The organism is Deinococcus betulae (assembly GCF_020166395.1).
Taxonomy (GTDB): Bacteria; Deinococcota; Deinococci; order Deinococcales; family Deinococcaceae; genus Deinococcus; species Deinococcus betulae.
Map to the genome: position 1 here is coordinate 1 of NZ_JAIQXU010000003.1, position 55037 is coordinate 55037.

Here is a 55037-nt window from a genome sequence, read left to right on the forward strand (position 1 = left end):
GCTGCGGGCTGCAGGGTATCGTGGGGGTGTCGGTTCCGGGTTGTCATCGCAGAAATACCCTACTGGAGCCGACTTTTCTCTTGCCTCAGGAGTTTTGACTGGTAGTCAGCACTGAGAGACCGCACAGGCCGTATGGGGCGCGGCTTCGTGACTCCACCGTTTCAGGGTGCGCTCCAGAGGTCGCCCAGACAGAGGCATGCTTGTCAGAACGTCGTTTTGGTCGCATACGACCTCGCCCCAGGGACACAAAAATACGTGGACCACCACCAAGCAGAGCGAGCCCAGAGGCCCGCCCCACCCACCTTCCGCCCTTACCTTGCCAGCCCTACCGTCAGATTCGCCGTGTACCCCGCCGCCACACTGCCGGTCACGGTGGGCAACTGGGTGGCGGAGCCGTCGCTGAACACGTTGTCGCGGCTCAGGCTCGTCTGGGCCAGGTTGCGGGTGCTGCCCACGTAGGCGGCCTGGGTATACACCTGGGCGCACATGTCCTGCGGCAGGGCCAGCTGCGAGGTCTGAATCTTGGTGCTGGCGTTCGTGGCACTGGTCAGGGTCGGGTAAACCTCAAAGTGAATGTGTGGCCAGCGCCCGGCGTAGCAGCCCGGCACGATGGTCTGGAAGGTCACGGTGCCGTCAGCGTCTGCCACCTGCACCCCCCGTAGGAAGTCCTCACCCACCGCCGAGCCGCTGTACATCGAATACTGGCCGTCGGCGGTGCAGTGCCAGGCGTAGACCGCGTAGCCTGCCAGGGGCGCGCAGCTGGCGTTCACGTTTACCAGTTTCAGGGTCAGGGTCAGCGGCACGCCCGCCGCCGTGTTGCCCGTGCCCAGGCTGGTGCGCAGGTCGCGGCGCACGATCCCGCTGCGGGTCAGCACATTCAGTGACTGACCCGAGGCCACCGAGCCGTCGGCGGGGTACGGCCCAGCAGTCTCTGAAGGAATGGCGCTGGGGCAGGCGTCCGTGCCTGGCGTGGTCGGTGTCGTTGGCGTCGTGGGGGTGGTCGGCGTGCCGGTGGTGGGGGTGGTGGCCGCCACGCCGCAGCCCACCAGCAGGCCAATACCCAGCAGGCCCAGGCCAATCACCTTTCGCCGGTCAACCACCGGACGCAGAATCATGTTGGTGTCGGCCTGCAGGCCCAGGTTGTTCAGGTCGTCATGGTGGTCGTGGTCGTCGGCGGGGTAGGGACGGATGGGGTTCATGGAGGCCTCCTGTGTGGGGGTGCTCGGCTCTTGCCACGCCCCCTTTGCTCTTGCTCCGCACAGTACGGAGGGCCGGTTAAAGGACTGAGAAAGCCGGAGAGGCCGGGCGGCGGCGGGTCTCATGGGAGGCCGGTAGCCTGCCCCGGATGCGCCGCCTTCTCATGCCCGCCCTGTTGACTGTGCTGATGACTGCCCCCGCCGCTGCCGTGTCCACCCTGACGGTGCCTGTCACCGTGTCCCTGGCCAGCGTGCAGGAGGCCGCCAACGCCCGCGTACCGCTGGAATTTGCGCGGGTGGATGAAACGCGCAGCTTTGCCGGGGGGCTCCTGAGCGTCAAGCTCGGCGGCACAGTCACGCGGGCCGGGCACGTCCGGGTGGGGCCCACGGCCGACGGGTCGGGCCTGGTGGTCCGCGTGCCCATTCGCGCGGCGCTGCGGGCCACGCCGGGCGGCGCCGGGGCCGTGCTGGCCCGCGACTTCGGTGGCGAGGCCACCGTCAGCCTGACCGTGACGCCCTATGTCACGCCCCAGTGGGAAGCGGGCGTGCGGGTCAGGGGCGACTACACCTGGACCGACCCCCTGAGCGTGGAACTGGCGCCGGGTGTGCGCGTCAGCGTGCAGGCGCTGGTGGACACGCAGGTGCGGGCGCAGCTGGACCGGGTCACGGCCCAGGTGGAAACGGCAGTCCGTGAGGGCGCCCGGCTGCGCGAGCGGGCGCAGACCCTGTGGACGCGGGCCGCCCAGCCCTGGACCCTGCCCACCCCCGAACCGGCCTACGCCCGCGCCCAGCCCCGCAGCCTCAGCGTGACGCCCATCCGGTTTACCCCGGATGCCCTGAAGCTGACGCTGGGGGCGGCGCTGGACCTGAATGCGGGGCTGGGCCGCCCCCCAGCGGCCTCCTCTGCCGGCCCCCTGCCGGCCCTGAACACGGTGCCCAGCCTCAGAGAGGGGCTGGACCTTCAGGTGCCGGTGCGCCTACCCTACGCCGACCTGTCACGGGCGGCCACGCAGGCGGCGGCGACCCGCACCCTGCCGCTGCCCGTGCCTACCAACCCGGTGCTGCGGGTGCTGGGGGTGACCCTCTCGCCGGCCGGGCCACGCCTGAATGCCGCCGTTCAGGTGCAGGTGACCGGGCCGCTGGGCCTGCGGGTGGGCGCCACGGTGGACGTGCAGGGCACCCCCGCCCTGGACCCAGCCGGCCAGACGCTAACCCTGAAAGACGTGCGCGTGGTCACCCGGCGCGAGGGCGTGACCGGCCGCGTTATCGGCTGGCTGGCCGACGCCCGCGCGCAGGCTTACGTGCAATCGGCGGCACGCTTTGATCTGCGGCCCCAGCTGGAAAGGGCGCGGGCGCAGCTCCAGGCCCGCCTTCCCCTGACCCCCGCGCCGGGGCTGGTGCTGGCCGGCACAGTCCGCACCCTGAGCGTGGCCGGCGTGCAGGTCACACCTGAGGCCCTGGTGGTGAGCGGCCAGGCCACGGGCGACCTGCGGGCCACCGTGGAGATGCCGCGCTAAAGGCTTACCCTTCCCGGTCTTGCCCGGCCTGCCAGGCCTCAAAGGAAACGCGGTCCAGCGAGAAGGTGTCGCGGGTGGTGGCGTAACCCCCGCCGCCGCCCAGCCGGCCCACCAGGTCCAGCCGGGCAGTGTCAATGTGCCAGCGCGCCGCGTCCTGGACGGCGTCACTGCGCAGGGTCAGGCCCAGCACCTCGCCCAGAATGATGCGGGTGCGCCCGATGGTCAGGGTCTGCACCTCGCGGCATTCCAGCGCGGCCGGGGCCGCCTGCACACGCGGCGTGGGCACCTGCCGCCCCGGCTCCAGGGCAATGCCCAGGGCGCCGGGTTCGGCGTGCCCATACGGAAAATCGGTGGCGGTGGCGTTCATCAGGGGCGCTAAGTCGGCGCTGACCAGATTGACGGTAAAGGCGCCGCCAGCGCCGATGTTGCGGGCCGTGTCCTTGGGGGTGCCGTCTGAGCGGTCTCCTGGCGCAAAGGCCACCACGGGCGGGTCCGACCCCATCAGGCCAAAAAAGGAGTAGGGGGCCAGGTTGACGTGACCGTCTTCCCCCAGCGTGCAGACCCAGGCAATCGGCCGGGGCACCACCGTGGCGGTCAGGAGCTTGTAGCGGGCCGCCGCTGGCAGCGCGCCGAGATCGAAATGCGTCATGGGAGAGGGAGAGAACGCCATGCGTCAGCCTAGAGCAGGGCTCCAAGGGCCATGGCCAGCACAGAGGGTCGCCACGCCACACCCTGCTCTGTGCCGCAGCGGGGCCAATTCAAGAGGTCGCGTCCCACAGTGGGCAAAGCGCCAAAAGCGCTTCAGGTCCGCCACGACCTCCTTTGTTCTCTCCTCACTTCGCTCGCTTCCGCTGGCAATGAGCGGCGAGCGCCTTAACCGCGCCCTTCTCTCCTTTCCTGTTCTGGCTCTGGCGTTAGCATGCGCCTATGACCCTGCCCGAAGCGGCCACCTACCGCGAGGCCTACGCCCGGCTGACCCGCATTGCCGCCGAACTGGAGGGCGGCGAGGCCGACCTGGACCGGGTGCTGCCCCTGCTGGAAGAGGCGCGCGCCGCCTATGCTCAGTGCCGGACGCGCATCGAAGCGGTGCGCGCCGTGCTGGCCGGTGACTGGGGCGCTGAAGAAGAGAACGACGAGCCCGAACCGGACGACGACGCCTGAGAGCGGAACCTAGAGGGGCCAAGGGGGATGACCCTCCACCACGTCTCAGGCGAACGAAGCGAGTGTCCACATGAAACAGCGGTGTGAGCTGCGTTGAGAGGCGCCTCTAATGCTGGGCCGCCGCCGTGAGGCCGTCTCAGCGAGACTTTCCTTGAGGTCAGGAGCGACCGAAATACCCCACCAACAGACCTTATTCACCGTCACTTCCCCGCAGCCTTTCTCGCCCGCGCCACTCGCCTCCTGTCTTTTCCCGGCTAGGTCAGGCCGCACCCCAGGCACGCGGCGCGTATCTTTTGGCCTATGAGTGACGCCGCCCCTATCCAGTCGGCCTCCCCCGCGCCCACCGCCGAGCCGCCCGCCCCACCGGTCAATCCGCGCGTGTACCGCTTCGTGGTGGACGTGACCTACCTGCCAGTCCTCCTGAGCGGCATGCACATAGAAGTTCATGGGCGCGAGCATGTGCCGCCGCCCGGCACCCCCCTGGTGGTGGCGGCCAACCACGTCAGCGGTATTGACCCCTTTCTGGTGGCGCGGGCGCTGCCGCCGGGGCGCTACCTACAGTTCATGGCCAAGAAAGAATTGTTTTTGCCGGTGATCGGCCACATTATCCGGGCGGGGGGGTCTTTTGCGGTAGACCGCAGCGGCAACGACCTGGGCGCCGTGCGCACCTCTCTGCGGGTGCTGAAAGCCGGCGGCACTGTGGGTATCTTCCCGCAGGGCACGCGCGGCGGCGCCGAGATGCAGGGCGGCGTGGCCCTGATTGCCGCCAAGGGCCGCGCGCCGATTCTGCCGGCGGGCATCAGCCGGGCGGGCAAGCGCTGGATTATCCGCTTTGGGCCGCCCATCTCGCCACGCGGCGGCATCAAGGCGATCACCGCCGAACTGGGCGCCGTGCTGGCCGAACTGTCTGTGCCGCCCGGCCAGCCGCTGCCGCCTGCGGGCTATACTGCGCCCTGACGGCTGCGGGGGAAAATCCGGTGCAATTCCGGTTCTGTCGCGCAACGGTAAACTCTCTCCTTTAGGGGCGGGAGACAAGACCGAACACCTCCGCCGTTGCGTGCCCCCGAAGCGGGAGCGCGTGGCCTGACCTCTCGCGGAAAGGGGGCGCGCCGTGACCCCTGCGCCCCTGCCGGGCGCGCCACGGCCTGACTTCCTGCTCCGCCCCCTAAACCGGGGCGGCGTTTTTGTTCCAGCGGGAGGCACCAAGGAGAGTGCCCCATGACCCGTGCCCTGACCCTGACCGCCGCCCTGCTGGCTGCCCTTTCGACCGCTGCCAGCGCCGTGACCTACCCCCTGACCCTGACCGACGACCTGGGCCGCAAGGTCACCATCAAGGCCGAACCCAAGCGCATTGTCAGCGCCCTGCCCAGCACTAGCGAAACCCTGTGCGCCATCGGCGCCTGCGACAAGCTGGTCGGCGTGGACGACTACACCGATTACCCGGCGCAGGCGGCCAGGTTGCCCAAAGTCGGCGGGCTCTACAACCCCAACTTTGAAGCCATGATCGCCCTGAAGCCCGACCTCGTAATTATCAGCAAGTACGGCAAGCTGGAGCCCACGCTGACCCAGGCCGGCATTCCAGTGCTGGCGATTAACCCCGAAACCTACGACGAGGTCTTCAGCAAGACCCTGACGTTGGGCAAAGTGGTGAACCGTGAGGCCCAGGCCAAGGCGCTCGTGACCACCATGAAGCGCGACATTGCCAAGGTCGAGATTCTGACCAAGAACGCGGTCCGGAAACCCACCGCCTACTACGAGATTGACCCCACGCCGTACTCGATTGGCCCCAACTCGTTTATGGGGGTGCTGCTGACCAAGGCGGGCGCGCGCAACATCATCCCGGCCAGCATGGGCGACTTTCCCAAGGTGGACCCCGAGTTTATCGTCAAGGCTAACCCGCAGCTGATTCTGGGTGTAGACGCCAAGACGGCGGGCGCGCGGCCCGGCTGGACCAGCATTGCGGCGCTGAAGACCGGCAAGACGCAGGAGATTCCTGCCGAGCTGGGCAACATCCTGTCGCGCCCTGGCCCCCGCCTGCCGCAGGCGCTGCGCGGCCTGGCCAAGATCATTCACCCCGAACTGTTCAAGTAAGCCGTGACGACGACCCCTGAAGTGGCCGCCCCGCGTGCACCCGGCCTGCCGCTGGCCCTTCAGGCGGCGGGGCTGACCTTCCTGCTGCTGCTGGCGGTGGTGCTGGGCACGGGGCTGGGCAGCGTTTATGTGCCGCCGGGCGAGGTGCTGGGCGCCCTGTGGCGCGGCCTCAGCGGACAGGACCTGGCTGGCAACGACGTGATTGTCTGGCAGATTCGCCTGCCGCGCGTGGTCATGGGCGTGCTGGTGGGCGCCAGCCTGGGCGTGTGCGGCGGCGCCTTTCAGGGTGTGTTCCGTAACCCCCTGGCTGACCCCTATCTGCTGGGCGTGGCCAGCGGCGGCGCGCTGGGCGCCACCCTCTCAATCGTGGCCGAGTGGCCGCGCCCCGTAATTCCCCTGACCGCCTTACTGGGCGCGCTGGGAGCCGTAGCGGTGACTGTGGCGCTGGCCCGTGAAGGCCGCCGCTTTCCGCCCACCCGCCTGATTCTGGCGGGGGTGGTGGTGGGCAGCACCCTGGGCGCGGCCTCCACGGCCCTGATCTTGCGCGGCGAGGACCGGGCGCGGCAGGTGCTGGCCTACACCCTGGGCGACCTGGGCTTCAGCGGCTGGCGCGACGTGGCCACCGTGCTGCCCTACGCGGCGCTGGGCTGCGGGGCGCTGCTGCTGCTGGCCCGCGCGCTGGACACCCTGCAACTGGGCGAATTGACCGCCCGCAGCCTGGGGGTGCCGGTGGAACGCCTGCGCCTCCTGGTCATTGTGGCGGCCAGCGTCGCCACGGCGGGCGCGGTAGCGTACGTGGGCATCATTGGCTTTGTGGGCCTGATTGTGCCGCATGTGGTCCGGCTGGCCTTTGGCCAGGGCCACCGCACGCTGCTGGTGCTTTCGGCGCTGCTGGGCGGCACGCTGCTGGTGCTGGCCGACCTGCTGGCGCGCACCACGCCGCTGTCGCAGGTGGGCATTGTGACCACCCTGCTGGGCGGGCCCTTTTTCCTGTGGCTGCTGAGGCAATCCCGTGAGTAGCGCGGGCGCGCCCAGACCCGCTGCTGCAGGCCTCTCGGCCACAGACCTGCACGTGCAGGCGGGGACCTTTCCGGCGGTGCGCGGCGTCAGTGCTGCTTTCGCGGCGGGCCAGCTCTCGGCGGTGATTGGTCCCAACGGCGCGGGCAAAAGCACCCTGCTACGCGCGTTGCTGGGGCTGTCGCGCCCAGAGCGGGGCGAGGTGCAGCTGCTGGGCCGACCTCTGGGCGCCTGGAGCCGCGCCGAACGCTCGCGGCAGCTGGCCTACCTGGCCCAGGGCGAGGCGCTGCCCGGCGACATGACGGTGCGTCACGTCGTGGCCCTGGGCCGGGGCGCCGGACAGTGGCGCTTTGGCCTGCTGCCCCGCGACCCCTGGAACGAGGCGGACGAGGCGGCGGTGCAGGGCGCCCTGGACCGCACCGACACCGCGCGCTTTGCCGGGCGCCGCCTGGTGGAACTCTCGGGCGGCGAGGCGCAGCGGGTGGCCCTGGCCCGCGCGCTGGCCGCTCAGCCGCGCTTTTTGCTGCTGGACGAGCCCACCAACCACCTGGACCTGGCTTACGCCCTGGAGGTCATGCGGTACCTGCGCTGCGAGGTGGCGGGCGGCCTGGGCGTGGTGGCCGTGCTGCACGACCTGAATCTGGCCGCGCGCGCCGACCATCTGGTGCTGCTGGCAGGCGGGCGGGTGCTAGTGAGCGGCCCACCAGAGACCGTGCTGACCCCGGAGCACCTGCATACGGCCTACGGCGTCCGCACAAGGGTGGTGCGCGACGCAGACCGCCTGCTCGTGATCCCCGAGGATGGGCTGTGATGACCCGCCAGCTGTGTCGCCCCCACCCCTCTGCCCGGCCCAGTTGGGCCGCCTCTGGGCAAGCCCGCCTCTTGCTCTCTCGTCTGGAAGCCTGCTGATGGCACCCAAGTTCTTTGCCACCCGCGCCCACCTGCTGGTGTGCCAGGGCCAGAGCTGCCAGGGCCGAGGGTCGGTGCTGCTGTACAAGGCCCTGTGGAACCACCTGGAACGGCAGTCACTGGCCTATTACAAGAAGGGCGGCAGCCTGCGCCTGACCGAAAGCGGGTGCCTGGGCGCGTGTTCCTACGGCCCCACCCTGTGCGTCTACCGCCCGAAGCCAGCAGGCAGCGGCCTTGAAGAAGCATGGTACGCCGCTGTGGACTTTCCCCTGGCTGCCCGCATTGCTGGGGCCGCACACGAAGAGGAGCCGCTGCCAGAAGAACACCGCTACGGACCAGAGTGAAGCACAGCAGAGCAGCGGCGCTGGGAAAGTTCCTCCCAGCGCCGCCTCTAGTTCCCGGTTCCGTATCACGGTGCCGATGCAGCACTGTGGCTTCCAGATTCAGGGCCGCGCCATGACGGCCCCTCACCTGTCCAGCGCGTCAGCCCCTGACCACTTCCAGAATCTTCTCGCCGTACTTGCGTAACCGCTCTGGCCCCATGCCGCGCACCGCCCGGAGGTCGGCCTCGGTGTAGGGGACGCGGCGGGCAATTTCGGCCAGGGTGGCGTTACTGGCAATGATAAAGCGGCTGATCTCCTGGCGCTTGGCCTCGGCGTTGCGCCACTCGCGCAGGCGGGCGTAGACAGCGGCCTGCTCATCCGTGAGGTTGGCGGCCGGGTCTTCCTTGCCGCCGGGCAGGTCAGGGGGCAGGATGACCGGGGCCGGTTCCGGGGCGGGCGTGGGCTCGGCCACTTCCGGCTCGGCGGCGGCTTCAGGGGCCTCGGCGTCGGCGGCCAGCTGATCCTCCTCAGCGCTGCTGTCCACTGCGGTGGGCGGCGCTTCGGCATCCAGGCTGGCCTCTGCCCCCAGATGGGTCACATCGGGCAGGCCCGCCGGCTGCTCTGGGGCGTCGGGACCCGCACTGACCGGCGTGGGCAGCGGCGCGGGGGCGTGGGCCGGCGAGTCGCTGAACACGATTTCAGGCTCCCAGACTTCCTCGGCGGGCGCGGCGGGCGGGGTCCAGGGCTCCAGCGTCAGGTTGGGGGTCGGCGGCTGCTCCTCGGCCGCGCCAGGGGCTTCAAAGGTAAAGCGCTGGGGAGCGCTGCGGTCACCCTCGTCCTCGCGGCGCTGGGGAGGCTCGGGGCGCTCAGGGCGGCTGGGCCGCTCGCCGCGCCGGCCATCACGCGGCCGGTCAAAGCGCTCGCGGCGCCCCCCCCGGAACTCGCGCCGGTCGGGCCGGTCCTGCGGGTCGCGCTCAGGGGCGGGGCGTTCGGCTGGGGCCGGCGCCACGCTGCGCTCGGGTTCGCGGCTGGCAACTTCACGGGTCTGGTCGCGGCCAGTGTCGCGCCCCAGCAGGGCCAGCGCCGTGCCCAGGTCTTCCAGGCCAGGCGTCAGCAGCACGCCGCCCGTCACGCTGCGCGCGGCTGCGCGCACGCCGCCCAGCGGGGCGCTGGTGTCAGAGACCGCGTCGGGCGCCAGCAGCAGGGCCGTGGGCCCGGCCGGCTGCGCGGCGCCCCCCAGGCGCTCGCCCAGGGCCGCTGCCGTGCGCGCCGCTCGGGCCAGGCGCAGCGGCAAAGTCGCCACGTCACGCAGCACGTAGGCCACGCTCAGGTCACTGGGGGCGGCGCCGGCCGCTTCGGGGGCCCGCCCGGCCCCGAACAGCGCGGCCAGCGGCGCGTCGGCGTGGCCACTCAGGGTGGCGCTGTCGCTGTAGGTCACGGCGGCGGCCCCGCGCGCCAGCCAGTCGCTGCCGGGGGCCAGGGTGGCGTCCACAATCACCGGCACCCCTGCCCGGCGGGCGCGCTCCAGCTCATCGCGGCCCGGTTCAAGCAGCCACACGGCCTGCGCGCCGCGCCAGTCGGCGTCCAGAGGCGCGGCGGCCAGGCCAGCCCCCGCCAGGGCGTCGCGGTTAACACGAAGGCGGGGGTCCACGCGCAGGGTGCCGCGCCCCAGCAGCGCGGTCAGTTGAAGGGCGAGGGCGCGCGGGCCCTCCAGCAAGAGCCCCCACTCGGCGCCTTCCAGATCAGCCAGGGCGCCGGCCAGGCGGGCATGGGGGTCGCCCCGTTCGGCGTGCAGGCGCACAAGTCGGGCGTCGGGACGCTCGGAGGACAGGCGGTCTTGGGTCATGGCGCCTATTGTGCCGCACCGCTGGGCCAGGGTGCCGCCTGGACACCCCTTTGGATGCAACCTTCCCTGGCCAGAGCTGCCGCTTCGTGGGCGCCTGTTAAGCCTGATGTCATCTGGGGCACGAACCTGATGACGCCACCAGCATGCTCCCCTGCCTACCGCAGCCCTTGCCTACCTCGCCCCGTTTCTGAGGACGGCCCCTCTCGTCTTTAGGTCCAGGGGCCCAGCTGAGAACTTTCTCTTTGGGGCTTTCGCCACAGTCTGGACACAATGCCCGGCGTTGGCCTCCCGCTGACCTCCGGGCCTTTCCTGGGCCTGGCCCGCAGCCTGCCGCTGCGGAAAGGAGAGCATCATGCGTCACGTCTTCCTGAGCGCCACCAGCATCGTCCTCGTTGCGTCTGTCTCGCCCGTCTCCGCCGCCACCCTGACCTGGCAGAACCTGCGCCAGGGCGACAGCGGGCGCGACGTCACCACCCTGCAATACCTGCTGCGCGAGGCTGGGCAAACCGTGGATATAGACGGCCTCTTTAGGGCGGGCACAAATACCGCCGTGCGGAACTTTCAGGGCGCCAGTGGCCTGACCGTGGACGGCATCGTGGGCGGCAACACCTGGGAAGCCCTGATTAAAACCGTCCGTCAGGGGGACAACAACAACGCCGTGCGGGCCCTGCAAGACCAGCTCCGCAGCGGCTACGGCTACAGCAGCGTGACAGTGGACGGGGCCTTTGGCCCAGGGACCAACACCGCTGTGCGCGATTTTCAGAGCAAGCGCGGCCTGACCGTAGACGGCATCGTGGGCCTGAACACCTGGCAGGAACTGGTGACCGGCGCCAGCACGGCGCCCAGCACCACCACCTCAGGCCTGGCCAGCCAGATTCTGGGCAGCAGCCGCATCACGCTGGGCACCTCCAGCAGCACCACAAACGGGAACCCCCGGCAAAATATGACCGACGCCGCAGCGGGCCGACTGGTCACTCGTGGGTGCAACAGCAACGTGAACTGCGGCCTGACGGTGGCGCTCAAACGCTCCATGCTCGAAGGTGTGCTGAGCATTGCAGGTGCGGGCAACACCTTTTTCATCACGTCGGTGGCGGGGGGCAAGCACTCGACGAATTCGGACCACTACGCGGGGCTGGCCATGGACATCGGCATCTGGAACGGCACCAGCCTGGGCACCCCCAACAGCGCCCATACGGCGGCGCGCAACGCCTGTATCGCAGCCGGCAGTGACCCCAGTCAGACCTTCAACGCCTACAACGATTCCAGCGGCGGCCATAACAACCACGTTCACTGCGCCTGGAATTAACGCCTGACCGCTCTGTGCGCCCTCTCCCGCCGTGGAGGGGGCTTTTCAGTGCTGAGCAGGGCCCCTGCACCGAGTTTCAGCAGGTCTGGCCCTCCAGGTACGACCGGCTCTCTCGCAGCCCGCCAGCCCCAAACGCCCAGCCTCTTACAAACGCGCCCGCCCAGAGGCGCCATGCTGAAAGGCGAACGGAGGCATCTATGGCGCGCATCACCCGGTACAGCAAGTTCGAGGGCGAACTCGACCAGCTCGACAGCAGCGAGCTGATGCAAATGATTCAAGAGGCGCTGCTGGGCCAGGGCATGAACGATCCCTATGACCCCGACCCCAACGCGCGCCCCAGCATGGACGACCTGTTTGACGCCATCCTGGAGGCACTGGCCGAGCGGAACATGGTGCCGGAAGAGCAGCTGCTGGAAGCCATGCAGGCCGACGACATCCGCGAAACCACTTTAGGCCAGCAGATTCAGCGGCTGATGGACCGCCTGCAGCAAGACGGCTTCATTCGCAAGGAATTTGACGAGGACGCCCAGGGCGGCGCAGGCGACCCCGGCGACGCCAAGTTTCAGCTGACCGACAAGAGCATCGATTTCCTGGGCTATAAGAGCCTGCGGGACCTTATGGGCGGCCTGGGCCGCTCCAGCGCGGGCGCCCACGACACCCGCGAGTATGCCAGCGGCGTGGAAATGACCGGCGAGCTGAAAAGCTACGAGTTCGGCGACACCATGAATCTGGACACCACCGCCACGCTGGGCAACGTGATTTCCAAGGGCTTTGACAACCTGGAGGAATCCGACCTGGTCATCCGGCAGGCCGAATACAACAGCAGCGCGGCCACGATTGTGCTGCTGGACTGCTCTCACTCCATGATCCTGTACGGCGAGGACCGTTTTACCCCCGCCAAGCAGGTAGCCCTGGCGCTGGCCCACCTGATCCGCACCCAGTACCCCGGCGACACCGTGAAGTTCGTGCTGTTTCACGACAGCGCCGAGGAAGTGCCGGTGGCCAAGCTGGCCCAGGCGCAGATTGGCCCGTATCACACGAACACAGCGGGTGGCCTGCGGCTGGCCCAGCAACTCCTCAAGCGCGAGAACAAGGACATGAAGCAGATCGTGATGATTACCGACGGCAAGCCCTCGGCCCTCACGCTGCCCGATGGCCGGATTTACAAGAACGCCTATGGCCTGGACCCCTACGTGCTGGGCGCCACCCTGCGCGAGGTCGCCAACTGCCGCCGCAGCGGCATTCAGGTGAACACCTTCATGCTGGCCCGCGACCCCGAACTGGTGGGGTTCGTGCGCCGGGTGTCGGAAATGACGCGCGGCAAGGCGTATTTCACGACGCCGCAGAACATCGGCCAGTACGTCCTGATGGACTTCGTGACCAACAAGACGAAACTGGTGAATTAAGACAGGAGGCGAAGAGCAGATGGCTCAAGGCGAAAATCCTTGAGCCATCGGTCTATCAGTTGGGCCGTTCAGGTCCTTACACTCGGCGGCATGGATTTCCAGTTGGAAGAGGCGCTGAGGATGTTGGCGCGCACGCCGGAGGTGCTGGGAGCGCTCCTGCGGGACCTGCCAGCAGCCTGGACCGAACAGACCGAAGGTGAGGGCACTTGGAGCCCAGCGCAGGTTGTGGCGCACCTGCTGCACGCCGACCAGACAAACTGGCTGCCGCGCGCCCGGGTGCTGCTGGCACAGGGCGAGGTCCAGGTGTTCCCGCTGTTTGACCGGTGTGCCCACCTGCACACCGGCCAGGCCCAGCCACTGGAACTGCTACTGGACGATTTCGCGGCCACCCGCGCCGAAAGTGTGCAGGCACTGGTCAACCTGAATCTGACCCCTGCCGCCCTGACGCGCACCGGCCAGCACCCCGAGTTTGGGCGCGTGACCCTGGCGCAGTTGCTGGCGACCTGGGTGGTGCACGATTTAGACCATCTCGCGCAAATCACCCGCACGCTGGCGGGCGGCTACCGGGACGCGGTAGGGCCCTGGCAGGCGTATCTGCGGGTGCTGCGCGCCTAGCCCTTAACAGTTAGAGACGCGCACAGAGTTGTCATGCAGCAGCCGGAGCAGATCGGCACGACGGGACTGAGCAGCTTTGGGCGGCGTAGGCATACCCCACAGCAGAACAGGCCGGAGAGACCTCAACAGCACAAGCAGCAGCGCGGCGTCCGCGCCCTTAGCCCATCCGCACGAACATCGGCGGCTTGACGCCCACCATGCGCGCCATGACCCAGACCTGGCCCTTGTGATGGGCTTCGTGGGCAATAATGGCGTCCAGCAGGGCAGCAACGGGCATTTCACGGCCACCAAAGGCTGGAATGCGGCGCGACAGGTCCTCATCAGTCATGGCGGTCATGGCCTGACTGGCGGCCTCCATGCTATGCCCCAGGCGCTCGCGGGCTTCGATCAGGGTCTGGCTGGGCTCGGGCAGGTTGCCGGGGGCCTGGCCCTGAATCATGTTCAGGAAGCGCGCGGCGCTGCCTGAGAGGTGGTCGGCCTGCCCAATGAAGCTGAGGCCGCCGTCCCAGGCCGCAAAGTTCCCCTGGTCTTCGGGCAGCTGGCCATACAGGTCCAGCAGGGCGGCGCGGTGGCTTTCAAAGTTGCGGGCGTAGACAGCGCTGCGGTTCATGGGGCGCAGCATAGAGCGGCGCGGGCCCTGGCGCTCTTGGAGGCCGCGCCGCAGAGGCATCTTATAGCGGGCGGTTCTTCAGGGCATCCCGAATTTCGGCCAGCAGCTTTTCCTCATTGCTGGGTTCGGCCAAGGCGGGCTTGTCCTGCCGCTTGAAGCGCTCGGCCAGGCGGTTCAGCGGCGTCACCACCAGAAAGTAGAGCACCGCCGCCACGATCAGCAGGTTCAGCAGCGCCGTGATGAAGGCGCCGTAGTCGAACACGGCCTCGTTGAGCTCGAAGGTCCCCCCGACCCGGGGCCCACCGCCCGTAATCGCCTTGATCAGCGGGTTAATAAAGCTGCCCGAAAAGGCAGTGACCACGCCCGTGAAGGCGGCGCCAATCACCACACCCACAGCCAGGTCCACCACATTGCCCCGAAGGATGAACTTCTGAAAGCCACTCAGCATGGCCGCAGTGTGCCATGCGCTGGGCGCAAGAGAGCGGGGCGCTGAGAGGACTCGCCGCCTCAGCGCCCCGCACACCCCTTCTTGCTTAAGCCTGTGCGGTGTCCTTGACGGCGTGGGCACTCATGCCCCACTGGTGGCCGCTGCTCTGGGCACCCTGCAGAATGACGCGGGCAAGTTCGCCCAGAGTGGCGCCGCCTGCCTTGACGTCCATCTTCAGCTCGGCGCGCAGCTCACCCAGGCTCACATCATCCAGCATCAGTTCGGTGCCGTAGCGCAGGGTGGTGGGCGGGACAATCAGCAGGTCGGCCTCGCCTGGCTTAACCGCGTGGCGAAAGCAGCGCCCCGTCAGCAGGCCCGCCACGGTGGTCACCTTGCCGAAGGTCTTGTTTTCCACGGCGCGCACTTCGATGCTCAGGCCCTCAATGGCGCGCAGCGGCTCCACGGCGCTGTCCAGCGACTCGGCGAACAGGGTGCCGGTGCCCAGAATGACCCGGACCGGCTGGGGCAGCGCGGCGGGCAGATCCGGCAGGCCCTCGGTGAGAAAGTCCCGAATCATGCCCACGCCGTTTTCCAGCATGGGGAATCCCTCGTACTCTTCCTCGGTGGGCAGGGCTTCGCCGGCCAGCAGATACAGCTCGTCACTGGGAAAGACGAAGCGGGTGCCGCGTTCGGCCAGAAACTGCTTGCGCCAGATGTTCAGGCGCCGCAGGGTGTCCTGGGCTTCCTCGCGGGTAAAGGTCCGCACGTCCGGCAGGTTGGTGCGGTGGCTGGTCAGGCCAATCGGCACCACCGCCGCGCTGATGACGTTGGGGCGGCTGGACAGGTACTCCACCGTTTCGTCCAGATGCTCGCGGTCGTTGCGCTCGGGCATCAACACGATCTGGGTATACAGGTCAATCTGTTCCAGGCGCTCGATCATGGAGCGGATCTGCACGGCCTGGGGGTCTTTTACCTTCAGGCGCCACCACTTCATCATGTCCTGGCGCAGGTCCTGGTTGGCGGTGTGCACCGAGACGTACAGCGGCGAGAGGTTCTCGTTCTCGATGCGCTGAATGTCGTGTTCGGACAGGTTGGTCAGCGTGACAAACGAGCCGTACAGAAACGACAGGCGGTAATCGTCGTCCATGATGTACAGGCTCTTGCGAAAGCCGCGCGGCATCTGGTGCACGTAGCAGAAGTCGCACTTGTTGGCGCACTTCTTGATGCCGTCAAACAGCACCTCTTCAAAGTCCAGGCCGGGGTCTTCCCATTCCACCGTGAAGGTAAAGGTGTCGTCCAGGCTGGGCGGGGCGGGCAGCATCAGGCGGTGGTGGTCCTGGGCGGTGCCGGGCACGCCCGTCATGACACGCGGGGCCTCTTTGGGGCGGGCAATTTCCAGAGTCGCGGCGCCCTGCGACAGCAGATGGCGGTACGCCAGCACGTCGGTGACCGCCTGGCCGTTCACCCGCAGCAGCACGTCTCCGGGCTGAACCCCGGCCCGCTCGGCGGCGCTGCCCGCCTCCACACTTTTAATCGGTGCAGGAAAAAGCTGCTCCTGCATCTGCTGTGCTGCCGTCAAAACACATCACCCCACCTTCGCCTGTTGTGGCAAGTTCGCGGTGCGACTGTCCTTCGCGGTCCCGCACCAAGCACAGCAGCTTAACAGGGGCTGAGCAGGGCCGATGTGAGTCAGAACGGGATTGCGGGACAGAGGGAGCGTGAAGAAGAGTTGTCCACGGCGTGAGCCCACCGGAGGACCACTGATCTGCCAACTCCACACCCCTTAGTGCACTTGTCTCCTGTTGGGGCTGCTGCGATTGAATCGCGCTCATCAGATACCTCACCGGAGACTGTAAGGGCAGCACTTCAGCAGAGGCGCAAAGCTCAGCAAACAGGGAGTCTCTGGTGTAGCCAGCTCTTGCAGGGCAGTTCAGCCACATAGCTATGAGCGAAGAGGCCGGGAACGCCCCAACAGGCTGTCCCGACCTCCAGACGCTGACGTGCAGACGTCATCTATTTCGTTGACCACTCGGCACAGCACCGAGTTGCACCCTCCACGCCCGTCAGCCCGCTGCCGACTCGACTCGCTCTGCTGAGAAGCTCTGCGAGGCTGCTTAGCTTTGCAAGTCTGCTCGGACTACCCTATCTGGCGCAGCAGATTGACGGTTTCAATCATGGCCAGCACGGCCTCGGCACCCTTATTCCCGGCCTTGATCCCGGCGCGGTTCAGAGCCTGCTCAACGGTATCGGTGGTCAGCACACCGAAGGCCACCGGCACGCCTGTGTCCAGGCTGGTGTTGAGGATGCCGCTGGCCGCGCCGCCCGCCACGAAGTCGTAGTGGTCGGTGTCGCCTTTAATAACCGCGCCCAAGCACACCACCGCGTCGTATTTGCCAGATTGAGCCAGCTTGCGGGTAATCAGTGGCACTTCATAACTTCCCGGCGCGAGGTAATGGTCCAGGTGCTCGGTCTGGCCGCCGTGCTGCACGAAGGCCAGTTCGGCGCCTTCGACCAGGCGGTCCACGATCAGGTGGTTCCAGCGGGTGCTGACGACGGCAAACTTCAGGTCAGTGGCCAGCAGGGTGGCTTCAATTCGGTTCATGGGAGGCTCCTTTGGAGCGGGAGTGGAGAGGAGGTTGTGGGAAGTGGGTCAGGCATAGACAGGGCAGAAGCTCTGTGTCACCGGCTGTCAGCTGTCCGCCATCGGCCATTCGCTCTCGGTGGCCAGGTGGCCCAGCTTGGCCCGCTTGGTGCCCAGGTACGCCGCGTTGTGGACGCTCTGGCCCACATGTAGGGGCACCCGTTCCACCACCTCCAGGCCAAAGCCGCCCAGGGCGTGCAGCTTGCGGGGGTTGTTGGTCAGCACGCGCAGGCGGCGGGCGCCCAGCAGATGCAGCATCTGGGCCCCGATGCCAAAGTCGCGGGCGTCGGCGGGAAAGCCCAGGCGCAGGTTGGCCTCGACCGTATCGGCGCCGCCGTCTTGCAGCGCGTAGGCCCGAATCTTGTTCAGCAGGCCAATGCCCCGGCCTTCCTGACGCAGATACACCAGCACGCCCCGGCCTTCGGCGGCAATGGCGCGCAGCGCGGCGTCGCGCTGGGGGCCACAGTCACAGCGCAGGGAATGAAAGCTGTCACCCGTCAGGCACTCGCTGTGGACCCGCACCAGCAGCGGGGCCTCGGTCACTTCACCCACCACCAGCGCCACATGCTCGGCGCCGCTCAGGCTGTCTTCAAAGCCCACCAGCCGGAACTCGCCGTGCTCGGTGGGCAGCCGCGCCTCGGCCACCAGCCGCATGGAGGGATCGTGGGCCAGGCGGTAGGCGATCAGGGCCTCGATGCTGCCCACCTTCAGGCCGTGCTTCTCGCCGTATGCCAGCAGGTCGGGCAGACGGCTCATCTCGCCGTCGTCGCCCATGATTTCGCAGATGACGCCCAGCGGAGCAAAACCGGCCAGCCGCGCCAGGTCACACGCCGCCTCGGTGTGCCCGGCGCGGCGCAGCACCCCACCAGGGCGGGCAACCAGGGGAAAGATATGGCCGGGGCGCCGGAAATCGGCCGGCTGGGCCGCCCCGTCCAGCAGGGCGGCAATCGTGGCCGCACGGTCGTAGGCACTGATGCCGGTGGAATTGCTGACATGGTCCACGCTGACCGTAAAAGCCGTGCCGTTGGGATCAGAGCTCTGCCCTGCCCCCACCATCGGGGTCAGGTCCAGCGCCTGCGCGCGCTCCGGGGGCAGGGTCACGCAGATCAGGCCCCGGCCCTCGCGCGCCATAAAGTTGATCCAGTGCGGGGTGGCGGTGGCGGCGGGCATCAGTAGGTCGCCCTCGTTCTCACGGCCCTCGTCGTCCACCAGAATCACGGGGCGCCCGGCGCGCAGGTCGGCCAGCAGATCGGGAACGGAGGCAAGGGTCATGCCGTGGCCCCCGGCGCCCAGCCGCGCATCAGCAGTAGCCGCTCCACATACTTGGCCAACTGGTCGGCTTCCAGATTGACCAGCGTGCCGGGCGCCCAGGTGTGCAGGGTTGTCACCGCCAGCGTGTGCGGCACCAGCCAGAGGGTGAATTCATCGGGCGCCAGGTCCGCGCGGCTGCCGGCCGGACCACCCACATCCACCACCGTCAGGCTTGCGCCGTCGGCGGTCACACTGCCCTTGGGGACCAGATAGCGGGCCAGCTCCGCCGGAGCGCGCAGGGTCATGGTATAGGCGCCGGGCTGGGCGTCCACGCGCAACACCTCGGCCACGCCGTCCACATGCCCACTGACGATGTGGCCGCCGAAACGGGCCTGCGCGGTCATGGCGCGCTCCAGATTGACGGCTGCGCCGCTGTGCCAGTGCGGTGCCGTCTTGGCCAGCGTCTCGTGGCTGAGGTCCACGCTAAATCCTGCTGCGTCCCAGCCCGTCACGGTCAGGCAAGTGCCGCTGACCGCGATGCTCTCGCCCATCTGCAGGTCTGGCCACAACTGGGCAGGCTGAATGCTCACGGTGAGGTGGCCATTCTTCTCTTCGGTGTGGGCCACGCGACCCACCTGTTCAATGATGCCGGTAAACATGGTTGACCTCCGGTGCCGGCCAGAGCGACCTTTCCCGCCCTGACCGGCGAAGAATCAGAGACGGGGAATGTCGTTCAGGAAGCCAGTGACCAGCACATCCGGGCCGAGTTGTTCGGTGGTCACGTCGCGCAGGGACTGAGCCAAGTGCATAGGCCGGGCCGGGTCACGCAGAGGGGACAGGCCCGCGCCCAGCAGCTTCGGCGCGATGAAAACCCGGACCTCATCCACTAGCCCAGCCGAGAGGAAAGCGGTCAGGAGGGTAGGTCCGCCCTCGAGCAGCAGGCTGGAGAGGCCGAGAGTTCCCAGAGCGGTTAGGGCTTCTACCAGATGCTCGGCCCGCACAACCGTGACGCCCGCCGCCTCATGGGCGGTTGAATCAGCCCCTGGGCCAGTCACCAGCACCGCGCCTGCTCGCCAGAGTCGCGCGTCCAGAGATGACCTGGCGCGGCGGTCAAACACGACGGGGCGGGGGTCACGGCCTCCAGGCACGCCGCGCGTGGTTAGGGCTGGATCGTCGGCCCCGACCGTGCCGCGGCCCACCGCAATCGCGTCCAGCTCGTTGCGCCAGGTCATCGTGCGCTCACGGGCCGCCGTGCTGCTGACCGGGCCGCCGCCTTCGTTCAGCGCGGCGACTTTGCCGTCCAGGGTCATGGCGTACTTGGCGACCACCCAGGGCCGGCCGCGCGTCACCAACGACCGAAAACCCGCTTGCTGCCGCAGGGCTTCAGCGGCCAGAATCCCAACCGTCACGTCTAGACCAGCACCCCGGAGTCTGTGGACCCCCTGCCCAGCCACCTGCGGGTTGGGGTCCAGGGCCGCCACCACCACGCGCCCCACGCCCGCTGCAATCAGGGCGTCCGCACAGGGTGGGGTGCGGCCAAAATGGGCACACGGTTCCAGAGTGACGTAGGCGGTGGCCCCGCGTGCCCGAGTGCCGGCCTCCCGCAGGGCAAAGACCTCGGCGTGAGGCTCACCGGCCGCCGGATGGAAGCCGGCGCTGACCACCACGCCGCCCTGTACCAAGACGCAGCCCACCGGCGGATTGGGGGCAGTGCGGCCTAAGCCTCTGGCCGCCTGGGCGAGTGCCAGGGCCATTAACCGCTCGTCAGGCGGCAACGACGTCTCCGGCCCAGGGGGCGGAGCAGTTCTCTCAACCATACGGTGTCGCTGCCCGCCGGGGTCGGCGTGATCAGCGGTCCTCCTTCTCTCATCCGGACTGGACGGCGGGAGAGACAACGTTCAGTGGCTTCAGGCTTGAGGGCGGCCCCTCACCTGTCTTGCCGCGTTCAGCGCGTCTCTGCTTGCCATGACACCGTCGGCCCCAGACTCTCACCGGGTCGGGCCTGGGCGTGGTGCAGTTTGCCCAGGCTTCGCGGGCTGAGGCGCACATGCGCGCGCCATCACCGCCGGTAGGGATTCACACCCTGCCCCGAAGGAAGCAGCCCACCCGTAGCGAGTGGGCCACGAGGAGGCTAGCACCGGCCGGGCAGGCGCCGTCTGTGGGGGCCAGACAGGACGAAGAAAGCTAGGGACTTCTTTCCCTGCGCCGGGGCTGATCAGGATTCAGGTCGATAAGTTCTCGGACCTCACCCTGACGGACCCGGAATAGCCGCCCCGCTCCCGCCAAGAGCAGCTCGCCACGCCGGTCAAAGTCTGCCCAGGTGGCGTCCTGCACTTCCGGGATGTCGGGCTCGCCCAGCCAGCGGTAAGCCGCAGAATACGGGTACAGAGGCGAGCTGAAGCGCAGTTCCAGTTGACGCTTTTGGGCTTCACCGCTTCTTCCCCAGCCCTCCGGTTCGCGCGTCAGGCGCCAGCCTGTTCGTTTCAGGGACGTCAGTAAGGTCTTCGCCGGCTGTGGCGGAGCCAGCAGCACCTCAAACCCTGGAGGACGCAGGCGTTGCTGCTCTGGCCGGGCGTGATTGACTGTCACCTTTCGGTTGCCGTCAAAGACGCCGCCTCCACTCCAGCCATCTGAGGCATTCCACAACCCCAGCGCCCGGACGGACGGCGGCTGACTCAGGGCCGTCCACGACCGCACCTCAGTGCCGAAAGTGCGGTAGGCGGCACTCATCTGCTCGGGCGACTCGTTCCGCGCCATGTAGAGCAGGTGTTCCCCGTCGGGCGACAGGTCACTCATCCAGGGATACAGCTGCCCCCTGAACCACGACCCCGGCGTAAAGTGATCGGTCTGGGTGTTCCACAGATACAGGCGTGTCCAGCGGCTGGGGCCACGCCGGAAGACCACCGCCCGGTCCGCTTCGCTGGCCAGCAGCACCCAGAGGCGCGCGGGCGAAAGCTGGACCATTCCCTTGACCCGCCCCGAGGGTCCGGCCACTGTCACAGCAGCGCCGCCAGCCCCCTGGACGCCACATCCCGCAGACTGAAGCTCATATGAGGGGTCAGTTCGGTGGCGTCGGGGTTGATTTCAATGACGGTGCCGCCGCCTTCCAGCGTCTCGAACGCCAGCCCGGCGGCCGGATACACCACGCCGCTGGTCCCGATGATCAGGGCCACCTCGGCAGCGGCAAAGGCGGCCTGGGCCGCGTTCAGGGCTTCCTCGGGCAAGTACTCGCCAAACCAGACCACGTTGGGGCGCATGCGGTGGCCGCGCGGCGAGGTGGGCGGCGTGACCAGGGTGTCCGGGTCAGGCAAGGGAACAACCTCTCCGGTGTGCTCATCCCGCGCGCTGACCAGATTGCCGTGCAGTTCGACCAGCTGCCCGCCCCCCTGACCGCTGCCCGCACGCCCATGCAGGCCATCCACGTTCTGGGTGGCCAGGAAGAACCCAGCCCCTTTCTGGCGTTCCAGCTCGGCCAGCAGCCGGTGTGCGCCGTTGGGTTGGGCCGCCAGCACGTCGCGGTAGCGTCCGGCGTACCAGTCCCAGACCAACTCGGGGTCGCGCTCGTAAGCCGCTGGGCTGGCCAGATCTTCGGGCCGGAAGCGCGCCCAGTGGCCACTCTGGGCGTCGCGGAAGGTGGGAATGCCGCTCTCGGCGCTGACTCCGGCGCCGGTCAGCACCGCCACGCGGGAAGCGGCCGCCAGCGCGGCGCGGGCAGAGGCAAGGTCCATAGTCACAGGCTAGCGCTCCGGCCAGACCAGAAATTCCGGCGGCGCCGCGTCGGTCAACCACACGCCGTTCTCGCTGCGGTAGAACACATGCCCGGCTTCGTGCATGGCCCCGGCACGGACGGTCAGGACGGTGGGCCGGCCCCGCCGCGCCCCAACCTGAACGGCGGTCTCGCGGTCCACCGACAGGTGAACGTGGTGACGATTCATGGGCCGCAGGCCGTTCTGGCGAATAGCGGCCAGCGCGCCAGGGTGCGTGCCGTGGTACAGGAAGGGCGGCGGCACCACAGGGTCCAGGTTCAGGTCCACGGGCACGCTGTGGCCCTGGTTGGCGCGAATCTGGTCGCCGCGCAGACTGAAGCGCGCCTTGTCGTTGTCGGCCACCACCCCCTCCACCGCCGCGCGGGTCACCCCCAGATGGGTCAGCAGCGGCGCCAGAGGCACCCAGCCGCCGGGGGCCAGGGTCAGTCCGGCTTCGTGCGGCGCGTGGCGCAGCAGGTAAGCCAGGCGTTTGGACAGTTGCCGGTCGTTCATAGGAGCAGTGTGGCTCCAGCTGGGACTCGGGCACATCGGCCAGATGGACGTGGCCGCTGAGCATTCTGGTCGTGGCGGGTAGAGAGGCGTCTGCCGGCGACTGATCCGGAAGGCCAAGCCTAGCGCGGAACCTGCCCCGCGCCTGCTCGCGCCGCTCGGATCAAATCGTTTGTGTACCCAGGTGAACCGGAGTGCGTCTCACCCGCTAGGCGGCCTCAAGACACAGGCGAGCTAACGGGGAGGCTGGGCAGCCCTTCGCCGCAGCGGCGGCAGTAGCGCGCGTCCGGTTCGTGGGGCGACAGGCCGCAGCGGGCGCAGGTCACGGCGGGGGCAGTGTCCAGCCAGGCGCCGCGCTGCGCCTGCGTCAGCCCCACAGTCACAATGCCCGTGGGCACCGCGATGATGCCGTAGCCCAGAATCATGACCAGCGAGGCCAGCCCTTTACCCAGGGGCGTTTCCGGCGCAATGTCACCGTAGCCTACCGTCGTCATGGTCACGATGGCCCAGTAAATGCTGGTGGGAATGCTGGTAAAGCCGTGCTGGGGGCCTTCAACGACATACATCAGCGTGCCGACAATCACCACTAGGGTCAGCACCACCGCCAGAAAGACCGTGATTTTGGCCAGGCTGGCCTGCAGGGCCCGCGTCAGCACGCTGGCTTCGCTGAGGTACCGCACCAGCTTGAGGACTCTAAAGATGCGCAGCAGGCGCAGCACCCGCACGATCAGCAGGTACTGCGCGCCGGGAAGCAGGAGGGCCAGGTACGCCGGCAGCAGGGACAGCAGATCCACCACCCCGAAAAAACTCCGCGCGTAATGCGAGGCCCGGCGCGCGGTCAGCAGCCGCAGCAGGTACTCGGCGGTAAACAGCGCCGTCAGGGTCCATTCGGCGGCGCGCAGTTGTGGGGCATACCGCGCCCGCAGTGGCGCCACGCTGTCCAGCATGACCGCCAGCACGCTGGCCAGAATCGCGGCGATGAGAAACAGGTCAAAGACCCGCCCCGCCCGCGTGTCCGAGTTGTAAATGACGTCGCCCAGACGAACGCGCCAGGCGGCTCTGTGGTGTGCCTGACTGCTCACGGCGGCAGTCTAGCGCCCGGCCCGCGCTACCCTGAGCGGCATGACACAACCCGAACCGTGGGCGGCGCTGCGGCGCCACTGGCAGGAACTGGCGGACCTGGGGGGCATCGGCGCGCTGCTGGGCTGGGACCAGAGCACCTACCTGCCGCGCGCGGGGGCCGCCAGCCGGGCGCGGCAGCAGGCGCTGCTCTCAGGGATTCGCCACGCGCGGGCCACCGACGCCGCCTACGGCCGCCTGCTGGACGGGGCGCAGGCCCAGGGCGACCTCACCCCGGTCCAGGCGCGCACCCTGGCCGTAGCGCGGCGCACCTTTGACCAGGCCACCCGCCTGCCCGCCGAATTCGTGCAGACCTTCTCGCAGCACGCGGGCGAAACCTATTCCGCCTGGGTGCAGGCGCGGCCTGAGAACGATTTTGCGCGTCTGGTGCCGCTGCTGGACAAGACCCTGGACCTCAGCCAGCAGGCCGCCGCGTACTTTCCCGAATTCGCCACGCCCATGGATTACTTTATTGACGCCGCCGACGAAGGTATGACCGCCGAGCAGGTAGACCGTGTCTTCACTGCGCTGCGCGAGGCCCTGGTGCCGATGGTGGACCAGGCAGCGGCGGCGCCCGTCCGCACCGATTTCCTGTCGCGCCACTACCCCATTCCCGCCCAGTTGGCCCTGGGCGAGGCGATTGCCCGCGACTACGGCTACGACACCCAGGCGGGCCGCCAGGACCTGACCGCCCACCCCTTCATGACCCGGCTGGGCGCCCACGACGTGCGTATTACCACCCGCGTGCGCGAGGACGACCCCACCGACGCCCTGTATTCCACCCTGCACGAAGCCGGCCACGCCATGTACGAGCAGGGCGTGGCCGGGGACCTGCTGGATACCCCGCTGGGCGGCGGGGTCAGCGCGGGGGTTCACGAAAGCCAGTCGCGGCTGTGGGAAAACCTGGTGGGCCGCTCGCGCGCTTTCTGGGCCGGGCAATTTGGCCGCTTCCGCGACGCCTTCCCCGAGCAACTGGCGGACGTGACAGAGGACGAGATGTTCCGCGCGGTCAACGTGGTGCGCCGCAGCCTGATCCGTACCGATGCCGACGAACTGACCTACAACCTGCATGTCATCACCCGCTACGAACTGGAGCGCGACCTGCTGAGTGGCCGACTAGCGGTGCGCGACTTGGCGGACGCCTGGCACGCCGCTTACGAGACCAACCTCGGGCTGCGCGCGCCCAGCGATGTGGACGGCGTTTTGCAAGACGTTCACTGGTACGGCGGGCGCATTGGCGGGGCCTTTCAGGGCTACACGATAGGCAACGTCCTGAGCGCGCAGTTCTATGCGGCGGCGCAGGCCGCCACCCCTGGCCTGGAGGGCGACCTGACGCGCGGCGACTTCACCCGCCTGCACGGCTGGCTGCGCGAGCAGGTCTACGCGCCCGGCCGCCTCTACACACCCGGCGACCTGGTGGAGCGCGTGACAGGCCAGCCCATGACCGTGGAGCCCTACCTAGCCTACCTGCGTGGCAAGTACGAAGGGCTGCAAGGCTGAGCGTGACGCCGCTGGCTGGTGAGGTGCCGGGTGTGCCTGTGGGCACCTGCTTTGAAGGGCGCCGCGCCCTGAGAGAGGCCGGGGTGCACCGGCCCCTTCAGGCCGGCATTGCAGGAACGGCCCTGGGCGGCGCGGTGTCGGTGGTGCTGTCCGGCGGCTACGAAGACGATCAGGACAGCGGCGAGCGCATTCTCTACACCGGCGAGGGTGGCCGCGACCCACGAACCGGGGCGCAGACCGCCCACCAGCTGCTCACGCGGGGCAACCTCACCCTGGCCCGCAGTCACCTGCTGGGCCAGCCGGTGCGGGTGATCCGCCGCGTGTCGGGGTCTACCTACCGCTACGACGGGCTGTTCCTCGTAACTGCTGTCTGGCACGAGGTGGGGCGCTCGGGTTACCTCATCTGGCGATTTTTGCTGGAGGCGCAAATTTACCGGCCCGCCGGGCGACAGGTCACCACGCGCCTGAGTCGCAACAGCATTCACGCCGCCCAGGTCAAGGCGTGGCATGACCACACCTGTCAGCTGTGCGGCCTGCGCCTGACCACGCCCGCTGGCCCTTACGCCGAAGCCGCGCACATTCGCCCCCTGGGCCAGCCGCACCACGGCCCCGACACGCCGGAGAATTTGCTGTGCCTGTGCCCCAACTGCCACGTTCAGTTTGATCTGGGCGGCGTGGGGGTCGCAGACGACCTGAGCCTCCTGGGACGCCCCGGCCTGCTGCGCCGGGTGCGCGCCCACTGCCCAGACGCCACCAACCTGGCCTACCACCGCGCGCACATTTACAGCGCAGAGATTGGCGACCCAGGCTGAACCCCACACGCAAGGGCCGCGCTCGGAGGGGAAACACCTCGGCGCGGCCCTTTGGGCTGGGGGTGAAGAGGAGTGGGCACTTCGGCCCACGAAAGTTGAAGGTCCTTATTGTGTGCGCCGCCGCCTGACAGAACTCTGAAGCCAGGCGCCGCGCTCAGGGTAGAAAGAAGTCGTGAGGAACCGGGCGCGCCGTGCGCCTGATCCAGATTCCGTTTGGTTCGCGGACCCTTCGGCTCGCTCCCGATGGGTCCTCTCCACGCCCGGTGTCCGCCTTACTTGCGGCCCACGCCCGCCACCACGTTCAGGGGCGTGTCCAGTTTCAGCCACAGGAACTCGTTGGCATCTTTCACGTCGGCGCCGCGCCCACCCGTGCCGGGGTAGTTGTTGTCGTTGGCGACCAGAATGGTGTTGGCGTCCAGCACCAGCACGTTTTCAATGGTCACGTAGGGGAACTTGAACACGCCGCCCTGGGTGCTGGGGGCCAGGCCCTGGGGGTCTTTCACGTTCATCAAGTCGGCCACCAGCGTCTTTTTCAGGGTGCCGTCGGCGTTCTTTTCATTCAGGCTGACCAGATACACGCGCTTGGTTTTGGCTGCCGCGCCGCTCAAGTTGTCGCGTTCCAGCACCAAGTACTGCGTGGCATTCACCGGCGTCAGGTCGCCAATAGCGTTGGCAGCGTCGTCCAGGCCATAGCGGCCCGCCAGTGTCCACTGTTTGCCCGCCGGGTCGTAAGCGTGGAGGCGCAGCTGACCGGGCAGGTCGCCCGTCACCGTTTTTTCCAGCAGGGCGTACAGCGTCTTGCCGTCCGGGCTGAGGGTCACGCCTTCAAAGCCGCCGCTGCCGCCCAGATTGGCCGCCGCGCTGCTGGTGCCCAGGGCGTAGGCCGGGTTCTGGGGGCTGCGAACCTCGGGGGCCGTGTAGCCGCCCACCACGCGGGCTCCCGTGGCGGGAAAGTCGGTAAAGAAACCGTCCACACCGGCGCGCAGGGCCTGACGCATCTCGGCTTCGGGGTCATTGGCATAGCCCGGCAGGAGGTAGGTGGCCTCGTTGCGGAAGGTCCAGGGGTGAACCAGCAGCCCGGCGGCGTGGGCACGGGTCACGAAGTCGGTGGTCACGCCCTTGTCGTCAATAATCCAGCGCTTGTAGGCGCCCACGCCGCTGGCGTAGGTGGCCAGCTCCTTCAGGCCGGCGTCGGTCGTCAGGACCCCGTATTTGCGGGTGTCGCTCTTGGCGGCCCAGTCGTAGGGCGCTTCGTCGGCGCTGCTGACCAGCTGCACCAGCGGCAGGGTCACGCCCGCCTTGGGCATGATGTTCGTCTTCAGGTCCTTGAGGTTGGCGGTTTCGAAGGACTGAATAAAGACCCGCGCCGGGTCGGTAAAGCCCTCTTTCTTCAGGGCGTCAATCAGCAGCTGCGAGGTGTTGACGCCCTGGGCCGCAAAGTAGGTGGGGTGCTTGGTTTCGGGATAAATGCCGACCTTGCGCCCGGTCTTCGCTTCCACCTCTTTCACCAGCGCAATGACTTCAGTCAGCGTGGGAATCTGAAACTGGCCGTCGTAAGTCTTGCCGCGCAGGGCGGGCAGGCGCTCGACCGCCCGCAGGGTCTTCAGTTCGGCCAGGGTAAAGTCCTCGGCAAAGTAGCCGCGCACGTCCACGCCGTCCACCTTCTTGGTGGTCAGGCGGCCAGCGAACTCGGGGCGGGTGGCCACATCGGCGGTGGCTTCCAGCACCTTGCCGGCCGCGTCAACGGCGGCAATCACGGGCTCATGGCGGGCAATCAGCACGCCGTCTTTGGTCACCACGAGGTCGGGCTCGATAAAGTCCGCGCCCCCCTCAATGGCGACCCGGTAGGCCTCCAGAGTGTGCTCGGGACGGGTGCCGCTGCTGCCCCGGTGCCCAATCACGATGGGCGCCTGGCCGCGCAGGGTGAGCAGGCCCGGCAGGTTGGGCGTGGCGACCGGCGCGTCCAGCAGCCGCCCGTCGGCGCTGAAGTGCAGCAGGTAGGGCCCGAACTCGTCACCCACCCACAGGCTGCCGTCGGGGGCCACAGCGAAGCCCTCCACGTCAAAGTCGGCGCCGGTCAGCAGCCGCTCTGGGCTGGCTTCGTTGACGATCAGCCACGGCACCTTGCGGTCGGGGTCCCGCAACTGGATGAAGTCGCCCACACCCACCTTGCCCTGACCGGCCGGCGCCGTTTTGGCCGTCAGGTTCAGCCGGTACAGGCGCAGCAGGTAGTCGGCGCTGTTGGCCTTGCTGCCGTAGCCGTTGTCACTCAGAAACAGATAACTGCCGTCCTTGCCAAACTGCACGCCGGAAAAGCCCTGCACCGGCTGCGAAGAAAAGCGCGCCGGGCCGCGCAGCCCCGCCCCCGCATAGGCGCCACTGGCGGGCCCAGCGGCGAAGGTGTCGGCGGGCAACTCGGCGTAGCCGACCAGGGTGGCGGCAGAAGCGGGGGCGGCCAGGCTCAGCAGGGCCGTCAGACCAATCAGGGCGTGTCTCACGCCGGTACGGTGCCGCGCGTTCGTCAGGCCGGGGTGCGCTGCCCGTCAGGGGCGGGTCAACCGCGCGCCCAGCAAGACTGCCGGCTCGTCGCCAATCAGGCCGTCCACGCCCAGGGCACTCAGGCGGGCCACCTCGGCGGGGTCGTTAACGGTCCAGGCATTGAGCCGCCAGCCGTGGGCGCGGGCCAGGTCTAGCAGCGCCTCATCCACCACTTCGAAGGTGGGGTGCAGAGCGGCGCTGCCGGTCCAACGCATTGCGGCGCGCAACAGCGGCGCCGGGTAAGCGCGGTGGGTCAGCAGGCCCCGCTCCACCTGCGGCGCCAGGTTCCGCGCGGCCCGCAAAAGCGTGGGCATGAACGAACTCAGGATGACCCGCCGCGTCAGGCCGTAAGCCGTGACCGCCTGCAAGGTGCCGGCCACGCGGTCATCGGGCCGCAGCCCTTCAAACTTCAGTTCGATGTTGACCCACGCGCCCGTATCAGCTGCCCAGGCCAGGGCCGCGTTCAGAGTCGGGACCAGTGGGGGCAGGTCGGCCACACACAGGCTGGGCAGCGCCCGCCCATCAGCCAGCACGGCGTCGTGGTGCACGACCAGGGTGCCGTCCATCAGGCGCCGCACGTCCAGCTCGACGCCGTCCAGCCCGGCGTCCAGGGCCGCCTGAAAGCCCGCCAGTGTGTTTTCAGGGTGCTGGCGCGGCGTGCCCCGGTGGCCCAGCAAGAGAGGGGTCATAGAGGCAGGGTACTGCGCGAGGTCGAAGGAATGGCCGTTCAGGACGCCGGCAGCATCACGGCTACCGAGTCTATCGGAGCGAACTGACCCCCCGCAGAGCAGGAAGGGAGCTGGCCAACGCCAGGCCCCGCACCCTTCAGCGTGTGGTCACGCCAGCAGCCGTTCGTCATGACAAATCAAGGGAGACAGAACCTGGGCTGCGGAGCCTGCTCGGCGCCAGGTGGCCCCGCAATCCCCTGACCTTACCCCTTGACCTTGCCCCTGGGGCAGGGCGCACGCTAAGGGCACCTCCGGAGGACGCCCCATGACCACCCCCGCCCCCCCACTGATGACCATCGGCGCGTTTGCGCGCGCCAGTCGCCTGAGTCTCAAGGCGCTGCGGCTGTACGGCGACCTGGGCCTCCTGGCCCCCGCGCGGGTGGACGCCCAGAGTGGCTACCGGCTGTACGCCCCGGACCAGCTGGCCGACGCCCGCCTGATCGCCCTGCTGCGCCAGACCGAGATGCCCCTGACCACCATTCGCGCTCTGCTGGACACACCCGGCCAGGACCGCCCAGCCGCGCTGCGCCTGCACCTGGCAGCCCTGGAAGCCGCCCACCGCCAGCGGCGCGACCTGGCCCGCCACCTCATTCAGCAGCTTGAAGGAGTGACCCCCATGACCCTCCCCCCCATTCAGACCCGTGCCGTTCCCGCCCAGCCCGTCGTCACCCTGACCCATCACGTCTTTGTCGCTGACCTGCCCGCCACCATTGCCCGCAGCATGACGACTCTGATGGAGACGGTGAGGGCGCAGCAAGTGGACTTTGCCGATCCCCCGTTCGTCATCTTCCACGGCGAGGTCAACGCGGACAGCGACGGACCGGTTGAGATCTGCATGCCCTATAGCGGCGCCCTGCAGCCCAGCGGGGAGGTGAAACTGCGCATCGAGCCGGCCCACGCCGAAACCTTTGTGGTCCTGAACAAGACCCAGTTCGAGTTCCCCGCCATTCTGGCCGCCTACGACGCCACCGCGGCTGCCGCGCAGGCCCAGGGCGAGTGCGGGCAGCTCAGCCCGCGTGAGGTCTATCCGTATGACTGGGACGCCGCCGGACCGAATGATCCGGCCGGCGAGGTGGCCTGGCCGTACACACCGCGCACCTGACCCCCCGCCTCTCGCCTACCCTGAAGGCATGAGCTACGCCGCCCACCTGGGCCTGACCGTGCAGGAAGCCAGCCCAGAACTGACCCGCGTGACCGTGACCGTCGGCCACGCGGGCCTGAACATGCACGGCAGCGCCCACGGCGGCCTGCTGTTCAGCCTGGCCGACGAGGCACTGGCGGTGATCAGCAACCTGGATGCCCAGGCGGTCGCCATTGAGACCCACCTCAGCTTCTTCCGGGCCGCGCGACCCGGCGACGCCCTGATGGCCCTGGCGACCCCCGAGCGGGTGGGCCGCACCCTGGCCACCTACCGCGTCGAGATTCGGCGCGAAACCGACTGGGAGCTGATGGCGCTGTTTCAGGGGACCGTCAGTCGTCGGGAGAAGAAGTAGGCCGGTAGAACTGTGCGGGGCGGCCCTGATCGTCCAGCCAGACGGCCCAGCCATTTTTTGCGCCCCCAGAGACGATTCCGGCTGCCCTACTCGGGTTGGTGTACTCAACGTCTGCAGCGAAGATGAGCTGGTCTGCTTGGTCAACAAGGACCCCCGCCGCCAGCAACTGAGCACGTTCGCGCTGAATGCCGCCGGCATAAGGCTTGACATCCTTAACGGCGGTGCTCCCTGCCCTCACCACCCACGTTCCCTGTGCTGCGGAGTAATCAGCGCGCGCAGCAGCAGTTTTAATCCGAAAGCTGAATGAAATGCTCTTTGGAACAGTTCCTGAACTTTGCGCAAACGTCTCTATCAGGCCCTGCGCCGTAGGAAGTGGGCGGCCCAGCAACACATCCCGCTCCACTTCGGTTAGCCGGTTCATTTCAACTGCCGCCTGGGCCGCCAACTCGAAGGAGAGAATCTGATACTGCACCTGGACAGCCTCGACAATCGCGGTCTTCTCTCGCCGGATTCGCGCTTCGTCAAGGCGGCGTTGCTGCTGAGCGCCGACTTGCTGCACGGCGGCAGAGAACCTGTCTGACCGGCAAACCGCCGGGTCGAACAGCGCGGCAAAGTCGTCGGCGAAAGTGTTCCCCTCTTGCCCCAGTTCCAGCTTCAGGACTTCATGGTCCTGAAACGTGCCGCCCGGCTGGTGTGTGCGGTCCAAGATGACCCACACGCGGCCGTTGGTCAGCACCGCCCACGGCGTGCCTTCGCTGGCAGCATAGGTCACGACCTGCTGGTAATCTCTGGCGCTCAGCGCCACCGTCATGCCCTTGAGTTCCAGGGCAAACTTGCCTGCCCCGACGCGGATAAGAAAGTCTGACCGGGTGCCACTGCTGTTGGTTTCCTCAGGCACCACTTCAGCCGGATTCCAGATGTCGAAGCCCGCCGCGTGCAGGAACCGCAGCACGATGGCCTGCCGCACCACGGCTTCACCCGGCGGCGAGCCGTGGGCCAGCCACTTCTGCACTGCATGGACAGCTTCACGAACACGCATCTGCACCGCTGACATGTGCCGGGCAGTGTATCAGCGTGGCGCGGGCCACAAAACGGAAGAAGGAGGCGCTGAGCCTCCTTCCCCTGCTCTGGTCAACTTTAGTAGTTCACGTTGTAGCTCGCCGTGTCGCTCGTCCAGTCCTTCTGAGGAATGGGCTTCTCGACGGGGTTCACCACGATGCTCAGGGCCTGCGCAAAGCCGGGGGTGGTCGTCGGCTTCACCGTGGCAAAGTCCTGCCCCGCCGTGTACGAGCTGAGTTCGCTCAGATTCAGCGGACGGCGGCTGGCCACGACCAGCACGCGGTTCAGTCCCCTGGGGCCCGCCACGTCAAAGGTAAAGCGGTCACCTGTGGCGGGGAAGGCGCGCGTCTGCCCGGCCCGCACATAGTTATTGCCGGACCCTGACAGGCGGTTGGGTAGAATCTGGTCGGTGCTGCCGTCAGGATTGACGTTGAAGAGGTACACGTAGGCGTTCTCGTTCACCGAGGTGTACAGCGTGATGCGGTCACCCACGCGGTAGTTGGGCACGGCGTTGCCGCTGCGGTCGCGGTCAACCCACACCCGCGCTTCGAGGGTGGTGGGCGTGGGGTTCACGATGATGCTCTGGGTGCTCAGCTGCGGCGCAGCGGCGGCGGGCGCGGCGAACACGCCCAGCAGGGCGGCGGACAGGGTCAGGAGCAGGGCAGGCTTGTTCATGATGGACTCCAGTGGGCGCAGTTCGCCTCTCTGCGCGGCTTAGGGGCCGTGCAGGTGAGGGAAGAGGAAGCGTCTGCGCTCTGACCCTCACAGTAGGCCGCCCTGCCTGACGGGCGGTGAAGGCCAGCTGACGGAACATGAGCTGCGTTACGTTCAGCCTCATATTCGGGTACCTATGCAGAAGCGGCCCCCCGGAAAACCGGAGAGCCGCTGAATTCTGGCAGGGATACTAGGATTCGAACCTAGACAAACAGATCCAAAATCTGTTGTGCTGCCATTACACCATATCCCTAAGGCAGTCGCCATTTCTGGCGGGCATGAGTATAGCGGTGCCCCTGGCGCGGGGTCAAGCAGGGTGACTACGCCGGCGCCGCTGGCCGTTCAGTGACCGTCAGGCCGGCAAATTTCAGCAGCAGGCGCTTCTGGCCCACGCCTGGGAAGTACACCAGCACCTCGCGGCGCTCGCCCTGGTGAAAGCCCTGCATAAAGACGCCCACGCCAAACTTGGGATGCTGGAGCCTCAGCGGCTCGGTGGTGCTGACCGCGCGCTGTAATTCCCGGCTGGGGATGCCCAAACGGGCGCTGACTTCGGGCAGAGAGAGGCCGTACAAGTCCAGCAGTTCACGCGCCTGCAGCGGCCAGCTGGGCGGCAGGACCGGCTCATCGGGCAGAGGGATGGCGCCCGACAAGGAGACCACCTCAGGCTGGGCCAGTGGCGCCATCCCCGGCAGGCTTTCTAGAAACAGGCGCGTGGCGTGCTTGTCGGTGGGGCGGCGCTCGCCACTGGGCAGGGTGGGTGAAAAGCAGCGGCTGACCGCAATGCACTCGTAGCAACCATAAGTGTTGTTGCAGCAGGTCTTGGACACCAGCCCCAGGGCGCGCTCTAACAGGGCGTCCATCTGCTCATACGCCCGCCGCGCCACGCCCAGGCCGCCCAGCCAGTCGTCGTACAGGAAGAAATAGGTGTCTCGGCCTTCCCGAAAGGCGCTGGCCAGGTCGTTCTCATCGCAGGCAATCCGTTCGGGCGTGACTTTGTGCAGCAGGTGCTTGAGGGTATGGGCCACGGCGGTCGGCCGCTCGGTGGCGCGGGGGTCCAGGCCAATTTCAACCGCGCTCGTGCGGAAAGCCGGCAGTTCGGTGGGCTGCTCGTACAGGTGTTCCGAGAGCCGGTGGTCCTGCATGCGGTCCTGAATGCGGCCTCCGCAGCGGGCGCAGCTGCGTTCGGTGGGGCCGGGTTCGCGGTCACAGCCCACGCACACCCGCTCGAAGACCTGCCGCAGCATCTGGTAGCCCGCGTAGCGCCGCCGAATACTCACCTCACCGCAGCGGTAGGCCAGCGGCCCGCGCCGCACCCACTCACCCATCTGCACCGGCGTCACCAGCGTGGCCGACAGCCCGCGCGTGAAGAGGTTAGCGGCCTCGTAGCGCTCGACCACAATCGCCGTGCCCGCCGGGTGCTCGTCCCAGCGCAGCACCTTGTAGCCCTGGCCATCCAGGGTAAAGACGGCGCCCTCGTGCTTTTCCGTCAGGGCGTAGTGCTGGCTGGGGCTTTCCAGCGGCGTGTCCAGCGCCTTTGATCCCAGGCGCTCCCAGTCGGCGCCCTCCACAACGGCGTATTTCAGGCTGCCCTCGCCACGCAGGTTCCAGTAGCGGGGGGCCGGGCGCGGCTCGTGGGGCGCGGGCAGGCCGGCCAGGCGAAATTCTTCGTTGGCGCGCGCCTGATGCCGGGGCGAGAGGTAGGGATTCTGGGCCTCCACCACGGCCTTTTCAATGGGGCCGGTCAGCAGGTCTAGAAAATTGCCCGCGTTGCTGTAAAAAGCGTCGGCCGGCAGCGGCACCCCCTGTTCGTTCAGGGCCGGCAGGTACAGCACCAGCCCCGGCGCAATGCGCCCCGCGCGGCCCGCCATCTGGCGAAAGGCCATGCGGCTGCCGGGGTAGCCGTCAATAATCACCACTTCCAGGTCGCCGATGTCCACGCCGGCTTCCAGCGCGTTGGTGGCAAACATGACCCCGCTGCGGGCCCGCCGGAACTCAGAGAGGCGGCCCTCGCGGTCGCTGGTGCCGGCCATGTACAGGTGGGCGCGGCGGGCGTAACCCGGCTGGGCCCGGTAGGTGGAATACAGCCGCGCGGCGCGTGAGCGGCCCCGGAAAAAGGCCAGCACCTTCAGGTCGTAGCGTTCCGAGGCGTCCATCACCGCGTTCCAGAAGCGGCGGGGCTGCCCTCTGTGGTCGGCCAACACGAACCGTTTGCCGTGCCGGGCGGCGCCGGACTCGCTGACCTCGGTGGCGTCCACGCCGGTCAGCTCGCGAGCAAATTCGGCGGGGTTGCCAATGGTGGCGGTGCTCAGCACCACCTGCGGCTGCGCCCCCAGTGCGCGGGCCAGAGCCAGCAGACGCCGGACCATCCCGGCCACCTCCGAGCCAAAGCCGCCCCGGTAGGTGTGGGCTTCATCCAGCACCAGAAACGACAGATGCTTAAGAAAATCCCGCATGCCCGGTTGAGTCAGCGACCAGTGCAGTTTGTCGGGTGTTGCGGTGACCATCCGCACGCCGGGCCGGAACACCTCGCCGCTCTGGGCCGAGCCCTGAAACGCCGCGACCTCCCAGGGAAAGCCGCCGCGCTCACGGAAAGTCAGCAGTTTGTCGCGCTGGTCCTGGCCCAGGGCCACCAGGGGGTAGACAAAGAGGGCCGTGGCATTGGGATCGCGCTCCAGCCGATCAAAGACGCCGGGAAAAAAGGCCCCCGTTTTTCCGCTGGCGGTCGGCGTCGTGATGATGACGTGCCCGCCTTCCCGCATCAGGCGGTAAGTCTGGGCCTGGTGGGCGTAGACCTCGGGGAAACCAAACCCGCGCGCCACCGCGCCGCTCCAGCCCAGGTCGGTGACGCTGACGGTCCGGGCGTCCTCTGCCTCTTCCTCGTGAAGACGGGTCGCGCCGCTGCCCAGCGTGTCGCGCAGAAAGCCGTCCAGGCGGGCGAAGGGCGAGCGGGCGGGCAGCACGGGGTTCAGTGTAAGGGCGTGCTGGTGGCAGGGAGGGGGATTGGGTCACGGTGTGAGGTTGGGAGGTTGGCCTCTCCGGCCGGGGATTGCCCCACCCCCCAGCCCCCTTCCCCAAAGGGGCAGGGGGAGCAGACGTTGGCACTGGGCAGGGGTTGACTGACGCGGCGGAGAGGGCATATTTTTCTGCGCTGTGGACGCCGTGGTCCGCCTGCCGCCCATCGTCTTACGCCCGCGCGCTACGCGCACGACGGCTTCCGTTGCTGGTCCTGCGATGGTGGCAGGTGAGGACGCTTAGGGCACGAGGATCTACTGTTGAAAGGCGCTTTTGCTTGAGCGCCTTATCATTTGTCTTTTCAAAGTAGAACCTGGCGAACGCACCAAGGCTTCTTGCCCCAGCCCCGCCCAGGTCCAGACGAGGCCATTGTGCGCGCAGCGCGCAGGCCCTTTCGATGGGGCAGTGGATGGCGTCGAGGCCAGACACATGGACGAACAGAGCAAGCTGGCCGACGCCAGTAGAAACTCTTGCCTAGCGCAGCGCTGCTCCCCCTACCCCTTTGGGGAAGGGGGCTGGGGGGTGGGGCACCCCCGGCCGGTCAGGCCAATCCCACCGTCCCTACCCCCTCATCACAAAATGCTCAACAATCGCGTGGTGGTCCTCGAAAAACTGCTCGGGCTGACCCAGGGCGTCATTCAGCGGCACCCACAGGGCCTCACTGGCGTCGCTGCCACCACTCAGGCGGGGCAACTGCCCCAGGCCCAGGTCAAAGTGAAAGGCGTGGGTAACGGTGCGCCCGCGCAGGCTGCGGCTGGGATAGTCAAAAACGGCCTGGGCCCGCAGGTGGGCGGCAAGGTCCAGCCCGGCGCCCAGGCCCGTTTCTTCATGTACCTCGCGGATGCAGCCGGTCAGCAGCGGTTCGTCCTGCTCCAGAAAACCGCCGGGCATCGCCAGGCGGCCACGCCCCGGCAGGCCGCCCCGGCGCACCAGCAGCACATGGCCGCTCTTGACCACCACGGCGTCGGTGGTCACGAAAATAGGCGGAAAAGGCGCGTCTTTCCAGGCCGCGCGGTAGCGCCTCAGATAGTCGTATTCGGTCTGCAATTCCTGAAACTCAGGGCCAGTGCGAAAGCGGTCCAGAAAAGCGTGAACACTGGCCGGCACCATCCCCTGCACATCGTCAAGACGGTTCTCGAAGTAGGCGGTGCGGACATCGGTGGCGCTCAGGGGACTAAACACATGGGTCGGGATAAATTCCCAGGCCGGAAAGGAACGTAGATAGTAGCTGCTCTCGTCTTTGATGTGCCCAATCAGGGCAATATCAGTGCTGCCGCGCGTGTGGTCCGCCACCCCGCCCTGCACCTCCGAGAGCCACAGCGCCTCGTTGTAAAAGTAGTCGCGCACATGCACGAACAGGAGCCGGGCACGCGGAACACCAGCGTCGCGCAGCATCGCCACAATCAGTTCCTGACGTTCGTCAGCTGTAAAAGGGTTCTTGATGTTGCGGGCGGCCCGCGCGCTGCCAATCACCACAATCAGCTTCTGCACACTCTGGAGGGCTTCAAGCATCACCAGCAGGTGCGCCTGATGGGGCGGTTCAAAGCGGCCGATATACACCCCAAAGGTGCGTTTGCGGCGGGCAGGCGCAGGAGCAGTCATATTGCTCATACTAAGAGAATCCAATCATTAAGAAAATGAGACTCACACCTCATCCTAAAGCAGCTCACATTTTGCGGCTGGCCGTCGTACGCTAAGGCATGAAGAAAAAATTGCTGTCCGCAGGCCTGCTGCTGTCTCTCGTCTCCTCCACTGCTCTGGCGGGCAGCGCGGGCGCCCCTGTGGCCTCGCAGGTGCTGGCCAGCACCCCCACCGCCCTGGCCGCCGCCCTGCGCGAAGCGGGCTACAAGGTCACAGTGGAGCCGGTAAGCGCCGACAGCGACCCCACCCTGACGGTCACGGCCGGCGACTATGAAGTCAGCCTGTGGCTGAGCAACTGCAAGGCCAATGTCTGTGGCCGCGCCACCGCCAGCGTGTCCTGGGACTACAGTGACGACGAAGACAGCCTGGACCTGGAACTGACCAACGACTGGAACAGCAACTATTATACCCAGGCCTACATCTATGAAGGGGCGTACTACCTGGACTCGACCCTGTTCATCGGCGGCGGCTACACCAAGGCGGCCCTGAAAGCCTGGATGACCGAGTACCTGGACGATGTGAGCGACTTCGAAATGGAACTGCCCTGAGCTAAAACGTCTGTGCCCAGTGCCCCCAGTCCCAACAGACTGGGGGTTTTGCTGATGCCCCGCGCGTGCAGTCCTGTGGATGAAGGGACAACATGTGTCTGGTCAAGAAAAGGAGGTCGGCCCTCAGACCCGTTCCTGGCCAGGAACCAGGCACACTGCACCCCACATGGCGGACCTGAAACATACCGGCGAGGAGCTGGCCTCGCACGTCAAGAGCGGCGTTCACCGCGCGCAGCAGGGGGCCAGAGTCGCCACCCAGCACGCGGCGCCGGGCCTGGAACTGCTGGCCCGTGTCGGCTACGCCAGCAAGGGCGTGGTCTACGGCGCCGTGGGGCTGCTGGCACTGGGGGTCGCCCTGGGGCGCGGCGGCGCCACCACCGATTCGCAGGGCGCCCTGATCCGGCTTCAGGACATTCCGGCCGGATCGGCGCTGCTGTGGCTTCTGTCTGTGGGACTGGTGGGCTACGCTCTATGGCAGCTGATTCGCGCAGTGCTGGACCCGGAACACCAGGGCGCCGGGGCCAAGGGCCTGGTCAAGCGCGCCGGCTATGGCCTGAGCGCCGGGGCCAACGCGGGCCTGGCTTTTTTCACGGCTCAGCTGGCGCTGCGAGGCGACATGGCCCGGCAGCAGAACAGCGAAGATCAGGCGGCCAGGACGGTGCTGAATCTGCCTGCAGGGCAGCTGCTCCTGGGCGTGGTTGGACTGATATTGCTGGGCATAGCGGCCAATCAGCTGTATATCGCCTACGGGGCCAAGTTCATGAAGCACATGGCCTTTCACGATATGGGCGCGCGCACCGAACAGGCCCTGAGCCGGATTGGTCAGGTGGGTATCGCGGCGCGCGGCGTCCTGATGCTCCTGATCGGCAGTTTCGCCCTGGTCGCCGCGTGGCGCGGGCAGGCCAGTCAGGCCGCCGGAATATCCGAGGTGCTGACCTGGCTGCGTGAACAGACTGCCGGCAACGTGCTCCTGGGGGCCGTGGCTCTAGGAACGCTGTGTTACGGCGTCTGGTGTGTGGTGCAGGCCCGCTACCGCCGGATCCGCATTGAGGGCGGTGCCAGGTGAGGCCAAGTGGTGCAACAGATCAGGTTCAGGCGCCGTAATGAACGAAGACGACATCACCCAATCCTTGACAGAGCCTCTGCGAAGTCTTTCATTCCCACTGAGGAGAGCATCATAAACAGCAACTCTGGTGAAAATGAGGGAAGCGATGCTCTCACAGGACAGCACCGGAAGACCGCCCGCTGAGCTTCGACCCCGGACATTTAGGACTAGGCATGAGATCAGTCCAGCTGAAGACTCTCACCCTTTCCCCTCCCCTGTTAGGCGCTGGACCTGTGGCATGTCACAATCGGCGCCATGACCGCCCAGGCCCCCGCCACCCGCCGCCAGGTGGCGCTGATTGCCCACGACCGGAAAAAGCTGGAACTGGCCCTCTTCGCTCTGTCGTACAAGGACGTACTGGGCCACTTCCCACTGGTGGCCACCGGCACCACGGGCGGCATCCTGGAAAAGCAGACTGGGCTTCAGGTCGAACGGGTCCTGTCGGGGCCACTGGGCGGCGATCAGCAAATTGGGGCGCGACTGGCCGAGGACCGGGTGCTGGCGGTGTTTTTCTTCCGGGACCCGTTGACCGCTCAGCCCCACGAACCGGACGTGTCGGCCCTGGTGCGGCTGTGCGACGTGCATGACGTGCCACTGGCCACCAACCCCGCCAGCGCGCAGGCCCTGATGCTGTGGCTCCAGGGGCAACTGCCCGGCACCCTGGATTGAGGGGGCTTCCCTTTTCCTCCCCCTCATCTGACCCTGGCCGGAAGGTGGCTTATATTGGTCTCATGCGCGCCCCCGCGACGCCCGTGCTGACATCTGGTCTGCTGACCGATGTGGGCCGTCAGCGCCAGGGCGGCGTCAACCAGGACGCGGCGCTGGCGCTGGACCTGCCGCAGGGCGGGCTGTATGCGGTTGCCGACGGCATGGGCGGCCACGCAGCCGGCGAACTGGCCGCCAATCTGGCCCTGGACGCCCTCAGCCAGGCCTATCTGGACGCGCGCGGCACCCCACCGGCCCGCCTGGCCGGGGCGGTGCAGGCCGCCAATGTGACGGTGCTGCGCCACGCAGTCGGGGAATACGTGGGCATGGGCACCACGCTGCTGGCTGCCCTGATTGACCGGGGCGCAGCGCTGCTGGCGCATGTGGGGGACTCGCGGGCGTACCTGCTGCGCGGCGGGCAGTTGCACCGCCTGACCGAAGACCACTCGTGGGTGGCCGAGCAGGTGCGGCTGGGCCATATGACCGAAGACGAGGCCCGTGACCACCAGTGGCGCAGTGTGGTCAGCAACGCCCTGGGAGGCGAGGAACGGGTGCGCCTGGAGCTGTATGGACTGGAAGTGCAGGCTGGTGACCGCCTGCTGCTGTGCAGCGACGGCCTGAGCGCTGTGGTGACCGACCAGGACCTGCTGACCATCCTGGCGCGGCCCCTGCCCCCCGAAGCCACCGCCCGGCTGCTCATCAACGCCGCCAACGACGGGGGCGGGCCGGACAACATCACGGCGCTGATTGTGGATCTTCAGCGGCCGGGACGCGCGCCGTCTTACGCGCTGCCGCCGCGCCGTGACGACGGCCCGGTGTATGTGGACACGCTGCTCAGTGCCCAGCGCGGCAGCAGCCTGCATAGCTACATTCTGCTGATGCTGGCCTATTTCACGCTGCTGGGCATCATGCTGGTCCCCGAGCGCCGCGTGCCGATTGGCCTGATCGGCACGGTGCTGCTGCTGGTGCTGCTGGTGGGCCAGCGCCTGATGCGCCGGCCGCCGGCGCCGCTGCGGCCGCCCAGCGCTGTGCTGCCCGGCCTGGGCCAGCCTCCGGCGACCGACAGCAGCGCGGTTACAGAGACCCGCGCCTGACGCCGCAGCCGCGCAGGTATGCTGCTGGGAATGAAAGAAATTATCGAAACGGTCCAAGCCCCCGCCGCCATTGGCCCCTACAGTCAGGCAGTTACCTTTGGCAACCTGGTCGTCACCAGCGGCCAGATTCCCTTGACGCCCGCAGGCGACTTGGTGGCAGGCGGCATTACCGAGCAGACCGAACAGGTGATTGCCAACCTGAAGGCTGTTCTGGCAGCCGCAGGCACCGACCTGGACCGCGTGGTCAAGACCACTGTGTTTCTGGCGGACATGAACGAGTTCGCCGCCATGAACGCCGTGTATGAGACCCATTTCCGCGCACCCTACCCGGCCCGCAGCACGGTGCAGGTGGCCCGGCTGCCGCGCGACGTGCGCGTGGAAATCGAAGTGCTGGCCGAGCGCCACTAGCCAGAGCAGCTTTTTTCCTGGCTGGGCGGACAGTGCATGTTCGCCCAGCCTGTTTATGGAGCGCAATACAAGGCCACAACTCGGCGTGGCGCCGGGGTAATCGGCTGAGCGAACATACCGACCTTGTCTGGCCTGAATGCTGTCCCTTTTGAGTGTCAACGAACCGGAAAATCCTATCTCTGCCTAGACCCTGCTTGCGGAAACATACAGGTACGCGAACCCTGGCAAACATGCTCTTGCGCAGCCCCAGGCCTGCACACCGCTGCCACCCCGCTCCCTTTGTGCCTCTGGTCTCGACGGCCCCCGGCCAGGCGTGACATCTTGAGCGGCAATGGTCGTCTTGCCCATCCGCTTTGAGCGCAGCCCCCGCCTTCACGCCATGCTGAGCGAGACGGCGTATCCGGCCGGCACGCGCGTGGTGGTGCAGGGCAAGCGCGGCCCCGAGGTGGCCACCGTGCGCGGCGAGGGCCGCGATCCCCAGCCGCAGGAGCGCTACGGCGCCGTGCTGCGCGCGGCCACCCCCGAGGACCTGACCCACTGGGAAGACCTGCACCGCGCGGGCGAGGACCTGAAATGGCTGCTGCGTGCCCGCGCCCGGCAGCGCGGCTTGCCGGTCAAGGTGGTGGCCGTCGAGTTCACACTGGACGAGAGCCTGGTCACCGTCAGCTACAGCGCCGACGAGCGCATTGAACTCACCGGCCTGATCGGTGAGGTACGGGCCCACACCCGCGCCCGCGTGAATTTTGCGGCGGTGGGCCCGCGCGAGCAGGCGCAGATGATCGGCACCCTGGGGGCGTGTGGCCGCGAGAACTGCTCCTCGACGCATCTGCAAGACTTTGCGCCCGTCAGCATCCGTATGGCGCGCGACCAGCAGCTGCCGCTGAACCCCGAAAAGCTCTCGGGACCCTGCGGGCGCCTGCTGTGCTGCTTGCAGTTTGAGCACACCCAGTACCTCGACCTGCTCAAGGACCTGCCGCGCAAGAACGCCCGCGTGTGCCACGAAGGCTCGGGGGCCTGCGGCAAGGTCACCAAACTGCATCCTCTGGCCGGCACCGTAGATGTGGCCACCGACCAGGGCCTGCTCCAGAACGTGCCGGCCGCCAGCCTGCGCCGCATGACCGAGGCCGAGCTGAAGGCCCAGCCCGACACGGGACGGGGCCCCCGTCCGGCCAAGCCGCCCCGCTCCACGCCCTCATAAAAAGGCCAGCAGTTGGACTGGCCGCTTCAGCTGGGCCGCGCCGCTCAGCTGGACGCTCCCGCCATCCGGCCAGTTGACCACCGGCCCGGACACCCGCCACCAGCGCGGAGTACACTCGCGGCATGACGGCTTCTGCCCCTGACCGCCGCGCCACTGAAACCAAATTGACCGTGTCTCCGGCAGCGAGCGCCTGGACCACCTACGCCCCGCGCTTTGAGGCGCTGCTGGAGCGGCCCCTGGACGCCCGCGAGGTGCCCGCGTGGCTGGCCGACTGGAACGCGCTGGGCAGCGAACTGGCCGACGTGAGCGCCAAACTGTCGGTTCGCGCCGACCTGAACACGGCCAGCAAGGACATTCAGGCGCGCAAACAGGCTTTTATCAGTGAGGTCAGTCCGCAGTGGGAACGCGCCCAGAACGCCATGACCCAGAAACTGCTGGCCGTGCCCGGATACGTGCCGGCCCCCGACGTGGCCCAGCTTTACCGCCGCCTGAAAGAAGAGGCGGCCCTGTTCCGCGAAGCCAACGTGACCCTGGGCGTGACGCATGAGGAGCAGAAGAACCGGCATTCCGTGCTAACTGGCAACCAGACGGTGACGCTGGGCAGCGAGGAGTTGACCATTCCGCAGGCCAAGCAGCTGCTGGACAACCCCGACCGCGAGCGCCGCGAAGCCGCGTGGCGGGCGCTGGCGGCCAGCAACGCCGCCCTGGCCCCCGACCTGGACGCGGTGATGCTGGACCTGCTGACCACCCGCCGGGCACTGGCCCACAACGCCGACCAGGCCAACTACCGCGACCTGCGCTGGAAAGAGCTGGACCGGGTGGACTATGCGCCCGCCGACTGCCGCGCCTTTCACGAGGCGGTGCGCGACGAGGTGGTGCCGCTGGTCGGCGCCATGACCGCCCAGATTGCTGGCCGCCTGGGCCTGGACACCCTGCGCCCCTGGGACTACAACCGCAACAACCTGCTGGACGACCAGGCCCGCGCGCCCCTGACGCCGTTTAAAACCGGCGCGCAGCTTGAGGCCCTGGCCCAGACGGCCTTTGAAGAGCTGGACGCCGACCTGGCGGACCGCTTTGCCCAGATGCGCGTCAGTGGCCTGCTGGACCTCGAATCACGCCCAGGCAAGATGACTCACGCTTACTGCTCGTACTTTCCCACCACCAATGAACCCTTTGTCTTGATGAACGTGGTGGGCACCGCCGAGGACGTGCGCGTGCTGTTTCACGAGGTGGGGCACGCCTTCCACGGCTTTTACAGCGGCGACGCCCAGCCGCTGGGCATGAACCGCTGGAGTCCCATCGAGTTTGTGGAGATCCCCAGCATGGCGATGGAGTTCCTGACGCTGGATCACCTGGGTCATGTGTTTACCCCGGATGAGCTGGCCCGCTACCGCGAGAAGCAGCTTCAGGGCGTTATCGCCTTCCTGCCGTGGGCCGCGCAGATGGACGCGTTCCAGCACTGGCTCTATGCCGAGGCCGGCGAGCACGTCACGGTTGCCGATCTGGACGCCAAGTGGCTGGAACTCGACCGCACCTTCCACCCGTTCGTCAACTGGGACGGCCTGGACGAGACGATCCGGGCCAAAGGCTGGCAGTATTACCACATCTTCCAGGTGCCCTTTTATTACATCGAATACGCCATGTGCTACCTGGCCGCAGTGGGCGTGTGGCGCGGCGCCCAGACTGACCCCCAGGGCGCGCTGAATGCCTACAAGGCCAGCCTGCGCCTGGGCAGCACCGTCAGTATCCCCGAGCTGTACCGCGCAGCGAGCGTTGACTTCCGCTTTGACCGGGAATACATCAGGGGCCTGATGAGCTTCGTGCAGGAGCAGATGCAGGCGTAATACGGACTCCGATTGAATCGGGCAGAATGCTTGATGAAATCCGAGCGGACTTGGAAAGCGGCGCAGCAGAGCGAGCAGGAAAATACGCGGGTTTTGCGATCTAAAAGCGTAGATGGTGCCTTGCCGGCTATGCTGCAGTGAAGCAGAATCCGCATAAATCAGCTTCCGGTTGATCTGTTCAGGCACCGAAACGGACCTGACAGATCCACAAAGACAAAGCGGCGGCCCCTGAAGACACCCAGGGGCCGCCGCTGCTTGCTGCCGTTTAGTAGCGGTAGGTGGTGGTTTCGTTGACGTTGACGCGCACGGTGCGGTTGGCGCCCCGGTCTACATTCAGGGTCACGGTGCTGCTGCCGCGCACCAGGGTACCGCTGTAGCCGCTGCCCGTCGTGCGGGTCTGTTGCAGGGCGTAGCCGTCGGTCTGGAGTTCACGCACCTTCTGGTCGTAGGCGCTGCGGGCGGGGTCTTGCAGGGTGGTGCCTGCAATGGCGCCCAGCAGGTTGCCGATAAAGTCCAGCACGGGGCTACCGGTGTTCACGGGGGCCGGCACCGCCGCCAGGGGCTGGGCAAACTCCACGTTCAGATTGGTCGTGCCGCCGGCCCGGATGGCCACCGTGGTGGTGTAATCCGAGAAACCGGGGGCCTGAACGCGCACAGGATAGGTGCCCGCACGCAGGTTGTTGTAGGTAACGTTGGCGCCGCCCAGCCGCTGCCCATTGAGGGTCACGGTGGCATTGTTCACGTTGGTGCCCACAAACAGGCTGCCGGTGCTGACCGGGTTCTGTGCGGCCACGGTGTAGAAGGCGGTGTCGCTGACCCAGCTGTTCTGGGGCAGGGGGTTCACCACAATGCTCAGGGCCTGCGCCAGTCCGGCCTGACCGCCCTGAGTGGAGACGGTCGCAAACTGATCCTGCGCGGTCTTAAACGAGCTGACCTGGTCGAGGTTCAGGGGCGTGAGGCTGGCTAGCGCCAGCACCTTGTTCTGCCCGATGGGGCCTTCCACGCTGTATGTGAAGTTGTCGCCGGCCGCCGGGAAGCTCTTGGTGGTGTTGGCCTTGACGAAGTTCTCGCCGCTCAGGCGGTTGGGCAGAATCTGGTCCACGCTGCCGTCGGGGTTCACGTTAAACAGGTACACGTAAGCGTCCCGGTTCACGGTGGCGCTCACGGTAATGGCCTCGCCCACGCGGTAGGCAGGGTTCTGGGTGCCGCTGGTGTCCTTGCTCACCCGCACGCTGACCTGAAGGTCTGGCTGAGTGGGGTTCACGATGATGCTCTGGGCGCTGATTTTGGCCTGGGCGCCCGCCACACTCAGGGTGGCGGCGGTGCCGAGGGCCAGCAGGGCAGTCAGGTTCGCTTTCATGCCAGGCAGTGTGCCGCGCGCGTATGACCGTGCGCTGATGGCACCTGATGGAAGCATTCACAGTTGGGCGGCTGACCGGCACAGGGCCCCCTGCGCGGCGACCGCCTCCTGCCAGTGGGGGCAACCCACATGACAGGCTGACGGTGGCGCACACTGGAGCATGACCTTCAGGGGACGAACGGGCCGGCTGACCTGCTCGCTGCTGCTGTGCGGCGCCGCGCTGCTGGGCACCGCCCAGGCCGGGTGGCCCAAAGCGCGCCAGGCCCTCGCGGCGTGGGACTATGACACGGCGCTGTTCCAGCTGCGGCCCCTGGCGGCGGCCGGCGACGCCGAAGCGCTGTTCGAGATGGGGTACATCACCGAGCAGGTCTATGAGGATCTGGCGCGCTGACCCTGTACCGGCCAGCCGCCGAGAAGGACTTCGGGGCCGCGCAGCTGCTGCTGGGCGCGGCCTATTGGGACGGCAAGATCACGCTGCAGAACCTCACGCTGGCCCGGTACTGGCTGCGGGAAGCAGTCATCGAGGGCAGTGGACTGGCCGCCCAGGATTTGAGTATGCTGCTGAGAGACAGGCTGGGCAGTCCCCGCGACGCGGCCCAGGCGCAGATCTGGGCCAGCGAAGCTGACATTCTTGCAGGCCGCTTGAAGCGGGCCGACGCCCCGGTGGTGGCGCTGCCGGACCGCCCCCCACCCCTGTCGTCAGCGGTGTTAGCAGTCCCAGGGCCGGCCGCCCAGCCCGGTGACCTGCGCGCGCGCCTGGAAGCCCAGGCAGTGGCGGGCGACCAGCAGGCCATGACCGACCTAGCGCAGGCCTATCTCAGGGGAACGGGCGGCGAGACTGACCTGGTGGCGGCCTACGCCTGGGCCAGAATTGCCAACACCGACATGTGGCGTGACGTGGTGTTTATCAAGAGCAGCCTGTGGCTGGAGATCGAGCGGCAGCTGAGTGCCGAGCAGCAGGAACAGGCCAGTGTGCTGGAACTTCAGCTGCGCCTAAAACTGCCTGCGTTCTACCGCTAGGCCCGGCCGCCCCGGCTGTGCCCCTGCGCTATGGCACGGGCGACCAGATGGGCGGCGCGCAGGGGTTCTGGAATGTGCCCGGTGACGGTCAGGGTTGCCAGCGCTGCCTGCGCCTGCTGCACACTCAGACCGGCGCGCTGGACGAACACGCCGCCGCACGGCTCCATCGGCCCGGCGGCCTGCACCAACCGCCATTTGCGGGCGCCACCCGGCACCTGGGTCAGCAGGGCGGCGCGCATCCGGTCCAGGTCGGGCGCGCGGCGCGCCACCACCAGCACGGGCAGGCCCGTCTGGGCGTGCAGCGCGTGGATGTTCACGACGTTAAAGCCGGCCAGCGCAATGCCCTGCAACAGAATGAGTTGCACAGCCTGCGTGGTCTGCCCTGCCAGGCGGGCCAGTTCGGCGGTGCTGTTCTGGCCGTCGCGCCGCACCTGGCCGCGCAGCACCGCGTGCAGGGTGCGGCGGGCATATACGGTACCCACCACCGCCACATTGCCCCGGTGCGCCCGCTCAAAGGGCGCGTCGTCAAAGCCGATGGCACAGGACAGCACCCGCCCAGTGTAGAGGGTGGCTGGTCAGCGGCCGGCCGCCTCTTCCTCTGGCCGGGCCACCGCGCTGAGGGTGAGTCGTGTACAGCTCTCCCGTCAGCCCAAGACAACTAAGCGCGACATGAGCACAGGGAACTCCAGAGACCAGGGCACAGCCTTAAGCACGCCCCTCCGCCATCCGGCGCATGTGGGACGGACCGGCGAGGTTCACACTGCCAGCATGACCTCTGTTCCTGACCAGGCTGAGATGGCCCAGACCGACCCTGCCGCCGGCCCGCTGCCGGTCAGTCCCTTTGACCCGCACACCGCTGCCCCAGAAAAGCGCCTGGCGGTGGGCCGCCTGCTGGCCGAGGGCTTTGCCTTCGCCAACCCCGACGACCCGCCGCTGGTGCCCGAAAAAGAGGCGCTGGGCCTGACCCATCAGCTGCCCACCGAACGCAAATCCCACCTGGTGGTGTGGCAGGGCGCGCGCGCCGTCGCCTGGGGCACCCTGGAATACGACACCGAGCAGAACACCCACATGGCGCACGCCCGGCTGCTGGTCGCCCCAGACTGGCGGCAGCGTGGGCTGGGCCGCGCGGTGGGCGCCGCGCTGCGCGACCAGGCCGCGCGCCTGGGCCGCACCGTAGTGACGTTTGGCACCACCAGCCGCGTGCCCGCCGGCGAGGCCTATGCCCAGACCTTGGGAGCCCAGGCCGCGCTGCCCATGCGCCAGAGCCGCCTGCCCCTGGCCGGCCTGGACCAGGACCTGCTGCGCGAGTGGCAGGTGCGGCCCGAAAGCGACCCTTACCGCCTGCACGTCTGGCTGACGGTCCCCGACGACTATCTTGAGCGCGCCGCGCAGATGATGATGGTCATGAATACGGCGCCCAAGGGTGACCTGGAACAGGACGACTGGACCATCACCCCCGAGATGATTCGCGCCTGGGACGCCATGATTGAGGAATCTGGCGAGATCCGCACCCTGATGGCCGTCGAGGACACCCGAACCGGGGAGCTCGTCGCCTACAGCGAGGTGTTCTGGATGCCCGAGCGCCAGGGCCCGGTCTTTCAGGGCGCGACTGCCGTGCGGCCCGACGCGCGTGGGCAGGGGCTGGGCAAGTGGGTCAAGGCGGCCATGCTGGACCACATCTGCGCCCACTGCGAGGGCGCGCGCTGGGTCCAGACCAACAACGCTAAGGAGAACGCCGCCATGCTGGGGATCAATGTCAAACTGGGCTTTGCGCCCTGGTCAACATTTACCGAGTGGCAATTGAAACTGAACTGAAGGCAGACACCAGAGCGAAATAGGGCTGTGGGCTTGAGAGGCCGAAAACGCCCCTCAACGGAACGAGCAGTCGCTGTGGACGCGAGTCCTCAGGGCGCTTGAGAATTATCCTCAAGCGCCCTGACCCGGAGAGGCTGGCACAGCAGCGCGCAAGATCAAGTCACCATCCCAAACAGGGATGAACGTGGCGGCGCGGGGTGGTCAGAGCCCCGCAGTCAAGCGCCGTCGGCGCAGACTCCAGTGACTCTGGAGCCGCTGTATGAGCGCGCACAACCGCGTGATGTTGGCCAAACGGGCTGTTCCGCAGCGTGTGCCGTTCAGGCGGACGCCCTCTTAAACAACTCTCTAAAGCGGTGGGGTATTTAGCCATGTCAGAGAGGGGATGCGCCACTTCTCCGTGCCTGCACACTGAGGAGCACTTGCCGCTGCGCCGAACCTCGCCTGGTCAATCACCGCGCCCCGGCCGCGCTACCCTGCACCGCATGACGGCGTACAGGAACAAGCCATGAGGGTCGCGGTGGCCGATGTGGGGACCAATTCCAGCCACCTGCTGATTGCCGAGGCGGTCACAGCCGGCGATGTGGGCGGCTACCGGGTGCTGGACGCCCTGAAAGACCGTACGCGGCTGGGCGAATGCCTGGACGCCCAGGGCCATCTGACCCCCGAGGGCGAGGACCGCCTGGCCTCGGCGCTGACCCGCTTCCGGGCGCTGGCGGCGGCGGCGGGCGTTCCCGAGGTGCATGTGTCCGCCACCAGTGCGCTGCGCGAGGCACCCAACGGCGCGGCGGTCGCTTCGCGCATGCTGGCGCGCACCGGGGTCTACCCGGCCATCATCAGCGGCGAGCGGGAAGGCGAACTGACCTATCTGGGCGCGGCCCACGCGGTCGAGCTGGCCGACGACAACGTCCTGCTGGACCTGGGGGGCGGCAGCCTGGAATTTGTGCGCGGCGACCAGGCCAGGGCGCGCGACGTGCTGAGCCTGCCGCTGGGCGCCATCCGCATGACGCGGGCCTTCGTGCCCGCCGAGTCGCCAGGGCGCAAGGAGGTCACGGCGCTGCAGGAGGCGGTGCGCGCCGCCCTGCGGCCCCACGCGGCGCGCTTTGCCGCGCGGCCCGGCACCCGCTTTGTGCTGTCCAGTGGCACAGCCGAAGCGGCGGCCCTGGCCCTTCTGACCCGCCGGGGCGAGGAGGCGGCCAGCGTCAACGGCGCCCACTGCACGGTCACTGAACTGGAAGGGCTGCTGGGCGACCTGCGTGGGCTGCGCGCGGCGGCGCGGGCGCGCGTGCCTGGCTTTGAGCGGCGCGCCGATACGGCAGTGGCGGGCCTGGCCACCCTGCACGCGGCCCTGACCCTGCTGGGGGCCACCGACTTTACCGTCAGCGAGGGCGCCCTGCGCGAAGGCATGCTGACCGAGGAACTGACCCGGCTGCGCGCCTACCAGTCCTCGATCAGCGCCCGGCAGCGCAGCGTGCTGGGCGCCGCCGAACGCTTTGGCGCCAACCTGTCGCACGCGCGGCAGGTGGCGGCCCTGGCGCGTGAACTGCTGGGGCAGCTGGGGGCCGCGGGCGTGGACGTTGGACCGGCGGCCGAGGCCCGCAGCCTCCTGACCGCCGCTGGGGCGCTGCATGAGGTGGGGCAGATTGTGGCCCAGAGTGCCCACCATAAACACAGCGCCTACCTGATTCGCCACGCTGAACTGCGCGGTTTTACCCCGCGTGAAATCGAGTGGATTGCCCTGCTGGCGCGCTACCACCGTAAAAGTGCCCCCAAAGCCTCACACCCCGAATTTGCGGCCCTGAGCGGGGCCGAGCAGACCCGCCTGACGCAGCTGGTGGCCGTCCTGCGCGTGGCTGACGGCCTGGACCGCGCCCACTCCGGTGGCATCCAGATTGAAAGGTTAGAGCGCCGGGGCGGCGGCTGGCACCTGACGCTGCGCGGCGCCACGCCGCTGGACCTGGAGGGCGCGCGCGACAAGGCCGATGTCTGGGCGCGGGCTTTCGGGCCCCTGACGCTGCACGCCCTGGCTTAAAGAGCCGGAGCCTCGGTCTGAACCGATGATGAGTACGGTTCAGGCCGAACAGAACAGCTGCGAGGCAGAAAATGGGCGTGCAGCCGGCAAACCTGAAGAGGACCAAGCGACCGGCCAAACCGTTGGGAGGCCAGGGCCACAATCCTGATTATGCTGAGCAGCATGACGCCAGGGCCGCAGAACCTTCCCCAGAACATCCTCTCTATTCAGTCGTGGGTCAGTTACGGCCATGTGGGCAACGCGGCGGCCGTATTTCCCCTGCAGCGCCTGGGCTTTGAGGTCTGGGCCATTCATACGGTGCAGTTTTCCAACCACACCGGCTACGGCGCCTGGACCGGCAGCGTCTTTCCCCCCGAACAGGTGGCCGAACTGATTGACGGCATGGAGGCGCGCGGCGCCCTGGACACCTGCCACGCCGTCCTGAGCGGCTACATGGGCAGTGAAGGCACGGTGGCGGCGGTGGTGGACGCCGTGCGCCGGGTGCGGGCAGCCAACCCGGCGGCGCTGTACGCCTGCGACCCCGTGATGGGCGATGTGGGCCGCGGCGTATTTGTGCGCCCCGAACTGCCGGACCTGATTGCCGCCCAGGCCGTGCCCGAGGCAGACCTGCTGACCCCCAACCAGTTCGAGCTGGAACTGCTGACCGGACAGAGCGTAGAAACGCTGGAGCAGGCGCTGGGCGCCGCGCGAAGCCTGCGGGAACGCATGCGCCCCGGCGGCCCGCGTCTGGTGCTGGTCACCAGCCTGGTGCGCAGCGGCGCCCCCGAGGCCAGCATTGAAACCCTGGTTGTGGCCGATGAGGGGGCCTGGCTGTGCCGCACGCCGCTGCTGCCCTTGGACCCGCCGCGCAACGGGACTGGCGACGCCATTGCCGCCCTGTTCTTTGGACATTACCTGAAGACAGGCCAGCCGGCCCAGGCCCTGAGCCTCGCCATGAGCGCCCTGTACGCCCTGTTGCAGCGCACCCACCTGGCCGGGACCCGCGAGATTCAGCTGGTGGCGTCGCAGGACGATTTTGTGCGGCCCGCGCGGGTGTTCGAGACGCAACAGGTGGGGTAAAGGCCGCAGACGTGTCACTGATGGACTCTCGTCTGTCCTTCTCACTGACCCCTTGAATTCCAGCGCCGCGTGGCTTGCACCACCCGCAATTGTGAGGCGCGTCTCAGGGTGGCCTCAGGGTCACCCCAATGCCTATTGCGGGGGTTCTCATAGAGAAGGGCGGCAGGCCAGGAACACTGAGGGCATGAAACATGTAAGCTTCCCGACCGTTGCCGCCGCCGACGCTTTCATTGCCGACCTGCAGAACCAGGGCGTCGTGGCTCAGACCCTGGGCCGCTCAACCTATAACCGCCGCACGGCGGGCACCACCGCGACCACCAGCGACACCTACGTCGGTGACGCCAGTGCGGGCGCTGAAGACGCTGGCGCCGGCGCTGTGAAAGGCACGGGCGTGGGCGTGGCTGTGGGCGCCGCCGCCGGCATTCTGGCCTCGGGCGCTGTGGTGGCCACCGGTGGTCTGGCCCTCCCCGTGATTCTGGGCATGGCCGCACTGGGCTCTGGCGTGGGCGCCGCCGTAGGCGCCACGGGCGGCGCAATGGGCGTGGACGAGAACCACGACGGCCGCACCGCTGACAACGACTACGGTGACCGTTACGAAGTGGACGACACCTATTACGACAACATCAACACTACCGTCACTGGTGGCGGCCGTGTGGTCGGCGTGGAAGACAGCGTGCCTTACGACGCCGTGGTGGCCGCCGCTGGCCGTCATGGGGGCCAGATCATGGACGACAGCACCAGCAACGCTCGCCGCCTGGACACTACAGCCAACATGTAAACCCCGGTAGGTTCAGCAGAACCTTCCCAAAGCCCCCAGCGGTTGCAGCCCGCTGGGGGCTGGTCGTTGGGTTGGCAGCGGACAACAACAGCCGAGAGCTGACGGCGCTGCCCACTTATCTCGTCTTGAAGGTCACGGACCAGCAAGACGTCAGCGCGGACGGAGTGCAAAGGCGTCATACCGACTCCGATTGAATCGAGCATTCTGCTTGATGAAGTCCGAGCGGACTTGGAAAGCTGCGCAGCAGAGCAAGCAGGAATAGATGCGGATTCTGCGATACGGAAGCGCGGACGGTGCCCGTCCAGCTATGTCGCAATTCAGCGGAATCCGTATCACATTCACTGCCTGCAGGACCGCCGACTAGTGGCCGAAAGTCGACGCGCCCTTCTCCGACAACTCAGGGCAACTCTGCTTGTTCTGATGGGGTTGACACCTGGCCTCTGGTCTGCCCGTCTAAGCCGCTCAGGGTTCGCTGGGCGTATGGGGCAGCAACACCTTTTGAAACCAGAAGTTCCCCAGGGTTTTAATCACGTCCACGAACTCAGCGATACTGACGGGTTTGGGAATATAGGCGTTGGCGTGCAGGTTGTAGCTGCGCCAGATGTCGCTCTCGGCGCGGCTGGTGGTCAGCACAATCACGGGAATGGCCCGCAGCCCCTCGTCCTCTTTCAGAATGTCGAGCAGTTCCAGGCCGTTCATACGCGGCATATTCAGGTCCAGCAAAATCACGTCTGGCCGAATGGCCTGAGGACCACGCAACAAGTCCAGGGCGGCCACACCGTCGCGGGCGTGACTTAGCAGGTGGGGAAAATGCGCCTCTTCAAAGGCTTCCTGAGTCAGCAGGACGTCGGCGGGATTGTCCTCGACGAGCAGGACGTGAACAGCAGTCTGGGTCATGGAACAACTCCGGTGGGTGGGATCAGGGGCAAGGCCAGGTGGAAGGTGCTGCCCTGACCGGGCGTGCTGTCCACCCACAGCTCGCCGCCCAGTTGCTCGGCGGCGCTGCGCGTGACGGCCAGGCCAATGCCGCTGCCCGCGTACTCGTCCATGCCGTGCAGGCGCTGAAACACGCCGAAAATCCGTTCGTGGTATTCGGGCGCAATGCCGATGCCATTGTCCTGCACATGAAAGACCCAGCGCTCGGGCTCCGCCGTGGCCGTGAGGCCAACCTGGGGCGCCCGGTCCGGAGCGCTGAACTTCAGGGCGTTGCCCAGCAGATTCTGCAGGGCGTGGCGCAGCAGCTCGGGGTTGGTCTCCAGGGTGGGCAGCGGGCCGACGGTCACGCGGGCCCCAGTGGTCTCGATCTGGGTCTGCATGTCCTCCACCAGTTGCGCGGCCAGGCGCGCGGTGTCCACTGGAGCGAAGGTGCGCTCGGCGCGGCGCACCCGCGAGTAGGCCAGGAGGTCCTGAATCAGGGTCTTCAGGCGCTGGGTGGCCGCCGTGGTAAAGGCAATGTAGCGGTCGGCTCGCTCGTCCAGCTGGCCGCTGTAGCGCCGGGCGAGCAGTTCGGTGTAGCTGCCGATGGTGCGCAGCGGCTCTTGCAGGTCGTGAGAAGCCACATAGGCAAACTGTTCGAGTTCGCGGTTGCTGCGCTCCAGCTGGGTGTTGGTCTGCTCCAGGGCGTGGGCAGCGCGGCGCAACTGATCCTCGCGGTCCTGCACGGCCTCAGCCATCGCGTTGAACTGCGAGCCCAGCAGCGACAGTTCTTGCACCGGGGCAGGCGGCAGGCGGCGGTCATACTCGCCGCGGGCGATGGACTGGGCGCCGTCATTCAACTCGCGCAGCGTGCGGGTGACGGTGCGGGCCACGCGGAGGGCCGTGACCGTCAGCAGGGTCAGCCCCAGGGCCAGCCCCACCACGCTGATCCAGCGCACCGCACTGAGGGTGGTCTGACTCTGCTGGGTGGCCTCGCTCAGGCGAATGGTCTCGCGGCTTTGCATCAGGACCAGCACATCGCGCGCCTCGTTAAGAATCTCCCGGCCCACACCGTTGCTGACGCGCGCGGCCGCCCGGTCCAGCGACTCGCGCCGGGCGTCCATCTCGGGCAGGGCGGCCTCCTGCTGCCAGCGGCCGACCAGCGCCTGCACCTTGGCCAGATTGGTGCGCTGTCCATCAGAGACACTCAGGTCTTGCAGGGCGTAGGCCGCCGCCTGAAACGACGCCTGCCCTTCCTGGTACGGCGTCAGAAACTCGTCCTGACCCGTGATAACAAAGCCGCGCTGCCCGTTTTCCATCACGGCCACCTGCTGGGTCAGGTCGCTGATGAGCTGGGTGCGGGCCTGGGCGTCCAGCACACTTCTAAGCGCCTGATCGTTGCGCTCGACGCCGTACACAACAGCGCCGCCCACCCCCAGCAGCAGCGCAAACGGCAGCACCAGCGGGCGCAGCAGAAATGACCACAGCGGCTCGGCTGGCCCAGGACCCAGCGGAACAGCCGGCGCCTGGGGCCGCGCCGCCGCGCCAGGCAGCAACTCTGCAGAACCAGGGGGAAGGGCCGACATCGCGTGCATTGTAGTGCAGCGGTTTTGAAACGCGGGGTCCTGTCACTGTCTCTCCTTAAAGGCCGCCCACCGACAGCCCGCTGGCTCGGCCGGGTTCCTCTGCACCAAGCCGGCCCAGAACCCTCCACCTTTTTTGAACCGGGTTCAGGAAAGCAGGGTACAGTGAGGCCCATGACCGACGAGAGCGTGCAGCTCACCCGCAGGGGCGAGGTGGCCACCCTGACCATAACCAGTAAAAAGGGCAGCCTGGGGCCAGCCTTCTGGCGCGCCGTGCCCAGAGCACTGGCCGACCTGAACGGCGCCCGTGCGCTGGTCGTGCGCGGCCAGGACCTGTTCAGCGTGGGACTAGATGTGAAGGCTACCGCGCCAGTGATCGGCCCAGCCC

At 67.5% G+C, this 55037-nt stretch carries 52 protein-coding genes, 1 tRNA gene and 1 pseudogene (1 of these 54 running past the window's edge); 29 read left to right on the plus strand and 25 right to left on the minus strand.

Annotation, left to right across the window (positions count from 1 at the left end; genetic code table 11):
• Nucleotides 1-311: 311 nt before the first annotated feature.
• Nucleotides 312-1199 (minus strand): intradiol ring-cleavage dioxygenase, encoded by an 888-nt coding sequence (locus K7W42_RS03475; protein WP_224572312.1) that lies wholly within the window; start codon nucleotides 1197-1199, stop codon nucleotides 312-314.
• 146 nt (nucleotides 1200-1345) lie between these two features.
• Between K7W42_RS03475 and K7W42_RS03480 the strand changes: the two genes are divergently transcribed.
• Nucleotides 1346-2713: a DUF4403 family protein gene (locus K7W42_RS03480; RefSeq protein WP_224572314.1), complete on the plus strand. Its 1368-nt coding sequence runs from the start codon at nucleotides 1346-1348 to the stop codon at nucleotides 2711-2713.
• 4 nt (nucleotides 2714-2717) lie between these two features.
• Here K7W42_RS03480 and K7W42_RS03485 read toward each other — a convergent pair whose 3' ends face one another.
• Nucleotides 2718-3383 carry a flavin reductase family protein gene (locus K7W42_RS03485; RefSeq protein ID WP_224572317.1) on the minus strand — a complete coding sequence of 222 codons (666 nt, stop codon included), beginning with the start codon at nucleotides 3381-3383 and terminating at the stop codon, nucleotides 2718-2720.
• Between the two features lie 257 nt (nucleotides 3384-3640).
• Here K7W42_RS03485 and xseB point away from each other — a divergent pair, with 257 nt between their 5' ends.
• The 6 genes from xseB to K7W42_RS03515 all read left to right on the plus strand — a co-directional run bounded on the left by xseB (nucleotide 3641) and on the right by K7W42_RS03515 (nucleotide 8235).
• A complete protein-coding gene (gene xseB, locus K7W42_RS03490; RefSeq protein ID WP_224572319.1) occupies nucleotides 3641-3874 on the plus strand; it encodes an exodeoxyribonuclease VII small subunit in 234 nt (77 codons plus the stop codon).
• Nucleotides 3875-4174: 300 nt separating this feature from the next.
• Nucleotides 4175-4831, plus strand: a complete 657-nt coding sequence (locus K7W42_RS03495; protein WP_224572321.1) for a lysophospholipid acyltransferase family protein — start codon at nucleotides 4175-4177, stop codon at nucleotides 4829-4831.
• Nucleotides 4832-5092: 261 nt separating this feature from the next.
• Nucleotides 5093-5965, plus strand: coding sequence for an ABC transporter substrate-binding protein (locus K7W42_RS03500; protein ID WP_224572323.1), 873 nt, complete (start codon nucleotides 5093-5095; stop codon nucleotides 5963-5965).
• A 72-nt stretch (nucleotides 5966-6037) separates the two neighbouring features.
• Complete coding sequence (locus tag K7W42_RS03505; RefSeq protein WP_439648695.1) at nucleotides 6038-6985, plus strand: FecCD family ABC transporter permease; 948 nt, start codon at nucleotides 6038-6040, stop codon at nucleotides 6983-6985.
• The gene (locus K7W42_RS03510; protein ID WP_224572325.1) at nucleotides 6978-7793 is read left to right on the plus strand and encodes an ABC transporter ATP-binding protein; all 816 of its coding nucleotides are present in this window, start codon (nucleotides 6978-6980) and stop codon (nucleotides 7791-7793) included. Before K7W42_RS03505 ends, K7W42_RS03510 begins: the two co-directional genes overlap by 8 nt.
• Before the next feature lie 97 nt (nucleotides 7794-7890).
• Complete coding sequence (locus K7W42_RS03515; RefSeq protein ID WP_224572327.1) at nucleotides 7891-8235, plus strand: (2Fe-2S) ferredoxin domain-containing protein; 345 nt, start codon at nucleotides 7891-7893, stop codon at nucleotides 8233-8235.
• Between the two features lie 139 nt (nucleotides 8236-8374).
• Here K7W42_RS03515 and K7W42_RS03520 read toward each other — a convergent pair whose 3' ends face one another.
• Nucleotides 8375-10060, minus strand: a complete 1686-nt coding sequence (locus K7W42_RS03520) for an HRDC domain-containing protein (protein ID WP_224572328.1) — start codon at nucleotides 10058-10060, stop codon at nucleotides 8375-8377.
• 352 nt (nucleotides 10061-10412) lie between these two features.
• Here K7W42_RS03520 and K7W42_RS03525 point away from each other — a divergent pair, with 352 nt between their 5' ends.
• The 3 genes from K7W42_RS03525 (at nucleotide 10413) to K7W42_RS03535 (ending at nucleotide 13387) form a co-directional block, all read left to right on the plus strand.
• Entirely contained in the window at nucleotides 10413-11366 is a 954-nt protein-coding gene (locus tag K7W42_RS03525) for a peptidoglycan-binding domain-containing protein (protein ID WP_224572331.1), read from the plus strand.
• A gap of 197 nt (nucleotides 11367-11563) precedes the next feature.
• A complete protein-coding gene (locus K7W42_RS03530) occupies nucleotides 11564-12772 on the plus strand; it encodes a vWA domain-containing protein (RefSeq protein WP_224572333.1) in 1209 nt (402 codons plus the stop codon).
• A gap of 90 nt (nucleotides 12773-12862) precedes the next feature.
• Nucleotides 12863-13387 (plus strand): DinB family protein, encoded by a 525-nt coding sequence (locus K7W42_RS03535; protein WP_224572335.1) that lies wholly within the window; start codon nucleotides 12863-12865, stop codon nucleotides 13385-13387.
• A 157-nt stretch (nucleotides 13388-13544) separates the two neighbouring features.
• Here the strand turns inward: K7W42_RS03535 and K7W42_RS03540 are convergent, their stop codons facing one another.
• The 11 genes from K7W42_RS03540 to K7W42_RS03590 form a co-directional block, all read right to left on the minus strand.
• Nucleotides 13545-13997, minus strand: a complete 453-nt coding sequence (locus K7W42_RS03540; RefSeq protein ID WP_224572337.1) for a DinB family protein — start codon at nucleotides 13995-13997, stop codon at nucleotides 13545-13547.
• Nucleotides 13998-14058: 61 nt separating this feature from the next.
• Nucleotides 14059-14445: a large conductance mechanosensitive channel protein MscL gene (gene mscL / locus K7W42_RS03545; protein WP_224572340.1), complete on the minus strand. Its 387-nt coding sequence runs from the start codon at nucleotides 14443-14445 to the stop codon at nucleotides 14059-14061.
• An 85-nt stretch (nucleotides 14446-14530) separates the two neighbouring features.
• On the minus strand, nucleotides 14531-15985 hold the full coding sequence (locus K7W42_RS03550) for a DUF512 domain-containing protein (RefSeq protein WP_439648850.1): 1455 nt from the start codon (nucleotides 15983-15985) through the stop codon (nucleotides 14531-14533).
• Nucleotides 15986-16561: 576 nt separating this feature from the next.
• Nucleotides 16562-17026: a 6,7-dimethyl-8-ribityllumazine synthase gene (ribH, locus tag K7W42_RS03555; RefSeq protein WP_224572344.1), complete on the minus strand. Its 465-nt coding sequence runs from the start codon at nucleotides 17024-17026 to the stop codon at nucleotides 16562-16564.
• An 87-nt stretch (nucleotides 17027-17113) separates the two neighbouring features.
• Nucleotides 17114-18337 carry a GTP cyclohydrolase II gene (gene ribA, locus K7W42_RS03560; protein WP_224572346.1) on the minus strand — a complete coding sequence of 408 codons (1224 nt, stop codon included), beginning with the start codon at nucleotides 18335-18337 and terminating at the stop codon, nucleotides 17114-17116.
• A complete protein-coding gene (locus tag K7W42_RS03565; protein ID WP_224572348.1) occupies nucleotides 18334-18975 on the minus strand; it encodes a riboflavin synthase in 642 nt (213 codons plus the stop codon). The genes ribA and K7W42_RS03565 overlap by 4 nt, the downstream gene beginning before the upstream one ends.
• Before the next feature lie 54 nt (nucleotides 18976-19029).
• The gene (gene ribD, locus K7W42_RS03570) at nucleotides 19030-20133 is read right to left on the minus strand and encodes a bifunctional diaminohydroxyphosphoribosylaminopyrimidine deaminase/5-amino-6-(5-phosphoribosylamino)uracil reductase RibD (protein ID WP_439648848.1); all 1104 of its coding nucleotides are present in this window, start codon (nucleotides 20131-20133) and stop codon (nucleotides 19030-19032) included.
• Between the two features lie 367 nt (nucleotides 20134-20500).
• Nucleotides 20501-21316 (minus strand): hypothetical protein, encoded by an 816-nt coding sequence (locus K7W42_RS03575; protein WP_224572350.1) that lies wholly within the window; start codon nucleotides 21314-21316, stop codon nucleotides 20501-20503.
• Nucleotides 21313-22044: a Sir2 family NAD-dependent protein deacetylase gene (locus tag K7W42_RS03580; protein ID WP_224572352.1), complete on the minus strand. Its 732-nt coding sequence runs from the start codon at nucleotides 22042-22044 to the stop codon at nucleotides 21313-21315. Before K7W42_RS03580 ends, K7W42_RS03575 begins: the two co-directional genes overlap by 4 nt.
• A 9-nt stretch (nucleotides 22045-22053) precedes the next feature.
• Nucleotides 22054-22575: an RNA 2'-phosphotransferase gene (locus K7W42_RS03585; protein ID WP_224572355.1), complete on the minus strand. Its 522-nt coding sequence runs from the start codon at nucleotides 22573-22575 to the stop codon at nucleotides 22054-22056.
• Nucleotides 22576-22790: 215 nt separating this feature from the next.
• On the minus strand, nucleotides 22791-23654 hold the full coding sequence (locus K7W42_RS03590) for an ion transporter (RefSeq protein WP_224572357.1): 864 nt from the start codon (nucleotides 23652-23654) through the stop codon (nucleotides 22791-22793).
• 40 nt (nucleotides 23655-23694) lie between these two features.
• Between K7W42_RS03590 and K7W42_RS03595 the strand changes: the two genes are divergently transcribed.
• Both K7W42_RS03595 and K7W42_RS03600 read left to right on the plus strand, forming a co-directional pair.
• Entirely contained in the window at nucleotides 23695-25191 is a 1497-nt protein-coding gene (locus tag K7W42_RS03595; RefSeq protein WP_224572359.1) for a carboxypeptidase M32, read from the plus strand.
• A gap of 2 nt (nucleotides 25192-25193) precedes the next feature.
• Complete coding sequence (locus tag K7W42_RS03600; protein ID WP_224572361.1) at nucleotides 25194-26003, plus strand: YDG/SRA domain-containing protein; 810 nt, start codon at nucleotides 25194-25196, stop codon at nucleotides 26001-26003.
• Nucleotides 26004-26275: 272 nt separating this feature from the next.
• On the opposite strand, the gene K7W42_RS03605 is transcribed toward K7W42_RS03600, so the two are convergent.
• Together K7W42_RS03605 and K7W42_RS03610 are read right to left on the minus strand one after the other, a co-directional pair.
• Entirely contained in the window at nucleotides 26276-28501 is a 2226-nt protein-coding gene (locus K7W42_RS03605) for an esterase-like activity of phytase family protein (protein WP_224572363.1), read from the minus strand.
• Nucleotides 28502-28546: 45 nt separating this feature from the next.
• Nucleotides 28547-29230, minus strand: a complete 684-nt coding sequence (locus K7W42_RS03610) for a glycerophosphodiester phosphodiesterase (RefSeq protein WP_224572365.1) — start codon at nucleotides 29228-29230, stop codon at nucleotides 28547-28549.
• Between the two features lie 304 nt (nucleotides 29231-29534).
• Between K7W42_RS03610 and K7W42_RS03615 the strand changes: the two genes are divergently transcribed.
• Nucleotides 29535-30371 carry a MerR family transcriptional regulator gene (locus tag K7W42_RS03615; RefSeq protein ID WP_224572367.1) on the plus strand — a complete coding sequence of 279 codons (837 nt, stop codon included), beginning with the start codon at nucleotides 29535-29537 and terminating at the stop codon, nucleotides 30369-30371.
• A 28-nt stretch (nucleotides 30372-30399) separates the two neighbouring features.
• Complete coding sequence (gene paaI, locus K7W42_RS03620) at nucleotides 30400-30762, plus strand: hydroxyphenylacetyl-CoA thioesterase PaaI (RefSeq protein ID WP_224572369.1); 363 nt, start codon at nucleotides 30400-30402, stop codon at nucleotides 30760-30762.
• Here paaI and K7W42_RS03625 read toward each other — a convergent pair.
• The 5 genes from K7W42_RS03625 to K7W42_RS03645 all read right to left on the minus strand — a co-directional run bounded on the left by K7W42_RS03625 (nucleotide 30740) and on the right by K7W42_RS03645 (nucleotide 37149).
• Nucleotides 30740-31816, minus strand: a complete 1077-nt coding sequence (locus K7W42_RS03625) for a DUF4357 domain-containing protein (RefSeq protein ID WP_224572371.1) — start codon at nucleotides 31814-31816, stop codon at nucleotides 30740-30742. The genes paaI and K7W42_RS03625 overlap by 23 nt on opposite strands.
• A gap of 83 nt (nucleotides 31817-31899) precedes the next feature.
• Nucleotides 31900-32496 carry a DUF4384 domain-containing protein gene (locus K7W42_RS03630; protein ID WP_224572373.1) on the minus strand — a complete coding sequence of 199 codons (597 nt, stop codon included), beginning with the start codon at nucleotides 32494-32496 and terminating at the stop codon, nucleotides 31900-31902.
• Between the two features lie 218 nt (nucleotides 32497-32714).
• Nucleotides 32715-32788: transfer RNA gene (locus K7W42_RS03635), tRNA-Gln, on the minus strand.
• 67 nt (nucleotides 32789-32855) lie between these two features.
• On the minus strand, nucleotides 32856-35495 hold the full coding sequence (locus K7W42_RS03640; RefSeq protein ID WP_224572374.1) for a DEAD/DEAH box helicase: 2640 nt from the start codon (nucleotides 35493-35495) through the stop codon (nucleotides 32856-32858).
• Nucleotides 35496-36108: 613 nt separating this feature from the next.
• A complete protein-coding gene (locus K7W42_RS03645; protein ID WP_224572376.1) occupies nucleotides 36109-37149 on the minus strand; it encodes a bifunctional nicotinamide-nucleotide adenylyltransferase/Nudix hydroxylase in 1041 nt (346 codons plus the stop codon).
• A gap of 98 nt (nucleotides 37150-37247) precedes the next feature.
• On the opposite strand from K7W42_RS03645, the gene K7W42_RS03650 reads away from it, so the two are divergent.
• The 7 genes from K7W42_RS03650 (at nucleotide 37248) to K7W42_RS03680 (ending at nucleotide 44090) form a co-directional block, all read left to right on the plus strand.
• Nucleotides 37248-37736 (plus strand): YbjN domain-containing protein, encoded by a 489-nt coding sequence (locus K7W42_RS03650; RefSeq protein ID WP_224572378.1) that lies wholly within the window; start codon nucleotides 37248-37250, stop codon nucleotides 37734-37736.
• Between the two features lie 166 nt (nucleotides 37737-37902).
• On the plus strand, nucleotides 37903-38802 hold the full coding sequence (locus K7W42_RS03655) for a DUF1206 domain-containing protein (protein WP_224572381.1): 900 nt from the start codon (nucleotides 37903-37905) through the stop codon (nucleotides 38800-38802).
• A 294-nt stretch (nucleotides 38803-39096) separates the two neighbouring features.
• Nucleotides 39097-39510 carry a methylglyoxal synthase gene (locus tag K7W42_RS03660; RefSeq protein ID WP_224572382.1) on the plus strand — a complete coding sequence of 138 codons (414 nt, stop codon included), beginning with the start codon at nucleotides 39097-39099 and terminating at the stop codon, nucleotides 39508-39510.
• A gap of 62 nt (nucleotides 39511-39572) precedes the next feature.
• Entirely contained in the window at nucleotides 39573-40640 is a 1068-nt protein-coding gene (locus tag K7W42_RS03665) for a PP2C family protein-serine/threonine phosphatase (RefSeq protein WP_224572384.1), read from the plus strand.
• A 30-nt stretch (nucleotides 40641-40670) separates the two neighbouring features.
• Complete coding sequence (locus K7W42_RS03670; RefSeq protein ID WP_224572387.1) at nucleotides 40671-41048, plus strand: RidA family protein; 378 nt, start codon at nucleotides 40671-40673, stop codon at nucleotides 41046-41048.
• A gap of 331 nt (nucleotides 41049-41379) precedes the next feature.
• Complete coding sequence (locus K7W42_RS03675; RefSeq protein ID WP_224572389.1) at nucleotides 41380-42246, plus strand: PSP1 domain-containing protein; 867 nt, start codon at nucleotides 41380-41382, stop codon at nucleotides 42244-42246.
• A 122-nt stretch (nucleotides 42247-42368) separates the two neighbouring features.
• Nucleotides 42369-44090, plus strand: coding sequence for a M3 family oligoendopeptidase (locus K7W42_RS03680; RefSeq protein ID WP_224572391.1), 1722 nt, complete (start codon nucleotides 42369-42371; stop codon nucleotides 44088-44090).
• Between the two features lie 265 nt (nucleotides 44091-44355).
• Here the strand turns inward: K7W42_RS03680 and K7W42_RS03685 are convergent, their stop codons facing one another.
• Entirely contained in the window at nucleotides 44356-45450 is a 1095-nt protein-coding gene (locus K7W42_RS03685; protein ID WP_224572393.1) for a DUF4384 domain-containing protein, read from the minus strand.
• 160 nt (nucleotides 45451-45610) lie between these two features.
• Here K7W42_RS03685 and K7W42_RS03690 point away from each other — a divergent pair, with 160 nt between their 5' ends.
• The 3 genes and pseudogenes from K7W42_RS03690 (at nucleotide 45611) to K7W42_RS03700 (ending at nucleotide 46470) form a co-directional block, all read left to right on the plus strand.
• Nucleotides 45611-45841 (plus strand): hypothetical protein, encoded by a 231-nt coding sequence (locus K7W42_RS03690; RefSeq protein WP_224572395.1) that lies wholly within the window; start codon nucleotides 45611-45613, stop codon nucleotides 45839-45841.
• Between the two features lie 47 nt (nucleotides 45842-45888).
• Nucleotides 45889-45957, plus strand: a pseudogene (locus K7W42_RS23185) (hypothetical protein); the annotation flags it as partial.
• A gap of 48 nt (nucleotides 45958-46005) precedes the next feature.
• On the plus strand, nucleotides 46006-46470 hold the full coding sequence (locus K7W42_RS03700; RefSeq protein ID WP_224572396.1) for a hypothetical protein: 465 nt from the start codon (nucleotides 46006-46008) through the stop codon (nucleotides 46468-46470).
• Here the strand turns inward: K7W42_RS03700 and K7W42_RS03705 are convergent.
• Nucleotides 46467-47021: an endonuclease dU gene (locus tag K7W42_RS03705; RefSeq protein WP_224572398.1), complete on the minus strand. Its 555-nt coding sequence runs from the start codon at nucleotides 47019-47021 to the stop codon at nucleotides 46467-46469. The genes K7W42_RS03700 and K7W42_RS03705 overlap by 4 nt on opposite strands.
• A 217-nt stretch (nucleotides 47022-47238) precedes the next feature.
• Here K7W42_RS03705 and K7W42_RS03710 point away from each other — a divergent pair, with 217 nt between their 5' ends.
• The 4 genes from K7W42_RS03710 to K7W42_RS03725 all read left to right on the plus strand — a co-directional run bounded on the left by K7W42_RS03710 (nucleotide 47239) and on the right by K7W42_RS03725 (nucleotide 52151).
• Nucleotides 47239-48285 (plus strand): GNAT family N-acetyltransferase, encoded by a 1047-nt coding sequence (locus K7W42_RS03710; protein WP_224572400.1) that lies wholly within the window; start codon nucleotides 47239-47241, stop codon nucleotides 48283-48285.
• Between the two features lie 505 nt (nucleotides 48286-48790).
• Complete coding sequence (locus K7W42_RS03715; protein ID WP_224572402.1) at nucleotides 48791-50314, plus strand: Ppx/GppA phosphatase family protein; 1524 nt, start codon at nucleotides 48791-48793, stop codon at nucleotides 50312-50314.
• A 162-nt stretch (nucleotides 50315-50476) separates the two neighbouring features.
• Nucleotides 50477-51373: a pyridoxal kinase PdxY gene (pdxY, locus tag K7W42_RS03720; protein WP_369411315.1), complete on the plus strand. Its 897-nt coding sequence runs from the start codon at nucleotides 50477-50479 to the stop codon at nucleotides 51371-51373.
• 184 nt (nucleotides 51374-51557) lie between these two features.
• On the plus strand, nucleotides 51558-52151 hold the full coding sequence (locus K7W42_RS03725) for a hypothetical protein (protein ID WP_224572406.1): 594 nt from the start codon (nucleotides 51558-51560) through the stop codon (nucleotides 52149-52151).
• A 462-nt stretch (nucleotides 52152-52613) separates the two neighbouring features.
• Here K7W42_RS03725 and K7W42_RS03730 read toward each other — a convergent pair whose 3' ends face one another.
• Together K7W42_RS03730 and K7W42_RS03735 are read right to left on the minus strand one after the other, a co-directional pair.
• Nucleotides 52614-53048, minus strand: a complete 435-nt coding sequence (locus tag K7W42_RS03730; protein WP_224572408.1) for a response regulator — start codon at nucleotides 53046-53048, stop codon at nucleotides 52614-52616.
• Nucleotides 53045-54652 (minus strand): sensor histidine kinase, encoded by a 1608-nt coding sequence (locus K7W42_RS03735; protein ID WP_224572410.1) that lies wholly within the window; start codon nucleotides 54650-54652, stop codon nucleotides 53045-53047. Before K7W42_RS03735 ends, K7W42_RS03730 begins: the two co-directional genes overlap by 4 nt.
• 171 nt (nucleotides 54653-54823) lie before the next feature.
• Between K7W42_RS03735 and K7W42_RS03740 the strand changes: the two genes are divergently transcribed.
• On the plus strand, nucleotides 54824-55037 hold the 5' portion of the coding sequence (locus K7W42_RS03740; RefSeq protein WP_224572412.1) for an enoyl-CoA hydratase-related protein. It continues 563 nt past the right edge of the window; 214 of the gene's 777 nt are visible here — the first part of the coding sequence; the start codon lies at nucleotides 54824-54826; its stop codon lies beyond the right edge, outside the window.

What these genes read in the sequence shown, in the direction of transcription:
- K7W42_RS03475 (WP_224572312.1), bottom strand. Translation starts at nt 1,199, where the DNA reads ATGAACCCCATCCGTCCCTACCCCGCCGACGACCACGACCACCATGAC.
- xseB (WP_224572319.1), top strand. Translation starts at nt 3,641, where the DNA reads ATGACCCTGCCCGAAGCGGCCACCTACCGCGAGGCCTACGCCCGGCTG.
- K7W42_RS03630 (WP_224572373.1), bottom strand. Translation starts at nt 32,496, where the DNA reads ATGAACAAGCCTGCCCTGCTCCTGACCCTGTCCGCCGCCCTGCTGGGC.
- K7W42_RS03485 (WP_224572317.1), bottom strand. Translation starts at nt 3,383, where the DNA reads ATGGCGTTCTCTCCCTCTCCCATGACGCATTTCGATCTCGGCGCGCTG.
- K7W42_RS03715 (WP_224572402.1), top strand. Translation starts at nt 48,791, where the DNA reads ATGAGGGTCGCGGTGGCCGATGTGGGGACCAATTCCAGCCACCTGCTG.
- K7W42_RS03615 (WP_224572367.1), top strand. Translation starts at nt 29,535, where the DNA reads ATGACCACCCCCGCCCCCCCACTGATGACCATCGGCGCGTTTGCGCGC.
- K7W42_RS03735 (WP_224572410.1), bottom strand. Translation starts at nt 54,652, where the DNA reads ATGTCGGCCCTTCCCCCTGGTTCTGCAGAGTTGCTGCCTGGCGCGGCG.
- K7W42_RS03565 (WP_224572348.1), bottom strand. Translation starts at nt 18,975, where the DNA reads ATGTTTACCGGCATCATTGAACAGGTGGGTCGCGTGGCCCACACCGAA.
- K7W42_RS03610 (WP_224572365.1), bottom strand. Translation starts at nt 29,230, where the DNA reads ATGACCCCTCTCTTGCTGGGCCACCGGGGCACGCCGCGCCAGCACCCT.
- ribA (WP_224572346.1), bottom strand. Translation starts at nt 18,337, where the DNA reads ATGACCCTTGCCTCCGTTCCCGATCTGCTGGCCGACCTGCGCGCCGGG.
- K7W42_RS03540 (WP_224572337.1), bottom strand. Translation starts at nt 13,997, where the DNA reads ATGAACCGCAGCGCTGTCTACGCCCGCAACTTTGAAAGCCACCGCGCC.
- ribH (WP_224572344.1), bottom strand. Translation starts at nt 17,026, where the DNA reads ATGAACCGAATTGAAGCCACCCTGCTGGCCACTGACCTGAAGTTTGCC.
- paaI (WP_224572369.1), top strand. Translation starts at nt 30,400, where the DNA reads ATGAGCTACGCCGCCCACCTGGGCCTGACCGTGCAGGAAGCCAGCCCA.
- pdxY (WP_369411315.1), top strand. Translation starts at nt 50,477, where the DNA reads ATGACGCCAGGGCCGCAGAACCTTCCCCAGAACATCCTCTCTATTCAG.
- K7W42_RS03580 (WP_224572352.1), bottom strand. Translation starts at nt 22,044, where the DNA reads ATGGACCTTGCCTCTGCCCGCGCCGCGCTGGCGGCCGCTTCCCGCGTG.
- K7W42_RS03625 (WP_224572371.1), bottom strand. Translation starts at nt 31,816, where the DNA reads ATGTCAGCGGTGCAGATGCGTGTTCGTGAAGCTGTCCATGCAGTGCAG.
- K7W42_RS03675 (WP_224572389.1), top strand. Translation starts at nt 41,380, where the DNA reads ATGGTCGTCTTGCCCATCCGCTTTGAGCGCAGCCCCCGCCTTCACGCC.
- K7W42_RS03595 (WP_224572359.1), top strand. Translation starts at nt 23,695, where the DNA reads ATGACACAACCCGAACCGTGGGCGGCGCTGCGGCGCCACTGGCAGGAA.
- K7W42_RS03585 (WP_224572355.1), bottom strand. Translation starts at nt 22,575, where the DNA reads ATGAACGACCGGCAACTGTCCAAACGCCTGGCTTACCTGCTGCGCCAC.
- K7W42_RS03525 (WP_224572331.1), top strand. Translation starts at nt 10,413, where the DNA reads ATGCGTCACGTCTTCCTGAGCGCCACCAGCATCGTCCTCGTTGCGTCT.
- K7W42_RS03685 (WP_224572393.1), bottom strand. Translation starts at nt 45,450, where the DNA reads ATGAAAGCGAACCTGACTGCCCTGCTGGCCCTCGGCACCGCCGCCACC.
- ribD (WP_439648848.1), bottom strand. Translation starts at nt 20,133, where the DNA reads ATGGTTGAGAGAACTGCTCCGCCCCCTGGGCCGGAGACGTCGTTGCCG.
- K7W42_RS03670 (WP_224572387.1), top strand. Translation starts at nt 40,671, where the DNA reads ATGAAAGAAATTATCGAAACGGTCCAAGCCCCCGCCGCCATTGGCCCC.
- K7W42_RS03690 (WP_224572395.1), top strand. Translation starts at nt 45,611, where the DNA reads ATGACCTTCAGGGGACGAACGGGCCGGCTGACCTGCTCGCTGCTGCTG.
- K7W42_RS03650 (WP_224572378.1), top strand. Translation starts at nt 37,248, where the DNA reads ATGAAGAAAAAATTGCTGTCCGCAGGCCTGCTGCTGTCTCTCGTCTCC.
- K7W42_RS03535 (WP_224572335.1), top strand. Translation starts at nt 12,863, where the DNA reads ATGGATTTCCAGTTGGAAGAGGCGCTGAGGATGTTGGCGCGCACGCCG.
- K7W42_RS03530 (WP_224572333.1), top strand. Translation starts at nt 11,564, where the DNA reads ATGGCGCGCATCACCCGGTACAGCAAGTTCGAGGGCGAACTCGACCAG.
- K7W42_RS03495 (WP_224572321.1), top strand. Translation starts at nt 4,175, where the DNA reads ATGAGTGACGCCGCCCCTATCCAGTCGGCCTCCCCCGCGCCCACCGCC.
- K7W42_RS03550 (WP_439648850.1), bottom strand. Translation starts at nt 15,985, where the DNA reads ATGCAGGAGCAGCTTTTTCCTGCACCGATTAAAAGTGTGGAGGCGGGC.
- K7W42_RS03700 (WP_224572396.1), top strand. Translation starts at nt 46,006, where the DNA reads ATGCTGCTGAGAGACAGGCTGGGCAGTCCCCGCGACGCGGCCCAGGCG.
- K7W42_RS03645 (WP_224572376.1), bottom strand. Translation starts at nt 37,149, where the DNA reads ATGACTGCTCCTGCGCCTGCCCGCCGCAAACGCACCTTTGGGGTGTAT.
- K7W42_RS03500 (WP_224572323.1), top strand. Translation starts at nt 5,093, where the DNA reads ATGACCCGTGCCCTGACCCTGACCGCCGCCCTGCTGGCTGCCCTTTCG.
- K7W42_RS03680 (WP_224572391.1), top strand. Translation starts at nt 42,369, where the DNA reads ATGACGGCTTCTGCCCCTGACCGCCGCGCCACTGAAACCAAATTGACC.
- K7W42_RS03480 (WP_224572314.1), top strand. Translation starts at nt 1,346, where the DNA reads ATGCGCCGCCTTCTCATGCCCGCCCTGTTGACTGTGCTGATGACTGCC.
- K7W42_RS03660 (WP_224572382.1), top strand. Translation starts at nt 39,097, where the DNA reads ATGACCGCCCAGGCCCCCGCCACCCGCCGCCAGGTGGCGCTGATTGCC.
- K7W42_RS03520 (WP_224572328.1), bottom strand. Translation starts at nt 10,060, where the DNA reads ATGACCCAAGACCGCCTGTCCTCCGAGCGTCCCGACGCCCGACTTGTG.
- K7W42_RS03725 (WP_224572406.1), top strand. Translation starts at nt 51,558, where the DNA reads ATGAAACATGTAAGCTTCCCGACCGTTGCCGCCGCCGACGCTTTCATT.
- K7W42_RS03665 (WP_224572384.1), top strand. Translation starts at nt 39,573, where the DNA reads ATGCGCGCCCCCGCGACGCCCGTGCTGACATCTGGTCTGCTGACCGAT.
- mscL (WP_224572340.1), bottom strand. Translation starts at nt 14,445, where the DNA reads ATGCTGAGTGGCTTTCAGAAGTTCATCCTTCGGGGCAATGTGGTGGAC.
- K7W42_RS03710 (WP_224572400.1), top strand. Translation starts at nt 47,239, where the DNA reads ATGACCTCTGTTCCTGACCAGGCTGAGATGGCCCAGACCGACCCTGCC.
- K7W42_RS03515 (WP_224572327.1), top strand. Translation starts at nt 7,891, where the DNA reads ATGGCACCCAAGTTCTTTGCCACCCGCGCCCACCTGCTGGTGTGCCAG.
- K7W42_RS03655 (WP_224572381.1), top strand. Translation starts at nt 37,903, where the DNA reads ATGGCGGACCTGAAACATACCGGCGAGGAGCTGGCCTCGCACGTCAAG.
- K7W42_RS03730 (WP_224572408.1), bottom strand. Translation starts at nt 53,048, where the DNA reads ATGACCCAGACTGCTGTTCACGTCCTGCTCGTCGAGGACAATCCCGCC.